Annotated in this window: 52 protein-coding genes (2 of these 52 running past the window's edge); 15 read left to right on the top strand and 37 right to left on the bottom strand. The window is 38.1% G+C overall.

All coding sequences use genetic code 11. The features are described 5' to 3' along the window. From fabF to MKJ01_RS02315, 10 genes are all read right to left on the bottom strand, one after another. On the bottom strand, positions 1–844 hold the 5' portion of the coding sequence (gene fabF / locus MKJ01_RS02360; protein ID WP_241611233.1) for a beta-ketoacyl-ACP synthase II. 398 nt of this gene lie to the left of the window's left edge; the window shows 844 of its 1,242 coding nt (coding positions 1–844); its start codon is at positions 842–844; its stop codon lies beyond the left edge, outside the window. Beyond that, positions 845–1,270, bottom strand: coding sequence for a PaaI family thioesterase (locus MKJ01_RS02355; RefSeq protein WP_241611235.1), 426 nt, complete (start codon positions 1,268–1,270; stop codon positions 845–847). Between the two features lie 2 nt (positions 1,271–1,272). Continuing rightward, positions 1,273–2,541: an acetyl-CoA C-acetyltransferase gene (locus MKJ01_RS02350; RefSeq protein ID WP_241611238.1), complete on the bottom strand. Its 1,269-nt coding sequence runs from the start codon at positions 2,539–2,541 to the stop codon at positions 1,273–1,275. A 10-nt stretch (positions 2,542–2,551) separates the two neighbouring features. Beyond that, positions 2,552–3,157, bottom strand: coding sequence for a TetR/AcrR family transcriptional regulator (locus MKJ01_RS02345; protein ID WP_241611240.1), 606 nt, complete (start codon positions 3,155–3,157; stop codon positions 2,552–2,554). 114 nt (positions 3,158–3,271) lie between these two features. Continuing rightward, positions 3,272–3,691, bottom strand: coding sequence for an OsmC family protein (locus tag MKJ01_RS02340; protein WP_241611242.1), 420 nt, complete (start codon positions 3,689–3,691; stop codon positions 3,272–3,274). Between the two features lie 323 nt (positions 3,692–4,014). Next, positions 4,015–6,684, bottom strand: a complete 2,670-nt coding sequence (locus MKJ01_RS02335; RefSeq protein WP_241611243.1) for a TonB-dependent receptor — start codon at positions 6,682–6,684, stop codon at positions 4,015–4,017. 65 nt (positions 6,685–6,749) lie between these two features. Continuing rightward, a complete protein-coding gene (locus tag MKJ01_RS02330; RefSeq protein ID WP_241632449.1) occupies positions 6,750–7,157 on the bottom strand; it encodes a hypothetical protein in 408 nt (135 codons plus the stop codon). Next, positions 7,138–7,785 (bottom strand): hypothetical protein, encoded by a 648-nt coding sequence (locus MKJ01_RS02325; RefSeq protein WP_241611245.1) that lies wholly within the window; start codon positions 7,783–7,785, stop codon positions 7,138–7,140. Before MKJ01_RS02325 ends, MKJ01_RS02330 begins: the two co-directional genes overlap by 20 nt. Before the next feature lie 138 nt (positions 7,786–7,923). Continuing rightward, complete coding sequence (locus tag MKJ01_RS02320; protein ID WP_027380477.1) at positions 7,924–8,610, bottom strand: response regulator transcription factor; 687 nt, start codon at positions 8,608–8,610, stop codon at positions 7,924–7,926. 104 nt (positions 8,611–8,714) lie between these two features. Then, entirely contained in the window at positions 8,715–10,262 is a 1,548-nt protein-coding gene (locus MKJ01_RS02315; protein ID WP_241611246.1) for a sensor histidine kinase KdpD, read from the bottom strand. A 200-nt stretch (positions 10,263–10,462) separates the two neighbouring features. Here MKJ01_RS02315 and MKJ01_RS02310 point away from each other — a divergent pair, with 200 nt between their 5' ends. Further along, a complete protein-coding gene (locus MKJ01_RS02310; protein ID WP_241611247.1) occupies positions 10,463–10,951 on the top strand; it encodes an SRPBCC domain-containing protein in 489 nt (162 codons plus the stop codon). Positions 10,952–10,985: 34 nt separating this feature from the next. Here the strand turns inward: MKJ01_RS02310 and MKJ01_RS02305 are convergent, their stop codons facing one another. From MKJ01_RS02305 to MKJ01_RS02290, 4 genes are all read right to left on the bottom strand, one after another. After that, the gene (locus tag MKJ01_RS02305; protein WP_241611248.1) at positions 10,986–11,330 is read right to left on the bottom strand and encodes a hypothetical protein; all 345 of its coding nucleotides are present in this window, start codon (positions 11,328–11,330) and stop codon (positions 10,986–10,988) included. Between the two features lie 218 nt (positions 11,331–11,548). After that, complete coding sequence (locus MKJ01_RS02300) at positions 11,549–13,597, bottom strand: S9 family peptidase (RefSeq protein WP_241611250.1); 2,049 nt, start codon at positions 13,595–13,597, stop codon at positions 11,549–11,551. Positions 13,598–13,683: 86 nt separating this feature from the next. Beyond that, positions 13,684–14,424: a uroporphyrinogen-III synthase gene (locus tag MKJ01_RS02295; RefSeq protein ID WP_241632458.1), complete on the bottom strand. Its 741-nt coding sequence runs from the start codon at positions 14,422–14,424 to the stop codon at positions 13,684–13,686. Positions 14,425–14,435: 11 nt separating this feature from the next. Further along, entirely contained in the window at positions 14,436–15,002 is a 567-nt protein-coding gene (locus MKJ01_RS02290; protein ID WP_241632456.1) for a DUF4271 domain-containing protein, read from the bottom strand. 177 nt (positions 15,003–15,179) lie between these two features. Between MKJ01_RS02290 and MKJ01_RS02285 the strand changes: the two genes are divergently transcribed. The 4 genes from MKJ01_RS02285 to MKJ01_RS02270 all read left to right on the top strand — a co-directional run bounded on the left by MKJ01_RS02285 (position 15,180) and on the right by MKJ01_RS02270 (position 18,642). Continuing rightward, positions 15,180–15,896 (top strand): polyprenol monophosphomannose synthase, encoded by a 717-nt coding sequence (locus tag MKJ01_RS02285; protein ID WP_241611254.1) that lies wholly within the window; start codon positions 15,180–15,182, stop codon positions 15,894–15,896. Then, the gene (locus MKJ01_RS02280; RefSeq protein ID WP_241611257.1) at positions 15,893–16,264 is read left to right on the top strand and encodes a DUF4296 domain-containing protein; all 372 of its coding nucleotides are present in this window, start codon (positions 15,893–15,895) and stop codon (positions 16,262–16,264) included. Before MKJ01_RS02285 ends, MKJ01_RS02280 begins: the two co-directional genes overlap by 4 nt. Positions 16,265–16,335: 71 nt before the next feature. Next, positions 16,336–17,466, top strand: a complete 1,131-nt coding sequence (gene tgt / locus MKJ01_RS02275; RefSeq protein ID WP_241611259.1) for a tRNA guanosine(34) transglycosylase Tgt — start codon at positions 16,336–16,338, stop codon at positions 17,464–17,466. A 66-nt stretch (positions 17,467–17,532) separates the two neighbouring features. Continuing rightward, positions 17,533–18,642, top strand: coding sequence for an LptF/LptG family permease (locus tag MKJ01_RS02270; RefSeq protein WP_241632454.1), 1,110 nt, complete (start codon positions 17,533–17,535; stop codon positions 18,640–18,642). Here the strand turns inward: MKJ01_RS02270 and MKJ01_RS02265 are convergent. After that, positions 18,636–19,352, bottom strand: a complete 717-nt coding sequence (locus tag MKJ01_RS02265; RefSeq protein WP_241611261.1) for a biotin--[acetyl-CoA-carboxylase] ligase — start codon at positions 19,350–19,352, stop codon at positions 18,636–18,638. The genes MKJ01_RS02270 and MKJ01_RS02265 overlap by 7 nt on opposite strands. 86 nt (positions 19,353–19,438) lie before the next feature. Between MKJ01_RS02265 and rsfS the strand changes: the two genes are divergently transcribed. The 6 genes from rsfS to MKJ01_RS02235 all read left to right on the top strand — a co-directional run bounded on the left by rsfS (position 19,439) and on the right by MKJ01_RS02235 (position 25,608). Next, complete coding sequence (gene rsfS / locus MKJ01_RS02260) at positions 19,439–19,807, top strand: ribosome silencing factor (RefSeq protein WP_241611262.1); 369 nt, start codon at positions 19,439–19,441, stop codon at positions 19,805–19,807. Between the two features lie 14 nt (positions 19,808–19,821). Beyond that, positions 19,822–21,834, top strand: coding sequence for an ATP-dependent zinc metalloprotease FtsH (gene ftsH, locus MKJ01_RS02255; RefSeq protein ID WP_241611263.1), 2,013 nt, complete (start codon positions 19,822–19,824; stop codon positions 21,832–21,834). A gap of 136 nt (positions 21,835–21,970) precedes the next feature. Next, positions 21,971–22,552 carry an LUD domain-containing protein gene (locus MKJ01_RS02250; protein WP_241611264.1) on the top strand — a complete coding sequence of 194 codons (582 nt, stop codon included), beginning with the start codon at positions 21,971–21,973 and terminating at the stop codon, positions 22,550–22,552. 23 nt (positions 22,553–22,575) lie between these two features. Continuing rightward, positions 22,576–23,448 (top strand): phosphatidate cytidylyltransferase, encoded by an 873-nt coding sequence (locus MKJ01_RS02245; RefSeq protein ID WP_241611265.1) that lies wholly within the window; start codon positions 22,576–22,578, stop codon positions 23,446–23,448. Positions 23,449–23,452: 4 nt separating this feature from the next. Further along, positions 23,453–24,106, top strand: coding sequence for a phosphatidylserine decarboxylase family protein (locus tag MKJ01_RS02240; RefSeq protein WP_241611267.1), 654 nt, complete (start codon positions 23,453–23,455; stop codon positions 24,104–24,106). A 179-nt stretch (positions 24,107–24,285) separates the two neighbouring features. Beyond that, complete coding sequence (locus tag MKJ01_RS02235; protein ID WP_241611269.1) at positions 24,286–25,608, top strand: peptide-N-glycosidase F-related protein; 1,323 nt, start codon at positions 24,286–24,288, stop codon at positions 25,606–25,608. An 85-nt stretch (positions 25,609–25,693) separates the two neighbouring features. Here MKJ01_RS02235 and MKJ01_RS02230 read toward each other — a convergent pair whose 3' ends face one another. The 3 genes from MKJ01_RS02230 to MKJ01_RS02220 form a co-directional block, all read right to left on the bottom strand. Next, the gene (locus MKJ01_RS02230) at positions 25,694–27,523 is read right to left on the bottom strand and encodes an ABC transporter ATP-binding protein (RefSeq protein WP_241611271.1); all 1,830 of its coding nucleotides are present in this window, start codon (positions 27,521–27,523) and stop codon (positions 25,694–25,696) included. A 53-nt stretch (positions 27,524–27,576) separates the two neighbouring features. Next, positions 27,577–28,500 carry a M28 family peptidase gene (locus tag MKJ01_RS02225; protein WP_241611273.1) on the bottom strand — a complete coding sequence of 308 codons (924 nt, stop codon included), beginning with the start codon at positions 28,498–28,500 and terminating at the stop codon, positions 27,577–27,579. Positions 28,501–28,662: 162 nt separating this feature from the next. Beyond that, on the bottom strand, positions 28,663–29,052 hold the full coding sequence (locus MKJ01_RS02220; protein WP_241611274.1) for a DUF4293 family protein: 390 nt from the start codon (positions 29,050–29,052) through the stop codon (positions 28,663–28,665). 144 nt (positions 29,053–29,196) lie between these two features. Here MKJ01_RS02220 and rho point away from each other — a divergent pair, with 144 nt between their 5' ends. Together rho and MKJ01_RS02210 are read left to right on the top strand one after the other, a co-directional pair. Further along, positions 29,197–31,017, top strand: coding sequence for a transcription termination factor Rho (rho, locus tag MKJ01_RS02215; protein ID WP_241611275.1), 1,821 nt, complete (start codon positions 29,197–29,199; stop codon positions 31,015–31,017). A 343-nt stretch (positions 31,018–31,360) separates the two neighbouring features. After that, on the top strand, positions 31,361–31,957 hold the full coding sequence (locus MKJ01_RS02210; RefSeq protein WP_241611276.1) for a superoxide dismutase: 597 nt from the start codon (positions 31,361–31,363) through the stop codon (positions 31,955–31,957). Positions 31,958–32,006: 49 nt separating this feature from the next. On the opposite strand, the gene MKJ01_RS02205 is transcribed toward MKJ01_RS02210, so the two are convergent. Beyond that, the gene (locus MKJ01_RS02205) at positions 32,007–32,429 is read right to left on the bottom strand and encodes a DUF6146 family protein (protein WP_241611277.1); all 423 of its coding nucleotides are present in this window, start codon (positions 32,427–32,429) and stop codon (positions 32,007–32,009) included. A 44-nt stretch (positions 32,430–32,473) separates the two neighbouring features. Beyond that, a complete protein-coding gene (locus tag MKJ01_RS02200) occupies positions 32,474–33,661 on the bottom strand; it encodes a hypothetical protein (protein WP_241611278.1) in 1,188 nt (395 codons plus the stop codon). Positions 33,662–33,907: 246 nt separating this feature from the next. Between MKJ01_RS02200 and MKJ01_RS02195 the strand changes: the two genes are divergently transcribed. Both MKJ01_RS02195 and MKJ01_RS02190 read left to right on the top strand, forming a co-directional pair. Continuing rightward, positions 33,908–36,760, top strand: a complete 2,853-nt coding sequence (locus MKJ01_RS02195; RefSeq protein WP_241611279.1) for a carboxypeptidase-like regulatory domain-containing protein — start codon at positions 33,908–33,910, stop codon at positions 36,758–36,760. 25 nt (positions 36,761–36,785) lie between these two features. Beyond that, positions 36,786–38,222, top strand: coding sequence for a DUF5689 domain-containing protein (locus MKJ01_RS02190; RefSeq protein WP_241611280.1), 1,437 nt, complete (start codon positions 36,786–36,788; stop codon positions 38,220–38,222). Positions 38,223–38,343: 121 nt separating this feature from the next. Here the strand turns inward: MKJ01_RS02190 and MKJ01_RS02185 are convergent, their stop codons facing one another. The 17 genes from MKJ01_RS02185 to dnaB form a co-directional block, all read right to left on the bottom strand. Continuing rightward, the gene (locus MKJ01_RS02185; protein ID WP_241611281.1) at positions 38,344–38,865 is read right to left on the bottom strand and encodes an inclusion body family protein; all 522 of its coding nucleotides are present in this window, start codon (positions 38,863–38,865) and stop codon (positions 38,344–38,346) included. 257 nt (positions 38,866–39,122) lie between these two features. Then, positions 39,123–39,593 (bottom strand): DUF6702 family protein, encoded by a 471-nt coding sequence (locus MKJ01_RS02180; RefSeq protein ID WP_241611282.1) that lies wholly within the window; start codon positions 39,591–39,593, stop codon positions 39,123–39,125. Between the two features lie 57 nt (positions 39,594–39,650). Beyond that, the gene (locus MKJ01_RS02175) at positions 39,651–40,397 is read right to left on the bottom strand and encodes a TIGR00730 family Rossman fold protein (protein WP_241632453.1); all 747 of its coding nucleotides are present in this window, start codon (positions 40,395–40,397) and stop codon (positions 39,651–39,653) included. Between the two features lie 12 nt (positions 40,398–40,409). Further along, positions 40,410–41,123, bottom strand: coding sequence for a nucleotidyltransferase family protein (locus MKJ01_RS02170; RefSeq protein WP_241611284.1), 714 nt, complete (start codon positions 41,121–41,123; stop codon positions 40,410–40,412). Positions 41,124–41,211: 88 nt separating this feature from the next. Then, a complete protein-coding gene (locus tag MKJ01_RS02165; RefSeq protein ID WP_241611285.1) occupies positions 41,212–41,622 on the bottom strand; it encodes an RNase adapter RapZ in 411 nt (136 codons plus the stop codon). Between the two features lie 26 nt (positions 41,623–41,648). Then, positions 41,649–42,677, bottom strand: a complete 1,029-nt coding sequence (locus MKJ01_RS02160; RefSeq protein ID WP_241611286.1) for an aminoglycoside phosphotransferase family protein — start codon at positions 42,675–42,677, stop codon at positions 41,649–41,651. 122 nt (positions 42,678–42,799) lie between these two features. Continuing rightward, positions 42,800–43,798, bottom strand: a complete 999-nt coding sequence (locus tag MKJ01_RS02155; RefSeq protein ID WP_241611287.1) for a cation diffusion facilitator family transporter — start codon at positions 43,796–43,798, stop codon at positions 42,800–42,802. A 54-nt stretch (positions 43,799–43,852) separates the two neighbouring features. Then, positions 43,853–44,845 (bottom strand): aspartate-semialdehyde dehydrogenase, encoded by a 993-nt coding sequence (locus MKJ01_RS02150; RefSeq protein ID WP_241611288.1) that lies wholly within the window; start codon positions 44,843–44,845, stop codon positions 43,853–43,855. A gap of 31 nt (positions 44,846–44,876) precedes the next feature. Continuing rightward, complete coding sequence (locus MKJ01_RS02145; protein WP_241611290.1) at positions 44,877–45,314, bottom strand: hypothetical protein; 438 nt, start codon at positions 45,312–45,314, stop codon at positions 44,877–44,879. 88 nt (positions 45,315–45,402) lie between these two features. Continuing rightward, complete coding sequence (locus MKJ01_RS02140; RefSeq protein WP_241611292.1) at positions 45,403–47,982, bottom strand: TonB-dependent receptor; 2,580 nt, start codon at positions 47,980–47,982, stop codon at positions 45,403–45,405. A 209-nt stretch (positions 47,983–48,191) separates the two neighbouring features. Beyond that, a complete protein-coding gene (gene nadC, locus MKJ01_RS02135; RefSeq protein ID WP_241611294.1) occupies positions 48,192–49,052 on the bottom strand; it encodes a carboxylating nicotinate-nucleotide diphosphorylase in 861 nt (286 codons plus the stop codon). A 10-nt stretch (positions 49,053–49,062) separates the two neighbouring features. Continuing rightward, positions 49,063–50,634: an L-aspartate oxidase gene (gene nadB / locus MKJ01_RS02130; RefSeq protein ID WP_241611296.1), complete on the bottom strand. Its 1,572-nt coding sequence runs from the start codon at positions 50,632–50,634 to the stop codon at positions 49,063–49,065. A gap of 29 nt (positions 50,635–50,663) precedes the next feature. Beyond that, a complete protein-coding gene (locus tag MKJ01_RS02125) occupies positions 50,664–51,287 on the bottom strand; it encodes an NAD(P)H-dependent oxidoreductase (protein ID WP_241611297.1) in 624 nt (207 codons plus the stop codon). Between the two features lie 135 nt (positions 51,288–51,422). Continuing rightward, positions 51,423–53,414, bottom strand: coding sequence for a T9SS type B sorting domain-containing protein (locus MKJ01_RS02120; protein WP_241611299.1), 1,992 nt, complete (start codon positions 53,412–53,414; stop codon positions 51,423–51,425). An 86-nt stretch (positions 53,415–53,500) separates the two neighbouring features. Beyond that, the gene (locus MKJ01_RS02115; protein WP_241611301.1) at positions 53,501–55,753 is read right to left on the bottom strand and encodes a T9SS type B sorting domain-containing protein; all 2,253 of its coding nucleotides are present in this window, start codon (positions 55,751–55,753) and stop codon (positions 53,501–53,503) included. Between the two features lie 162 nt (positions 55,754–55,915). Then, the gene (rnhA, locus tag MKJ01_RS02110; protein ID WP_241611304.1) at positions 55,916–56,392 is read right to left on the bottom strand and encodes a ribonuclease HI; all 477 of its coding nucleotides are present in this window, start codon (positions 56,390–56,392) and stop codon (positions 55,916–55,918) included. An 84-nt stretch (positions 56,393–56,476) separates the two neighbouring features. Beyond that, a protein-coding gene (gene dnaB / locus MKJ01_RS02105) for a replicative DNA helicase (protein WP_241611305.1) crosses the window boundary here: on the bottom strand, positions 56,477–57,671 show its 3' portion. 395 nt of this gene lie beyond the right edge of the window; the window shows 1,195 of its 1,590 coding nt (coding positions 396–1,590); its start codon lies beyond the right edge, outside the window; its stop codon occupies positions 56,477–56,479.

Genomic DNA, 57,671 nt, shown 5'->3' with positions numbered 1-57,671 from the left:
CCTTAATGGCTCCTACTCCGTCAGGATGAGGTGCCGTCATGTGATAGGCATCTGCCGTCATGGCAGCTCCGACTAATTCTGCATAGATCTTTGCTCCTCTGGCTTTAGCGTGCTCATATTCCTCGAGAATTAAAGCTCCTGCGCCTTCACCCATGACAAAGCCGTCTCGGTCTGCATCATAAGGACGGCTCGCCGTTGCAAAGTCACTATTTCTCGTAGACATGGCTTTCATAGTGGAAAAGCCACCTACAGAAGCGGGAGTAATCGCTGCTTCAGAACCGCCGCTGACAATTACTTTTGCCTTGCCCAGCCTGATGTAATTAAACGCATCCATTATTGCGGTATTTCCGGTAGCACAGGCAGAAATAGTGGTGTAATTGATGCCCTGAAGACCAAACTTCATGGAAATCATTCCGGAAGCCATATTGGCGATGAATTTTGGAACAAAAAACGGATTAAATCGAGGGGTTCCGTCTCCTTTTGTAAATTCCATCACTTCACTTTCAAAAGTCCACATACCGCCCTGTCCGGTTCCCCAGATCACACCTGTATCAAAAGGATCCATGTTTTCCAGCTCAAGTCCAGAATCTTTTAATGCTTCCGCCGTTGAGTACATGGCATATTGTGAAAAAAGATCGCTTCTTTTAATCTCATTATGGGTTAAATGAACTTTAGGATCAAAATTTTTCACCTCACAGGCAAAATGCACTTTGAATTTTTCCGTATCAAAATGGGTGATTTTATTAGCTCCGCTTACACCGTTGATGCTGTTTTGCCAGAATTCTTCAACATTATTTCCCAGAGGCGTCACCGCACCCAGTCCTGTAATAACAACTCTTTTCATTTACGTATTGGTTTTGAATAAGTTAGAGGTCCCTCTTGCAATAAGCCGCGTTTTGTCTGCATTCCATATTTCACATTGTGCATTCACAAACTGCTTTCCTCTTTTTATAATTTTTGTTTCGGCTACAATATTATCATTTTCTTTTGCTGTTGAAAAATAATCGATACTGTTATTTACGGTCACAATAAAACTTTTTTCATTCAAAGAAAACATGGTTGCGCCTATAATGTCATCCATAATTGCTGCCGTAACACCACCGTGGAGGTTTCCCATAGGATTAAGCCACTCTTCACGAACAGTATACTGAAATTCTATACGGCCTTCTTCAGCAGAAATAACCGTAGGATTAAGCCATTTCATAAACGGTGAAGGAGATGCTGTAAACTCTTTGCCGATAAAATTTTTTAACATTGCTAATTTATCCATATTTATTTTTCTAAAATCATCGTTACCCCTTGACCACGTGCTGCACAGATGGATATGAATCCTTTTCCGCTTCTTTTCTCATCCAGTAATTTGGCTAGGGTTCCTATAATTCTTCCTCCGGTAGCTGCAAACGGATGTGCGGCGGCAAGGCTTCCTCCTTTTACATTCAGCTTATCCCTGTCAATTTTTCCTAATGCTTTTTCCAACCCGAATTTTTTAGCCAGATCATCATGTTCCCAAATTTTCATAGTAGCTAAAACCTGCGCGGCAAATGCTTCGTGAATTTCATAATAATCAAAATCTTCCAGGTTGATTCCTGCTTTCTTAAGCATCCTTTCTGCGGCAAAAACAGGAGCAAGGAGCAGATTTTGTTTATTTTCAACATATTCAATTCCTGCCACTTCTGAAAAAGTGATATACGCCAGGATCGGGAGGTTATTTGCTTTTGCCCATCCCTCACTTGCCAATAGAACCGCTGAAGCTCCATCGGTAAAAGGAGTTGAATTTCCAGCTGTTAAAGTCCCGTTTTGTTTATCGAAAGCCGGTTTTAATGAAGCCAGCTTTTCCAGAGTGGTATCACGCCGAAGATTATTGTCTTTATCTAATCCAAAAGCAGGGGTAATCATATCATCGAAAAAACCTTCATCATAAGCTTTTGCCATATTCTGATGGCTTTTAAAAGCCAGTTCATCCTGTTCTTTACGGGAAATCTGATAATATTTCGCAGTAATTTCCGTATGGCCACCCATTACCAGGCCTGTTTTAGGTTCCTGTCCTTTATACGGGATGGGCATCCAGTCTTTCAGTTTCGGGCTTAGCAGTTGTCTGATTTTCCCAAAAGCAGATTTTTCTCTATTCGCTTTTAATAAAGCTTTTCTTAATCCCGGTGACGATTCAAACGGAATATTGCTCATGGCTTCCACACCACACGCAATTCCGCTTTCAATTTGTCCCAAGGCAATTTTGTTTCCGATATAGATCGCTGCTTCAATTCCTGTGTCACAAGCCTGCTGCAGATCACAGGCAGGAGTTGCAGGATCAAGTGAAGTATTCATAACGGATTCCCTGATGAGGTTGCTTTCAGAAATGTGTTTGATGACAGCACCTCCGGCTACTTCGCCCAAAAGTTTTCCTTTAAGATTATAGCTTTTAATTAAGCCGTTCAGGGCAGAAACCAGCAGATCCTGGTTTCCCTGGTCTGTATAAGCTGTATTGATTCTGGCAAAAGGAATTCTGTTGTATCCTACAATTGCTACTTTTTTTGTTTCCATAAAGTAAAATTTATAATGGAATGATGTTTAGTTCTTTGTCAATAATGTTAAGAATTTTATCTAAAGCACGGTTTAAGAATTTATGGTCTCCGGTAGTTTTGGATAATAAGATCCCGCCCTCAATCAGCATAATGAATAAGGAAGCATATTCTTCCGCATCAGCATTTTTATTTATTTCCTCCCTTTGCTGTCCGTCTGAAATGACCTTTGAAATTTTAGAGATCCATTCTTCAAAAGATTTTGTCACCTGCTTTTTCAAATCAGGGAAAGTATCATCAGCTTCTGTTGCAGCATTAAGTAAAGGACAGCCTCCGTTTTCAAATACGGTTTTCCAGTTTTTTCGGTAAAAGCTGACGAACGCTTTCAGTTTTCCAACAGTATCAGGAAATTCTTCTCCCAGGGATCGGGCCATATTTTTTCCAAGCCAGCCGGAGTTATATTTATAGACTTCCAAGGCAACTTCGTCCTTATTTTCAAAGTTACCGTAAATGCTCCCCTTGGTTAATCCTGTGACTGCAGTTATGTCGGAAAGTGAAGTGGAAGTATATCCTTTCGTATTGAACAAAGTTGCGGTCTTCTCGATAATGAATTGCTTTGTCTTTTCTGCTTTGGACATTTTTTCCCATTAATTATAATACAAATATACAAAAATATACCAATCGGTATATTTTATTTTAAAATTAAATCCAGATAAAATGATCTGGATTTAATTTTTTACGGAAAAGCATTATTAACTTACCAAACTGGCGTTCAGGGTGATTTCAAAATTGAATGCGGCGCTTACAGGACATCCTTCTTCTGCAATTTTAGCATATTTTTGAAATTCCTCTTCTGAAATCCCGGGAACTTTTGCGGTTAATGTCAATTCAGATTTTGTGATTTTCCCGATAGCCGGGTCTAAAGTAATCACTGATTTTGTTGTTAATTCGTCAGGAGTAAAGCCTGCCTGGGAAAGTTCTGCGCTTAATTTCATGGTGAAGCATCCGGCATGGGCTGCTGCAAGTAATTCTTCAGGATTGGTTCCTACTCCATCTTCAAAACGGCTGTTAAAAGAATACTGTGTCTGATTGAGCGTCGTGCTTTGTGTAGTTAAATGACCTTTTCCTTCTTTTACGGTACCGTTCCAAACGGCTGTTGCGTTACGTTTCATAATGTTGTATTTAATTATTTAATGTTGTTCTGTTTTAACAATACAAATGTAGGGCAGATATTATTCCAAAATGCTAGATAAAAATCGCTAAATGTTGTACTTTTTTCTCCGGATATCGTTTTCTGCAAATTGGAAGACGTTTCCTGATTAACTGTTGAAATTGATCATTCTTTAGAGAAGCATTTGTATCATAGATTAATCTTACCATAAAGATATAAAAAAGCATGGCTTCATTAACAGGAATTGTTGAAACCATGCTTATGATTGTATGTCTATCAGGAGATTTATTGCTGTGAAATAATCTGTAAATTAAATTAGTTACATTAAAAAGCCACATCAACACCAATATATAGGTTAGCTTTCATAATCGGAGCATATACCATGCCGCCGTCAAAATAATTTCCGAAAGGATTTTTAAAATCTACAATTGCATTTTTCTGATAATAGGATGTCAGGTTTTCTCCGCCTATATAGGCTCTTATTTTTTTATTAAAATTTCTCGAGATCTGGGCGTTCAAAACAGCATAAGATTCAGAATGCGCAGGCAGTTGAAATTCTACAGGGTTTGTTGACGTATCCGGAAGTCTTTGTTTGCCAACCCAGTTTAATGTTGTATCAAAGCTCCAGAAAGCACCTTTCTCATTTTTATTCGTTGAATATGCTAAATTCACAAAACCCCTGTTTTTTGCCATAAACGGTACATCCCGTCTTCCATCAAGATAATCAGCCTGAACATCATAATATTTGTATGCCAGCCTCACATCAAAATTCTTAAAAGGGGTAAAATCCCATTGAGTCTGAAAAGAATTTGCAAAAGACTTCCCTTCTAAATTGTAGAAAGTCAGCTGCTGGGGCGATCGGTCCAGATCTACCATTGCCTGATCCTTGAAATCTGTTCTGAAAAAGTCGGCCACTACAGTAGATTTTCTTCCGAATAATTTGAATTCCTGCTGTAGGCTGGCTCCGTAATTCCATGCGATTTCAGGTTTTAAACCATAGATATTTCCGCCATTCTGTATAATTTGAATACTTCTGTTGGAAGCGAAGTACTGCTGACTTTCAGCAAAAATATTTGCGGTTCTGAAACCTCTTCCCGCAGAGAGCCTTACAATTGTCTGCGGAGTGATATCATATTTAAAATTCAACCTTGGGGTAAACTGGGTTCCTGCAAGATTGTGAAAATCGATCCTGGCTCCTGCCACCAACGTATATTTCAATCCCGTTAGCGTATACTCTGCAAAGGCTCCGGGCACAATTTCGTTTCGCTTTAATTGATCCGTTAAATAGGTTTCATCGTAATCGTCATACATAAAGCTTGCTCCGGCTTTGTATTTATGGTTAGTGTTGCCTAAAATACTTTCAAAAATCAGATTGGAATAATAAGTGTGCTGCTGTCCGGAATAATTCCTCAGTCCAAAAAAGCTGTCCTGCTGATGATAGATATATTGGTTCATCCAACCCAGACTCTGATAGGGTTTTCCTTTAAAAACATAACCGGTCTTATTCCATACCTGAAATCTTGAGATATCAATCCCAACGCCGTACAGTGCCTGTTCTTTTTGGCTTACATTCTTATCAAAACCGATCTGTCCGGAAGTTCTTTCGTCTTTAATGAAATTAATACCGAAATGCGAACCAAATCCTGATTTTTCCAGGTCATTATAGTTCAAAAGATAAGCAGCGTTGACTTGCGTTCCTTTTGGCCTGTCCAGAAAACTGTCGTAATTCATATCCGTATCTCCAAAAGTTCCGTTTCCGTGAAGAAGGAAAGTCTGTGACCATTGGTCATTGATCTTCGAAACACTCGTAATATTCGCTTCAGCTCTTCCGTTAAAGTCTGCAAACAGATTCAAAGAGGTTTCCGGCTTTTCAGCGTTTTTAAGCAATTCAGTGTTGATCTGCCCGGTGATGCTTTCATAGCCATTGGTTACTGTGCTTCCGCCCTTGGTCAATTGGATACTTTCAATCCATCTTCCGGGAATAAAATTTAATCCGTAAGCAGATGCGAGCCCCCTGATTTCAGGTAATAATCCTTTGGTTAAGCTTGTGTATTTCTGATCCAGGCCAAGCATTTTCAGTTGCTTGGTTCCTGTTACGGCGTTGCTGAAAGAAACGTCAACGGTAGCATTGGTTTCAAAACTTTCCGACAGGTTGCAGCAGGCCGCTTTTAAAAGCTCTTTTCTGTCAATATTAAAAACCATACCGGCTTCTTTTTTATTCAGGGAAGTAGCGGCTTTTGATCCTGTTACGGTAACGCCTTCAATATCTTTTCCGTGATTTTCAGCTGAAGTATGATCTGCATGCTCTGAATCTGAAGCTTCTTCAAGATGCACTTTCGGATTTGCTTCTCCGAACGGAATGTCCCTGTCATACAAACAGCAGGAAGGCAGTCCTTTATAGGTTGTATCGCTGGCTGTATACTTTTCATTGTCGTGCCCTGCGTCGGCAATGTTCTTCAGGATTTTATCTGATGAGGTCTTTGCCGGATTAAAGTTTAAAACAACTGTTTGCTTTTCCGCATTCCATTCGGCAGAATCGGCACCTGCATTTCGGGCGGCTTTCTCAATTCTTGCCTTACAGGATTCACAGTTTCCTTTTACATAAAATTCATTTTCTTTTTTTGAATGGTGTTCATGTCCTGCAACAGTTTCAGGTTGTATATCCCTGCTGTAATGACAGCATCCAGGGAGAGCGTCATAGGCTGTATCTGATGCTTTGAATTTTTCATTATCGTGGCCGGCTTCCGCTACTTTTTTCAGGATATCATCCGTTGAAGGGCTGCTGTTGCCCGTGTCGAGTGTTAATGTCTGCGAATCGACGGAATATTCTGCATGCTTAGCTCCGGCTTTCAAAGCTGTGCTTTCAATTCTTGCTTTGCACATGTCACAGTTTCCTTTTACTTTAAACTGGCTTTTAGAAAGATTTTGAGCAAATAGTATGGGTGTATACAGGAGGAATATACCAAGAATAATCCTGGAAATATATGATTTCATTTTGTTTAAAATTTAGGTTAATAAAAAACGGTTCATTATATTTATAATGAAGTGAATTTGTTGTATTAACCTAATTTCGGCGGTTGCCAGATTTCTTTTAAACGGTCTGAAAGATGAGGATCAGTATACTGATCATGTAAGTTTTTACGGGCTTTGTAGTAGGATATTTCCAACTGCAGGCTTCTGGAGAACGGAGTTTCTATGAAGCTATAGCATAATACGCAGGTAGAGCAGCAGTTGGTATCATTACACGAAGAAGATTTCTGCTCTTTTTTCTGTTTGTCTTTAGAATGTTCGCTATGTCTACTTTTGCAGCAATCTGTCCCTGAGTCGGTGCAGCATTTTTCCTGAAGGTGCTGGGCATAGAAATTATCTTTAGGAATTAAAAAAATCCCTAAGCAGAAAATAATGGCTATGATCTGAAATAATTTCACTTCTGCAAAAATACAAAAATTATGGCAAAGCTTCTCCAACTTTTACGGAACAATTATGCCAGGGTTCTCCGTGAGGTGGATTTAGTGAAGGCTTTTCACCTGTAGGAGCAGGAGTTGGCGCCGGAAGTGTATTTTGTGCAATCGCCTGAGTCTGCTGCGCAACTGCCGGAGCTGGTTTGCTGTTCAATGGCTGTCCAACGGGAATGTCGCATCTGTGTCCCGGTTCTCCATGAGGAGGATTCATTCCTTTTGCTGTTTTCAAGGTTTTTGCCTGGCCATTGTTGTCGACCGTGAACTTTCCTGGCTGTAAAGAATTAGGATCAATCTGGATGGTTTGTCCTTGATTAACATTAACAGCTGCATTCTGAGGTCCCTGCTGGTTTTGTGCGGGAGCAGAATTTAAAGGCTGACCTACGGGAATATCACACCTGTGGCCCGGTTGTCCATGTGGAGGGTTCATTCCCGGTGCAGTTACTGTAGCAGTTGCTGAATTTGGTATAGTTTGAATGCCCGCCTGATCTAAAAGAGAAGCCTTAGGCGTGTTGTTCACGGCTAGGGCAGGCTGCTGAACGCCTGCTTCTTCCTTTAAATAGGTTGCTTTTTCGTCTTTTTTACACGAAATTATTACTGTTGATATCGCAAATAAACCTAAGATTGTATTCTTCATATAAAACAAAATTAGCAAAACATTTTGAATTGCTTTGCTAATTTTATATTTATAATGGTCACATATTTATCTTTAAACGTAAAAATGCTGTATATTTTGCTTTTTTACATTAGATATAATATGTTTAACGCCTAAACATTAATTCTTAACGAGAAGTCTGAATCCTTCTCCATGGACATTGATGATTTCAAGCCCTTCATCATCTTTAAGCAGCTTACGGAGTTTGGCAATATATACGTCCATACTTCTTGCGGTAAAGTAATTTTCTTTCTTCCATATTTTTCTTAAAGCCAGATCTCTCGGCATAAAGTCATTTCTGTGAATGCAAAGAAGCTTCAACAGCTCATTTTCTTTAGGAGAAAGTTTATATTCATTGTCTCCCACCCGCAGTTGCCTCAACATCGAATCGAAGAAGATATTACTGATTTTGAACTGTTCCTGCTCTTCGTTTTCCAAAGTGGAGCTTCTTTGAAGAATTGCCTTGATTTTATATAAAAGCAACTCAGTATCAAAAGGTTTGGTAATATAGTCATCTGCTCCCAGCTGATATCCTTTTAAGATATCTTCCCGCATATTTCTTGCCGTAAGGAAAATAATAGGGGTATTTTTATCGATTTTTTTAACATCTTCAGCTAATGAGAATCCGTCTTTTTTAGGCATCATGACATCGAAAATACAGATGTCAAATTCGTTTTCCGTAAATTCTTTTAGTCCCTGCTCTCCATCTGTAGCGAGTGTAACTTCAAAATTATTGATGGTTAAATAATCTTTCAGTACTGCTCCGAAACTCTGATCGTCTTCTACTAATAATATTCTGTTGCTCATAATTTATTCTTTTAAAGATTAATAATAAGAATGGACTGGCCATGCTCTTCTCCTATATTTATTGTTTGGTTGCTGATATTTATTAATTAATAATTGTACCTATTCTAGCCCATTGGCAGTTTTATAGTAAATGTACTTCCTTTATCTTTTTGGGAATCCACAATGATCTGTCCTTTATGAAGTTCTACAATCTTTTTAACATAGGAAAGACCCAGACCCTGCCCTTTTACATTATGGATATTTCCGGTTTCTTCCCTGAAGAACTTCTCAAATATTTTAGTTTTGTTCTGCGTTTCCATTCCCATTCCTTTATCTGAAATCTCAATGACGTACCAATTCCCTTCGTTGCTGGTTTTTATTGAAATTTCAGGAGTCTCCGGTGAATATTTATTGGCATTGTCAAGCAGGTTTACCAGCATATTGGAAATGTGGAATTCATCAATTTTAAAGATATACTTCGTGGCATTGAATTCCTGTTTCAATGTGCCGTTTCGTTGCTGGATAATCAGGTTGAAAGATTCCGTAGTCTTTCTGATCAGCTCTCTTACATTGGCTTCTTTTAAAAATAAGTTGACCTCATTCCTCTCAAGCTTAGACATATTCAGAACGTTTTCCACCTGTTTTTTCATCCGTAAATTTTCCTGCTTAATCAGTTCGGAATAATATTTAACTTTATCAGGGTTGGTCGCAATCTTATCATTGGCCAAAGAATCAGTGGCTACAGAAATTGTGGCCAAAGGCGTCTTGAATTCATGAGACATATTGTTGATGAAATCCGTTTTTACTTCTGCCAGCTTTTTCTGCCTCATCATATAATTGATTGAAATGATGTAGATACCCAGGATTGTCAGCAATGAAAGAAAAGTTCCCAGAAGCATAGGCCAGTTGTTCATCGCCAGGGAATACTCCTTTTTTGGGAATACCAGCGCCAATGTATATAAAGTTCTTTCCTTGGAATCGGTGAACAAAGGATAGCTGTAGGTATTGTTATCTTTTTTCTCGGTATACAGCTTATTGACAATGCTGGTCAGCTTGTTGCCTTTATCCGTAATCCCATATCCGAAGGTTGCTGAAATTCCTCTTATTCTCAGTTCTTTCGTGATGACGGAATCAAGGATCTTTTTGTCTACTCTTTTTGTGATGGGCAAATTATTGCCGTTGACTTTTACAAATTCTTTCATGGCATAATCACCGTTTTCAATGTCCCTGTTAAGATCGGCAGTGAGAAGCTCACGTCTTGTCGTGTCCCTTTTGATCTTATAGGAAGCTTCGTCTGAATATAAGGTCGTTAGCTTTAAAGAATCCCCTTTTTGAGAGAGTGGTAGCTGATTTTTCTCAATAATGTTTTTTGAATAGACGATCTGCCTCTGAGTACCGGAATCTTCAACCTGCTGAACGGCGGTTAATGAAGGCTGGCTACTGTTGGCAAGAATGTTATTCCTGAAATTTTTATTATCGATATTGAGGTATTTATCTACTTCTACCTCACCCATGATTTTTGAAGTATTTTCCAGCGCAGAATATACTTTGGAGGAAAAGTCCTGATCCAATGCGCCGTAATACCTTTTCAGCCAATAAAACTGCAGCGTTACGAATACAATCAGTGAGATTGTCATGAACACAGATATTATCGGGATGAATTTATTATTCATGTGTTTTTATTTATAATTTTTAAAGAAATATACTGTTAAAATTAATCATTTTATGATTTGCTAAACAAGAAATAAGCTATAAAATTGTGTAATTGTTCTTAAAAGAATGTTTTTTAACATTTATTTATTAAACTTTTGGTTATCTTTAATAGAAGAATTTTCAGAATATTTAAAAATTAGTCATTAAACAAACCGTTAATATGAGATCTGATATTATATTTAACAAAGATTTTAAGGCAAACAGTATTTATGTAATGACCCTATTTGCTGCTGATGCTGTTAAAGTATGGAACTGTTTTACCCAGGCAACATTGCTGGATCAATGGTGGGCTCCGGAGCCATGGGAATGCCGGACAGTAAGTCAGGATTTTAAAGAAGGCGGGATGTGGCTGTATTCAATGATTGGTCCGGCCGGGGAAAAACAAGTTGCACAGATGAAATACGGGGAAATTACTGAACACCGAAGCTTTGACGTTACTACTGCTTTATGTGATGAAACCGGAAAACCTGACGAAGATTTGAAGGCAAAATGGCTGTTCGGTTTTACAGGAGTGGAAGAAGGGACTAAGGTAACAATTAATATTCATTTCCGTTCTGAGGAGGAAATGAATAAGATTCTTGAAATGGGATTTGAACAAGGCTTTACCACAGGCCTGAAACAGCTGGAAGAAATAATAGCTGATAAGTAATAAAAACGGAAAGTAATTTTACTTTCCGTTTTTATTAAATCAATTCTTCATCCTGAAAATATTGGATAATCGCTTTTTTCATCAGGATCTGCTGTTCATTGGGCTTCAGTTCCGGAAGCTTTTCCTTCTCTTCAAAATGAGGATATCCGTCATCATCATAATGCGAAAATTTATAATATCCAAAAGGTTCCAGCAATCTGCAGACTGCAATATGCAGGAGGTTCACTTTGTCGTCTTTTGTGTATTTCTGCTGTCCGCTCCCCAATTCCTGCAGCCCGATCAGGAATAAATAGGTTTCAATCGGAGCATCTTTTTCAGTCTCAAAATTTTCAATGAAAAACTGTTGTATCTTTTGCCAGTATTCTGATTCGTTAGTCATAATGTATATCTCAATTTTCCAAATTGTTATTTTTATTTACTTTTTCCTATTCTCATTTTGCAGCGTCTTGTTTTCTGGCAAGATCTAGGATGTTGCTCAAACTTTTCGTGCTTTTTGTTCTGCAAATATTCTTGCTTTTCCATTCTGCTAATCTTATTTTTTTGAAAAAGATAATAAACAATGGCAACGCCTAAAAAATAACAAGAAGAACCATAAAATTATTTTAATAATTTTTCTAACTTTAATAAAAACGCATATTCCAAAGCGTCTTCTTTCAATGATTCAAACCTTCCGCTCGCCCCGCCGTGGCCTGCGCTCATGTCGGTTTTGAATATCAGGATATTATCATCCGTTTTCATTTCTCTTAATTTGGCGGTCCATTTGGCCGGTTCCCAATATTGTACCTGAGAATCATGAAGCCCGGTTGTGATCAGAATATTAGGATATCTTTTAGTCTCTATATTATCATAGGGTGAATAAGATTTCATGTAATGGTAATATTCCTCTTCGTTCGGATTTCCCCATTCGTCATATTCTCCGGTAGTCAAAGGAATGGTTTCATCCAGCATTGTGGTAACAACATCCACAAAAGGAACCTGTGCTACAATTCCGTTGAATAAAGCCGGTTCATAATTCATGACCGCTCCAACCAATAATCCTCCTGCGCTTCCTCCCATTGCGTAAAGGTGTTTTGAAGACGTGTAATTTTCCTTAACCAAAAACTTTCCGGCATCAATAAAATCAAAGAACGTATTTTTCTTAAACAGCATTTTTCCGTCTTCATACCATTCTCTTCCCAAATATTCTCCTCCTCTGATATGGGCAATGGCATAAATAAATCCTCTGTCTAAAATCGACAGCCTTACATTGGAAAAGCTTGCATCCACCGTGTGTCCGTAACTTCCATAACCGTATAACAGAATGGGAGTGTCTGCCGTTTTTTTGGTGTCCTTATGATAGACCAATGAGATCGGAATCTTAACCTTTCCATCTCTTGAATCTGCCCATATCCTTTCGGAAATATAATTCTCCGCCATGAATTTTCCGCCGAGAACTTCCTGCTGTTTCAGGAGCTGGGTAGTTTTTTCCTTCATATTGTATTCGTATGTAGAGCTTGGCTGTGTTAAAGATGTATATCCGTAGCGCAATATCTCTGTATCAAACTCCAGGTTAACACCGATGTAAGCGGTATACGTGGGATCTGAGAAAGGCAGGTAATACGATTCCTGAATTTTCTCGTCAATAATTTTTATCTGTAACAGACCTTCTTCCCGCTCTTCAAGAACCAGATAGTTTTTAAAAATTTCAAAACCTTCGAGCAAAACTTCGGGGCGGTGAGGGATAACATCGACCCAGTTTTCCATTCCGCAATTGCTGATCTTAGTTTTTACCAGCTTAAAATTAAAAGCATCATCTGCATTGGTGATGATATAAAATTCATCTTCATAATGTTCCACTGAATATTCCAGATCGTCAATACGCGGCTGAATGATTGTCCAGTCTGTAAAAACATTGTATGAAGGAATAAACCTGTGCTCGTCTGAAATCGTACTTGAGCTTGCAATGAAAATGTATTCCATTGATTTTGTCTTGAAAACATTCACGTCAAAAGTATCATCCTCTTCATGAAAGATCAGGACATCTTCAGAGGTGTCAGTACCGATTTTATGCCTGTACACCTTAAATGCACGCAGGCTTTCATCTTTCCTGATATAGAAGACATATTCATTATCATTCGCCCATACAGCTTTTCCGGTCGTGTTTTCAATTTTATCAGGAAGGATTTCTCCTGTTTTTAAATTCTTGAAATTGATGCTGTAGATTCTTCGGCTCACATTATCGGATGAGAAAGAAGCCAGTTCGTTATTGGGGGCAACTGCCACACTTCCTACTTCAAAATAGCTTTCGTTTTCTGCCAGTACATTAACATCCAGAATAATTTCTTCTTCACTCTCTAAGCTTTTGTATTTTCTGCAGAATATCGGATATTCTTTTCCTTCTTCATAACGTACGATATACCAGTATTCGTTAAAAAAATAAGGCAGGGATTCGTCATCTTTTTTGTAACGGGCTTTCATTTCTTCGAAGAGTTCCTCCTGAAAGGATTCGGTATCTTTCATTACGGCATCGGCGTACGCATTTTCTTCTTCAAGGTATTTAATCACTTCAGGATTTTCTCTTTCATTGAGCCAGAAATAATTGTCAATCCTTTTGTCACCGTGTATTTCGAGTATTTTTTCTATTTTTTTTGCCTGTGGAGCTTCCATTCAATATTAATTCTTGTTCAAATGTAATTAAAAAAAAACCATCTTTCCTGTATGAAAAGACGGTTAGGTATATTTTTATAGTAAACCTACTTATGAAGCGCTTTAATATATTTTTCCAGTGCCATGGTCATGGATGGAGTTTCTTTGGTTGGAGCCATTAAATTTACGGTTAATCCAGATTCCTCCGCGGCAGCCAAAGTCGTGGTTCCGAAGACTCCTATTTTAGTATCTTCCTGCTTGAATTCCGGGAAATTCTGATGTAATGATTTGATTCCCTGTGGGCTGAAGAAAATTAACATGTCATAATCTTTGATGTTGATGTCTGTTAAATCACTGCAAACCGTTCTGTACATGATGGCTCTTTTCCAGTCTACATTAGAAGCTTCCATTGTTTTTACAATATCAGGGCTTAACACATCCGAAGACGGTAATAAATATTTTTCCCCTGGAAATTTCTTAAAAAGAGGCAGCAGATCTGAAAAATTTTTTTCCCCAAAGCTGATCTTTCTTTTTCTGTATACAATGTGTTTCTGAAGATAGTTCGCAATAGCCTCAGACTGGCAGATATAACGCATCGTATCAGGTACTGCAAAACGCAGTTCTTCAGCTAATCTGAAATAATGGTCTATCGCATTCTTACTTGTGAAAATAATTCCGGTATATTGCGTAAGATCGATCTTCTGTGTTCTTAGTTCTTTATTATCGGCTCCTTCCACATGAATGAATGGACGGAAATCAATCTTTATTTTCTCCTTCTTTGCAATATCCAGATAGGGAGATGACTCACTAGGGGCTGGTTGAGATACCAAAATAGACTTTATTCTCATCATTAACTTTATTAAAAAAATAATAATTTCCAAAGCAGTAAAAGGGGTGCTATTTGGAGGGTGCAAATATACAAAAATTTATAATACCATTTTTCAGGTAAGATGTTGTTTTTGTGAAATAAATAGAAAAAAACCTTGAAAATGAACACGAAAGAAAAGAACAACAAATAATATAAAAACATTTTATTTCTGTCGATTGGGAAATAATAATGGGTCACACATAAAATAAACAGCAAAAAGGATAGGACAAAGTAAAATTTTGTAGATGTAAAATAAAAAATGCTCCATTTTTTTCCGTCACCGATACTTTGATAAAATAAAAATCCAAGACCTGATTTTGTGATATAAAAGAAGATGATCGCAAGCAGACAAAATCCGAATTTATTCATTTGATAACCAAAAATCTGCAGATCTGCCGCGTATTTTGGAACGATTGGCAGGTATTGTGAAATAAGAACAGACAGCGTCAGGACAATAACGCATGATGTAATCACCCAGCTCGGCAGGTTGTTGCTGGCATCAAAATATTTTTGGAGAAGGAAGTCTTTAAGGTTCGCTTCTCTTTCTACGATATTCATCATAAAAAGATACAAAAAGATACAGCCCAGCAATATAAAGATAACCCAGTCGTTATTTTCAGGGATTCTTATTTGATTGATAAAATGTTGTGATCGTGGCAACGGAAATTTTTTGCAAAATTATAGATTATTTTGTATAAAATAAAAAGGTTAAATAAACTATCTTTGCACACTGAAATGAAAAAACTGGTCATTATTCCTACTTACAACGAAAAGGAAAATATTGAAAATATTATTTCCGCGGTTTTTGCGTTGGAAGATGACTTTCATATTTTGGTGGTGGATGATTCTTCTCCTGACGGAACAGCAGAATTGGTAAAGGATCTGCAGAAAAAATTTCCACACCATCTGCACCTGTCAGTCAGGAAAATCAAAGATGGTCTTGGAAAAGCCTACATTCACGGATTCAGATGGGCTATTGAAAACCAGTATGATTATATTTTTGAAATGGATGCCGATTTTTCCCATAATCCTAAGGACCTTCCGAAACTTTATGAAGCCTGTCTGCAGTCGGATATGGCTGTAGGTTCAAGATACTCAAAAGGAGTGAATGTGGTAAACTGGCCTATGGGACGAGTATTGCTTTCTTATTTCGCTTCAAAATATGTGAGATTTGTTTTAGGACTTCCGGCGCATGATACAACAGCAGGATTTGTCTGCTTTTCAAGAAGAGTGCTGGAAGAAATAGGGCTTGATAATGTTAAACTGAAAGGATACGGGTTTCAGATCGAAATGAAATTCCGGGCTTTTAAAAAAGGGTTTAAGATTGTTGAGGTGCCTATTATTTTTACCAACAGGATCTTAGGGGAAAGTAAAATGAACGGAGGAATTATTCATGAAGCTGTTTTCGGGGTACTAAATTTAAAATGGAAATCGATAATCAACAGGCTATGAAAAAAATAATCTTTATTTGTATGCTGATTTTTATGGTTTCCTGCGGAGGAAGCTATATCGACAAGCCTAAAAATCTTGTATCGAAAGATCAGATGGCACAAATTTTAGCCGACCTTACCATCAATGATCAGGCAACTTTCATGTATCCGAATGCTAACCTGGAAGCGGGGACAAGGTATGTCCTCAAATCCCATAACGTAAAGCCTCAGGATTTTATTGATAGTTTCAAATATTATGTCATCAAGGAAAAGATGAACGGAATTGCTGAGGAAGCCCAGAGAATAGTATTGGAAAAGGATCCCAAGGCTGATCAGTATGTAAAAGATGAATTAAAGAAAAATGGGAATATCCCGAATATAACGAGATAATGCAGATGCAGAATGTGTTCCATCCTACACAAGCATAACGTGTCAATGATGGTGAATAAAAACATAGACGAATGAAATTTTTTAATATAGAAAAAACTTCTGAAGGAAAGGCAAGGGCCGGAGAGATTACCACAGACCACGGTAAGATCCAGACTCCGATTTTCATGCCTGTAGGAACGGTCGCCAGTGTGAAAACCGTTCATCAGAGAGAATTGAAAGATGATATAAAAGCCCAGATTATTTTAGGCAATACCTATCATTTGTATCTACGTCCGGGAATGGATGTCATGCAGGAAGCAGGTGGCTTACATAAATTTATGAATTGGGATCTCCCGATTTTAACCGATTCAGGTGGCTTCCAGGTGTTTTCGTTAGCAAGCAGCAGAAAAATGTCTGAAGAAGGTGCCCGGTTCAAATCCCATATTGACGGAAGTTATCATATGTTTTCTCCGGAAAAATCTATGGAAATCCAAAGGCAGATTGGGGCAGATATTTTTATGGCTTTTGATGAATGCGTAGCCTATCCATGCGAATACAACCAGGCAAAAGCTTCTATGGAACTTACCCACCGCTGGCTGAAAAGATGTATTGAATGGAACGAAAAAAATCCCGAACTATACGATTATAAGCAACGGCTTTTCCCAATTGTTCAGGGTTCAACCTATTCGGATTTAAGAAAAATTTCTGCTGAAGTCATAGCGGAATCCGGTGCAGAAGGAAATGCCATCGGAGGGCTTTCAGTAGGAGAACCTGAGGAAGAAATGTACAGAATCACAGATGAGGTGACAGATATTCTGCCAAAAGAGAAGCCAAGGTATCTGATGGGAGTTGGAACTCCGTGGAATATTCTGGAATCTATCGGCCTGGGAATTGATATGATGGATTGCGTAATGCCGACAAGAAATGCAAGGAATGCGATGCTGTTTACCTGGAAAGGTGTTATGAATATGAAAAATGAAAAGTGGAAGAAAGACTTTTCACCGCTGGATGAGTTCGGAACAAGCTTTGTGGACAGCGAATATTCTAAAGCTTATGTAAGGCATTTATTCGTTTCTAAGGAATATCTGGCAAAACAGATCGCTTCAATTCATAACTTAGCATTTTATCTGGAGCTGGTAAAAGTAGCCAGGGAGCATATTCTCGCTGGAGATTTTTATGAATGGAAAAAATCGGTAGTACCGGTTCTCCGTCAAAGACTTTAATATAAAAATAGGAATAAGAGCCTTTTAAACTTAAAATATTAAATGCATTAAAAAATTAAGATAATGCTGAAGATCATAGACCGTTATATTGTTAGGAAGTATCTTGGAACATTCAGTTTCATGCTGATATTGCTGTCTATAGTGGTGCTCGTTATTGATGTACAGCAGAAAATCCCGAGAATTGAAAATGCAACGGCCATCGATCCCAAGTTGAATGTGACGTATTTTCTGATTCATTTTTATCCGTTCTGGATTATCAATCTGATCATGACTTTCCTTTCAATCCTGGTATTTATTTCAGTAATTTACTTTACTTCAAGAATGGCCAATAATACGGAAATTGTAGCCATAATAAGCAGTGGAGCCAGTTTTCACCGTTTTGCAAGGCCTTATCTGCTGACTTCTTTATTTATTGCAGCCCTGTCACTGGTAATTAATCATTTTGTTTTGCCCTGGGCAAATATTCAGAAAAACCAGCTGGAAGCGTATACGTACAATGCGGCTAATAAAGAAAAAGTTCTGGGAACAGCTCCCGTTTCAGCACAACTCAGTAAAACAGAATATATTTTTATCAATTCCTGGAATAAAAGGGAAAAGAGAGGCTCAGGATTTGTGTATCAGAAGTTTGATAAAAACAGGAGGCTAATGTATGAACTTAAGGCTTCCGATGTCTCATGGGACGCTGCTAAGAAACAGTTTGTTTTAAATTCGTATACGGAAAAGACAATTAATAAAAACGATACGGAAAAACTGGCCAACGGATTTGATCTGAAGAAAAATTACGGACATGATCCTGAAGAACTTTTCCCTAATGAACTTTTGGGACAGAATAAAACTACCCCCGAACTTTTAAAATTCATCAGGAGGGAAACGGAAAAAGGAAACAGCAATCTGAATGCCCACTTAAATGAGCTCTATCAAAGAACGTCAATGCCTGTTTCTATTGTAATTCTGACCTTTCTGGCGCTTTCCCTGTCATCGCAGAAAAAGCGTGGAGGACTGGGCATTAACCTGGCGCTTGGTATTTCCCTTGCTTTTCTTTTTGTATTTTCGTTTGAAGCCTTAAAAGTGGTTTCGGAGAATAAAAGCATGTCCCCGGCTTTGGCAATGTGGTTCCCGAATCTGATCTTTTTTCCGCTTGCTCTGTTTTTATACCTGAGAAGAGCCAATCAGTAAAGCAGTTTTATTTCCTTATGGTAAAATGATTTGAGTCCGTCATTCTCAAGATCAATCCAGATTTCACCGTTTTCGTCTGCATTTTTTATAATGCCATTTTGTCTCTTTGTATTGAGCTCAAAAACGGAAACCAGATTTTTACGGAATAAATTTGCATTGAAGCGGTCTATAATTTCTTTTTCTGAAGGAATATTTTTTAACTCTTCTATCAAATAGCTGTGAAGATCCGCTGTCATTTTTTCAAGATTGAAACCTGTTCCGGTTTGTGTTAATAGCGATCCTGCATTGGAAATTTCATCAAATTTTTCCTGAAGAATATTGATTCCGGCTCCGATAATGAAGTAGTTGGCTTGATTGATTTTTTTCTTTTCAATCAGGATCCCGGCAATCTTTTTATTTTTCATGATAATGTCGTTAGGCCATTTGATACTTATGGCAGTATCAGCCAGTTTGGCAATAAAATCACGGATGATGATTGCGGTATAATAATTGAACAAGAAATCCGGAAGTGTAAAATTCTGGATCATGACCGCAAGAGTGTATGCTAAATTTTTTCCTGCGGCCGATAACCATGTATTTCCATACTGACCCCTGCCTCCGGTTTGATTAAATGTATGCACTGCAGTAAAATCTGAATTTTCATAAAGTAAAACCTTGGAAATTTCGTCATTAGTAGAAGAACACTCTTTAATATAAAATAGTTGACTCATTTAAGAAAACTTTAAGACTTTCAAAGGTTAAAAGTAAGGCTAAAGTAAAAGAAAAACAATAAATTTGCAGATTATAGTATTTTTTAATGAATAAAACAGCAGAAAAACAAGAATTATTAGATAAAATCGTTGAGGCAATTCAGGATGTAAAAGGTGAAGATATTTTGATATTTGATCTTTCCAACATTGAAAACTCTGTGGCTGAGACGTTTGTAATATGTAGCGGAAATTCTAATACACAGGTTGCGGCTTTAGCCGGAAGCATCGAGAAGAAAGTGAGAAATGAGCTGAAGGAAAGACCATGGCACGTAGAAGGTACTGAAAACGCCATGTGGGTTTTGGTAGACTACGTTTCCGTAGTGGTGCATATTTTCCAGAAGCAGACCCGTGAATATTACGATATAGAGGAACTTTGGGGTGATGCCGTTATTACCAAAATTGAAAATGAATATTAATTTAAAAACGATCAATGAACAATAAAGGATTTAACTGGTTTTTTCCGATTGCGATCATAGCTCTTTTGTTATTTTTTGTTCCAAGTCTCTTGGGCGAGAACAATGCAAAATCTATAGATGAAGATAGTTTCTTCAGAGAGATGCAGGCGGGGAAGGTCCAGAGAGTTTTGATAGATAAACAGGCGCAGAAGGCAGATGTATTTTTAACACAGGCAGCCAAAACAGCTACCGTAAAAAAAGACGATAAAACAAACCCTTTTTCAGGCCTTGTAATGACTCCAAAAGCGGATTATACCCTTAAATACGGAGAATTGAGGCTCTTTTTAGAGAAATTTGATGCATTAAAGCAACAGAATCCTGCTATAAAAACGGCGAAGGATTATGCAGAAGGAGAAAGTCCTTTAATGGGATTCCTGCTTCAGGCATTGGTATGGATTGCAATCTTGGGATTATTTTATTTTCTTCTTTTCAGGAAGATGGGGAGCGGAGGAGGCCCTGGCGGACAGATTTTCTCTATCGGAAAATCCAAAGCCAAGCTTTTTGATGAAAAAGAAAGAATCCAGGTAACATTTAAAGACGTTGCAGGATTAGAGGGTGCCAAAGAAGAAGTTCAGGAAGTGGTAGACTTTTTGAAAAACTCTGAAAAATATACGAAACTGGGAGGTAAAATTCCTAAGGGAGTTCTATTGGTAGGGCCTCCGGGAACAGGTAAAACCCTATTGGCTAAGGCTGTTGCAGGTGAAGCGAAAGTTCCTTTCTTCTCATTATCAGGTTCAGATTTTGTAGAAATGTTTGTGGGAGTAGGTGCTTCAAGGGTAAGGGATCTTTTTGCTCAGGCTAAAGCAAAATCCCCTGCAATTATTTTTATCGATGAGATTGATGCTATTGGTAGGGCAAGAGGTAAAAATAATTTCTCAGGTGGAAATGACGAGAGAGAAAATACTTTGAACCAGCTTCTTACGGAAATGGATGGTTTTGGTACTGATACCAACGTTATTGTAATGGCAGCAACGAACAGAGCGGATATCCTTGATAAAGCTTTGATGAGAGCCGGGCGTTTTGACCGTTCTATTTATGTTGATCTGCCGGAATTGCATGAAAGAAGACAGATTTTTGATGTTCATTTAAAGAAAATCAAACTGGATGATAATGTTGATAGGGAATTCCTTGCTAAGCAGACTCCGGGATTCAGTGGGGCAGATATTGCAAACGTTTGTAATGAAGCAGCATTGATCGCAGCAAGAAACAATCATGAATCAGTAACCAAACAGGATTTCCTTGATGCAGTCGACCGTATCATCGGAGGTCTTGAAAAGAAAAATAAAGCGATTAAACCGTCTGAAAAGAGAAGAGTAGCCTATCATGAAGCAGGACATGCTACCATTTCATGGCTGGTAGAACATGCTTCGCCGCTTTTGAAAGTAACTATTGTTCCGCGTGGACGTTCTTTAGGAGCCGCATGGTATCTTCCGGAAGAAAGGCAATTGACAACGACTGAACAGATGCTTGATGAAATGTGTGCAACATTAGGAGGAAGAGCAGCAGAACAGGTGATCTTTAATAATATTTCTACAGGTGCTCTTTCCGATCTGGAGAGTGTAACGAAAAGAGCTCAGGCTATGGTCACCATTTATGGTTTGAGCCCGAATATTGGGAATATTTCTTATTATGACAGTTCAGGACAGTCTGAATATTCTTTCGGAAAGCCGTATTCTGAAGAAACGGCCAAAAGAATTGATATCGAGATTAAAGGAATTATTGAGGCACAATATGAGAGAGCCGTTCAGATTCTGACAGAAAATAAAGATAAATTAGATGCTCTTGCTACGAAACTTCTGGAAAAGGAAGTCATTTTCAGAGAAGATCTGGAAGAAGTATTCGGAAAGAGAGCATGGGATCCGGAATTAACTGAAAAACCGGTAACGAATACAATTCCGCTTACTGCAGAGCCTCAGGAAGAAATTATCATCAAAGATAAAGAAGAGGAAAGCGAAACGCAGGCTCCGGACAGTCCGAATCAGCTTTAAAACGCTTTAAAATTTTAAATTAATAGCCTGACAGTTTTAAATTGTCAGGCTTTTTTCATATTAATCGGGATGTTTATAGATTCCTTTTGATTATTATTTTATATTTTTGTATAGAGATGATTAAAAATAAACAAAGTTGAATTTATTCAAAAGAATTGTAAGCAAACTAACCAGCCAGTCTGAAGAGGAAGAAAAACAAAGCCTGGAAAAATTAGGAGACTCGCTGAAAAATGCGGATCTTGATTATAAGTTTGCGCAGTTATTTACGCATTCAGGAGGCTTTTTCAATTACTGCGCAGATGAGGCAGAAGCACTGCAGACTCTACATCAGATCATCAAAATAGAAGGAATTACTAATCTTTTCTGTTGGGATAAAGATCTTCAGAATTTTTTAAATGTAGTAAAAACGCCTTATTCATCAGAACTTCATAGTACGAATGATGCCAGTTTTATTACCTGTGAGTATCTGATTGCCTATGACGGAAGAATTATGCTTTCCCATAACAATATCCTTCATTACCATTCTTCAAGGCTGCCGAATAAAATCATCATCATGGCTAATGTGTCACAGATTGTCAGCAACCTGAACGATGCCATGGGAAAAATAAAAAGAAACGGGAATATCAAAAACCTTACTTCTATCAGCGGAGGACAATCAAAGATGGATACCTCTTCCACAACCAATCCTAAACTGTTTTTATTGCTGCTTGAAGATTAGCATCAACTTTTAAATTTAATATCTTGGACAAAAATCTTATTCAGAGAACCATTTCCGGGCTTGTATATGTTGCCGTTATTATTCTTTGTACAACTCCGCTCGGAGCTTATCTGGTTAACAGTATTTCTCCGGGGCTTGTGAAACAGGAATATCTATACTATGGTCTTATCACGCTTTTGCTGGCCGTCGGTTCCTGGGAATGTGTTAAAATAATGAAATTCGGAGATGGCTATGAAAAATGGGTTGTCCTGCCTCTGATCGGTTTTATTTTTTATATTTTTTCCAAAAGATATTTTCATTTTGATTTTTTCTTTGATTTCAGAATCAGTGAAATTCTTGCTATTCTTCTTATTATTATTGCTGTAGTTACTCTTTTTAAATATCCTAACGAACTTTACTATGACAGCGGTAAGCTTATTTTTACCGTTATTTATGTGGCTTTGCCTTTTAGCTTCGCTTTGGGTCTCCCTAAGTTCTCAAGTTTCGATGATCGGTTTTCCCTGGAAGTTCTTTTCCTGTTTATTTTAATATGGAGTAGTGATACCTTTGCTTATTTAACCGGCAGATCTTTCGGAAAACATAAAATGGCACCGAAGATTTCCCCTAAGAAAACATGGGAAGGTTATATTGGAGGCGTGATTCTGACCCTTGTTTTATCTTACTTTATTGAACATTATCAGCCGGGTTTGCGCGATAACTGGATGGTTGTAGGGTTCTTAGTCGCTGCATTCGCCCCTGCAGGAGATTTGGTGGAAAGCCAGCTGAAAAGAAATTTCGGGGTGAAGGACAGCGGAAATATTATTCCGGGACACGGAGGTGTTTTAGATCGCCTGGATAGTTTTTTAATCTGCGTTCCTGTCGTATATTTGTACTTTATTTTAGAAAAATTTATATAATCTCATGAAATTACACAGAGAATCAAAAGGAACGATTACCGTTGCCACCATTTTATTTATCATTCTGGGGGCTTTGGCTATTTATTTTCTTGAAATATGGTCATTAATGATCATCCTGCCATTATTGGTTGTTTACAGTTTGGTATTCTGGTTTTTCAGGGTTCCCAACCGTGACATCCTTGAGCATAAAGAAAACGTTATTGCTCCTGTGGACGGTAAAGTAGTCATGATCAAAGAAGTTGAAGAAAATGAGTTTCTTAAAGAGAAGGTCATTCAGGTTTCTATTTTTATGTCTCCTCTGAATGTTCATATCTGCAGATATCCCGTTTCAGGAAAAGTGATTTATAAAAAATACCATCCGGGAAAATATCTCGTGGCCTGGCATGAAAAGTCATCAACAGACAATGAACGGACCACGGTTGCTGTTGAAAGCCTGACTCACCATAAAGTGGTTTTCAGGCAAATTGCAGGTTATGTGGCCAGAAGGATTGTCTTCTATTGTAATGACGGGGACGAGGCCAAAGCCGGACATGAATTCGGATTTATAAAATTCGGCTCAAGAATGGATGTTTTTCTGCCGCTGGATACTGAAATTATCTGTAAGATCGGGGACATTACAAAAGGTGGGCTTGATGTAATTGCAAGAATGAAAGATTAAAAATTATAAACATAAAAATTAGAAGAGCAGATTCGTCTGCTCTTTTCTATTATCTCAAAACATGTTATTGTAAAAATTTAAAAAAATAAAGTTTATTGTGTGGAATATATAAATATGATGGGTTAAATTTTATAGATAATTTATATATTTACGGTTTAGAATGTCAAATTAATTTATCTATGAGAAAAATTTTACTTCCTCTGCTTATCCTTTCTGCACTTTTTAAATCGCAGACCTCGATCAATGTTTTTTCACAAATTGTATTCTATGATGGGTATGCAAGTAATGTGACACAGCCGGTTCCTGCCAATACCATCAGACTTGCGAATTCCAAATACGCTAAGAAGCTTACCGATGCTGAGCTTAATAGTTTTCAGAATAAAATTCAGATGAATGTAACCATCGGAGCTTTGTGTGACAATTATGACAGAATCGGAGGGGTACACATTGCTTTGGTTCCTAAGGGGCAGGCCAGCTATACCATGAGTGATACACAGGTTAAAAGATTTGAAGTCGGAAGATACATTACCCCTTTTATGAATAAAAATATTTCTCCTACAGAAGTTCCTTATTCCTATGAGGTTAATAATTTATATTCAGTTTTCAGTAATGCTGACTTGAGAAATACATACGACATCTGGGTGGAACTTGACGTATTTGGTGTTCCTTATGCAGCGAACACGCAGGTGGCAGGATGTGCAAACAGGAATGATGTTTTTGCGGGCACTTTGACCTTTGTTACTTCTAATGATGCTACTATTAACAATAATTTTAATACCATTCTGCCTCTGCTTGATTCCAATACCCTTAATAATTATAATAATACGGATATGGCTGGGCAGACTGTAAGGCTTATTAATTTTAATATTCCCCAGGCAGCAACCAATCCTACATTTTTTATTGTCACTACCCCTCATGGTGCAAACAATAATGGTGAGGAATATGTACGCAGACAAAATATTGTTTCTTTAGACAATGCACAAATGATGACTTTTACTCCGGGCGGGAAATCTTGTGAGCCTTACAGGATGTATAACACACAAGCAAACGGTATTTATGGCCCTAATCCACACAGTGCGACATGGTGGACCAACTGGAATAACTGGTGTCCGGGAGATTCTGTGCCGATCAGGAGCTTTTCTGTACCTTCATTGTCTGCCGGAAGCCATACTGTTAAATATGAAGTTCCTACGGCGGTATTTTACGGACAGAGCGGTGAAATTGTACTGTCTATGTATATGCAGAGCCAGAACCAGAACTTATCCGTAAAAGACCTCTCTACAGTAGATATTTCTATTTACCCTAATCCTACTTCTGATTATATAATGATTAAGGGAGAAAAGAAAGTAAACCGTGTTGCCGTTTTTTCTGTTGACGGACGAAAATTATCCGAAACCAATGATTCAAAGATTGATCTAACATCATATCCACCGGGTGCATACCTGCTGGACATTTTATTGGAGGGCGGTAGCCATTTTACCCATAAGGTCATTAGAAAGTAATTCTATACAGGATTAAAATATCATTCATATATAAAAAATAAGAGCCTTTGAAAAAGGCTCTTATTTTTTATGAGGATTGTAAAATTTAATCAAAATTCTGCAGTTCAACCAGTTTGTGATACATGCCTCTTTTGGCGATAAGTTCATGGTGGGTTCCCTGTTCTATGATATTTCCTTTCTCCATGACCACAATCCAGTCGGCTTTCTGAATGGTTGAAAGTCGGTGGGCAATAACTAAAGACGTTCTGTTTTCCATCATTTTTTCCAAGGCATACTGAACAAATCTTTCTGATTCCGTATCCAACGCAGAAGTAGCTTCATCCAGAATCATAATAGGTGGGTTTTTCAGCACCGCCCTTGCAATGGATATTCTCTGCTTTTGTCCGCCGGAAAGCTTTCCGCCGGCATCTCCGATATTGGTATCGTACTGATCCGGAAGATCCATGATAAAATCATGCGCATTGGCTACTTTGGCAGCTGCCTGAATTTCCTCTAAAGAAGCATTCGGTTTTCCCAGTGATATATTGTGTCTTATCGTGTCATTGAATAATATATTATCCTGTGTCACCAAGCCGAACAGCTTTCTATAGCTCGAAAGTTTTATTTTTTTTATATTTTCCCCGTCCACAAGAATTTCTCCTGCGTTTACATCATAAAAACGCGTGATGAGATTGGTGATTGTACTTTTTCCACTGCCGCTTTGCCCTACTAAAGCAACGGTCTTGCCTTTAGGAATGGATAATGAAAAGTTGTTAAGGACATCCCTTTCTTCATATCCGAAAGTAATGTTTTTAAATTCTACACTTCTTCCAAATCCCTGTATTTCCTTAGCATCATTCAATTCTTTAATATGATAATCTGCATCAAGAATTTCAAAAATTCTTTTAGCGGAAACCTCTCCTTTCTGAAGATTGGATATCGCGGAAGATAAAGCTTTTAAAGGTTGTAAAATGGTGTAAAATAAAGCAATATACGTTATGAATTCACTTCCTGACAACCCTCTTCCCTGAATGGCAAGGCGTCCTCCGAAATATACGATCATTCCTATGGTAACCGCTCCCAAAAGCTCACTTACGGGAGAAGCCAACGCTTTCTTCTTAAACAGGCGTAAAGAAAGATGTCTGATTTTATTAAGAACCTCGTCAAACCTTCTTTTAATCTGTGGAGAAGCATCAAAAATCTTAATGATTTTTAATCCTACTAAAGTTTCATCTACAAAAGAATACATTTTCCCGAGCTCATTCTGGGCTTCGCCGGTATCTTTTTTCAGGCTTTTCCCGATAATTGAAATAAGTGTTCCCATTATAGGAAATACAATCAATGTAAAAATGGTAAGCTGAAAATTAGAATACAGAAGATAGCCCATCGTAATAATAATTACAATAGGAGAACGTATAATGTCAATTAAACTATTTAAGATATTAGATTCCACTTCGCTGACATCCGAAGTGATTCTTGCGAAAACATCTCCTTTTCTGGAATTGGTAAAAAATGATACCGGTAATTCTAAAATCTTATCGTGCAGTTTTATCCTGAAATCTCTTGAAACACCAGTTCTTGAAAAAGTAAGGTAAAATTCTGATAAATAACTGAAAATGTTTCTTAAAAAGAACATGGATATAAATAAAATACAGGTAATTAACAGGATATATTCCGGCCCTTTTTCAATCTGTAGTTGCTGGATGTTGTAATTAAAGCTGTCTTTAAGAAATGTTCCGGCATTGGAAATGCCTTCGTAAACGGGCTGGGAATCAATTTTTTTAGTCTCTTTATCAAAAAGGATATTCAAAACAGGCATGAAAAAAAGCATGGCAATGATATTGAATAAGGCATAAAGAATATTAAAAAAAATACCGGCTGCAATAGATTTTTTGTAAGGAAGTATGTTGTCTATTGCTCGTTTATAATAACTCATCAAATTTTGGATTAATCAAACAAAAGTAAGGAAAATTAATAGATAAGACGTTTCTAATCGATTTTTACTTTATCGTTGTACGCAGGGTTAAAATTCTTGGGACTTAATTTTTCAAGGGTTTTTCCGAAATTATTAATAATCTGCGTCATGTTGTTAAAATCAACAATATGTATATCATCGCTTTCATTATGGTAATGTGTTGCTTTCGTCATGTCAACCGTTGAAAAAGAATGGGCGATAATTTTCTTTTTAACAAAGCTTACATTATCAGAGCGGTAAAACAGCTGTTGTTCCGCATAAGGGTCAGCATTGATTTTTAAGCCGTTCGCAGCATTCTGATTAAATAATTCATCCAGATCAGAGAACTCATCGCCGGTCATAAATAAAGCATTTTTTCCGAAAGCCGATTCTGTTGCCACCATTTCAAAATTAAAAAGTGCGGTCATGTTATGGTAGATTTTATCTAAATTCGGATCTTTGGAAATGGCTTTTGAACCCAGCATGCCTTTTTCTTCTCCATTAAAAGCCATGAATACCATTGAGAATTCCGGCTTTATATTTTTGAAATAATCGGAGATCCCTACCAAGGTAGCAATTCCGCTGGCATCGTCATCAGCACCATTGTAAATACTGTCTTTCGGGTTCTTGCTTGTTCCTATATGATCAAAATGTCCTGAAAAGCCCAGGTATTTATCGGTTTTACCTTTTTTTACTCCACAAACGTTATATACGGTTTGACCTTTATAGCTGAACGGAACCAGATAAGAATTTCCTGTACAATACTCCAGTTTGTTTTCTTTAAAAAGCTTGGCAATATAATTGGCTGCAAGGTCATTTTCGGGAGTTCCGATTTCACGGCCTTTCATCTCATCAGAAGCTAGTGTGGAGAGTACTGTCTTGATTCGTTCTTCAGAAACTTTCTGTGAAAAGGTAATTATGGAAAAGAGTGAAAAAGTAAGATAGGTAAGTTTTTTCATTTTGAATAATTTATCATCTATCTGTCGCATCTTTAGCAGAAATGTTGCATAAAACTGTAATAAATTTATTTTTTATAATGATGATGATTGAAATCCAAGTATGTTGAAGAAAAAAACAGCTTCCTTCAGGAAGCTGTTCTTACTCAAAAAATCGTTGTAAGGTTATCGGAGTCTGTCTACAGATTTTACGAGCCTCTCATCTTTTTTGATGTATATGTTTGCTATCAGCAGACAGATCATCGCAATCAATGGGAAAACCGGCTCAATACCCTTCTCAGGAAACTGAATTCCTCCGGATAAGTTAAGTAACCAGTATACCGATACACCAATCAACAAAGCGTTTATAATAATGCTGATATTATTCAGCAGAATTTGTCTTTTTCTGTTTTTAAAACTGAATACACTCAGTAATCCAACCAAAACAAGAATCACACAAACTATATCTATTACGGGAATCTGATCTGAAATGATGATGTCCTGCCCTGTAATGAACAGAAATACAGCAGCTAAAACTGCCAGGAAGATCCATATAGTCTGTATTCTTTGTAGCATTGAATATTTAATCTAGGCAAAAGTAGCATAAATTTTGCACAATTCAAAAATAAGTGTAGATTTGCATTATACAATGTACTTGAAAACAAAAGTCACCGGACTTACTTTTCTTACTCACAATTAATTACATTTTTTACATTAAATATGTTTAACATTGAAACGTTAAGGTCAAAATCCGTAACGGAACTGACTAAAATCTTAAAGGATTTGGGCGTTAAAGTTGCAAGAAACAGCAATGAGAATGATAAAATCTTTGCCGTTCTTGACTTTCAGGCGTCAAATCCAAAGGTTGCAAAAGAATATTTCAGCGCAACTGAAACCAGCGTAACTGCTGAAAAAATCCCGTCGGAAAAGCCTGTAAAGGCTCCTGTTAAAAAAACGGTTCCCAAGAAAACGGGCACCAGACCAAAAGCAGAAACAAAAGCTCTGGCAGAGCAAAAAACAGAGGTTGGGGAAAAAGCAGAGGAAGTAAAAGAACCTCTCACTGAAGAACCACATGCCATACAAGAGATTAAAACAGCCCCTGCTACAGTAACTGAAGATGGAGCAGCTGCTAAGAGAAAAAGGAAAAGAGTTCCTACTTCCAATACCGGAAATACTGAAAATCCACAAGAAAAAGCAGAAGCTCCCAAACATACAGAATCCCAGGAACCTGTTCCTTCAGAAGAAAAGCCTAATACTTCTCATCAGCCTCAGGCCAGGCCTCAGAAAGGACAACACAACAATCCGCATAATAACGGCAATCAAAATAGAAATCCGAATCAGAACCAAAACCAGAATAAGCAGCAACAGCAGCATTCTGAAAGAGGGGATGAGCTACAACATCACGAAACGAAAAAAGAATTCAGTTTCGATGGGATGGTAAGTATTGAAGGGGTGCTGGAAATTTTACCTGATAACTACGGGTTTTTACGCTCATCAGACTTCAGCTACATTTCTTCACCTGACGATGTATACGTTTCTACGGCCCAGATCAGAAATTACAGTTTAAAAACCGGAGATACCGTAAGAGGAATCGTAAGACTTCCGAAAGAAGGAGAAAAATATTTTTCTTTACTGAAGCCTACTGAAGTCAACGGACGTGATCTTGCATTTATCAAAGACCGTGTTGCTTTTGAATATTTAACACCGCTTTTCCCTGAAGAAAAATTTAATCTTGCAGGAAATAATTCTACCATGTCAACCAGGATTGTTGATCTGATAGCGCCGATAGGAAAAGGGCAAAGAGCTATGATCGTAGCCCAGCCTAAAACGGGTAAAACGATGCTGCTGAAAGATATTGCCAATTCTATTGCAGCAAATCACCCTGAGGTATATATGATGGTGCTCCTTATCGACGAACGTCCGGAAGAGGTTACTGATATGGAGAGAAGTGTAAATGCTGAAGTGATTGCCTCGACTTTTGATGAAGCAGCGGACAAGCATGTGAAAGTGGCCAATCTTGTTCTGGCAAAAGCCCAAAGAATGGTGGAATGCGGACATGATGTGGTGATTTTACTGGATTCAATTACGAGATTGGCAAGAGCATATAATACGGTAACACCGGCATCTGGGAAAGTACTTTCAGGAGGTGTGGATGCTAATGCACTTCACAAGCCGAAAAGATTCTTCGGAGCAGCAAGAAAAATTGAAGGAGGAGGATCTCTGACTATTATTGCTACTGCTCTTATCGATACTGGCTCTAAAATGGATGAAGTTATCTTTGAAGAATTCAAGGGAACCGGGAATATGGAACTTCAGCTGGATCGTAAAATCGCTAACAGAAGAATTTATCCGGCAATTGATCTGGTGGCTTCCAGCACCCGTAGAGATGATCTTCTTTTGGATGAAGTAACTTCTCAGAGAATGTGGATCCTGAGAAAGTACCTTTCTGAGATGAATCCTATTGAAGCTATGGAATTTGTAAATAAAAACATCAGAGGAACCCTTAATAATGAAGAATTCCTGATGTCAATGAATAAATAATTAATTTAATTTTGTTAAATGAAGGAGTCAGTCTCACAACTAAATGATGTGGGTTGAGAATTGACTGTACGAAAATCATTCTCCGACAGGAGGTCGAGAAAAATCATAAAAAAAGTCCGTTTTCACTAGTTGTGAGACGGACTCTTTTTTATTGAAAACTCTGTAAATTTTCAAGATATAATTTTTAAAATTTATAGAGATGATTTTGTTATTAAAAGTGTTTTCTCGTCGGTCATTGAAATTAGTTAATTTTTCTATGTTAAAGATTTATTAAAATAATCTACATTTTTTGAATTCGGTAAAAATATGGCTAAATTTGAGTAATAACATTAAAAATAAAATTATGTCGTTTGAACTGCCAAAACTAGGATATGCTTATGATGCTTTAGAGCCTACCATTGATGCAAAAACAATGGAAATTCACCATACAAAACATCATCAGGCTTATATCGATAATTTAAATAAAGCGATTGAAGGTACAGAGTTGGAAGGAAAAACAATTGAAGAAATCTGTCAGACCGGAACTGATAAGCCAGCCGTAAGAAATAACGGCGGCGGTCACTTTAATCACTCTTTATTCTGGGAAATTTTAACACCGGGCGGAAGCAAAGAGCCGGTAGGAAATGTAAAAGCTGCTATTGAGAATTACGGAGGCCTTGAGAAATTCAAAACTGATTTTTCTGATGCTGCCAAAACAAGATTCGGATCAGGATGGGCATGGCTGGTAAAAAATACCGATGGTTCTGTTGCCGTAACTTCTACTCCGAACCAGGATAACCCGCTGATGCCGGTTGCAGATGCGAAAGGGACTCCTGTTTTAGGGCTTGATGTTTGGGAACATGCTTACTATCTGAATTACCAAAACAGAAGACCCGACTATGTTGCTGCATTTTTTGATGTGGTAAATTGGGATAAGGTAGAGGAATTATTTAACAAGTAATTTTTAGCTATTATAAAAATAAAAAGGTTCAGTATTCCGCTGAACCTTTTTAATATCTAGTCGTATCACTTCCGGAAAGCCCGCTCATCCGCAATCCATATTTCCAGTTTACGTAAGCAAAAACCTGATACAGCTTATACTCGAACTTCAATCCGTAATTTTCTTTAGGATCGTAATTTATGGATGATTCTATAATGTTTCTGTACCGGCCGGAAGAATAGTATGAATTCCATTCAGTAACCAATATTGTATTTCTGTTTTTTAAATAGGATTCAGAATACTGATTTATCGGTTTGGCAATGGCATTAAGAAAACAATCAAACTGTGTGTCAATTACCGTAAGATCCCATTCGCCATCTTCGTTTTTAGAAGGCTTTATTTCAGATTTGTCTTTGTCATTCTTAGGATCAGTCTGTGCGGTACAGCTGAAAGGTAAGAGAGCTATAATTAAAATAATGATTACATTTTTCATATTCATAAAGTTACATAAAATGCACTTCAAATAAGTACAATTTCCTATGGTTCCTTCTGAAGAATGACAAATGCAGGGAAGTGATCACTGTAGCCTCCTGTAAACTGATCCCCGTTCCATGATCTGAACGGATAACCTTTATAATTCCCTTCCTTATTAACAAGATAGGCCGGAGCAAAGATTTCTGCTTTGTATACTGAATATTCTTTTGTAACCTGGTCTGAAATTAAGTTTTTAGAAACAATAATCTGGTCAAACAAGTTCGGGGCATCCTGATAGGCTAAAGAGGCAACTCCTTTTTTGTATAAAGGATACATAAGGTTGAGGTAAGGCGTACTGTCGCTTAAATCTTTTAAGCCGGGCTGGGCTTTAAGATAATTTTTCAAGCTCGGGCTTACGGGGTCATCATTAAAGTCGCCCATGGCAAAAAGTTTTGTCGCAGGATCTGCTGCCCTTACACTGTCCATCTGCTGTTTCAGTAATGTTGCAGCTGCATTCCTTTTCGGAAGGGAAACTGCTTCGCCTCCTCTCCTTGAAGGCCAGTGGTTCATAAAAAATGCTACTTTTTCATTATCTAACATTCCTGTAACAACCAGAATATCGCGGGTATATTCTCTTCTTCCGCCATCAAATATTTTAAGTTCTTTCTTTAATGAATTCGTAGGAGTGAATCTTCTTTTCTGGTAGATTAAAGCAACGTCAATTCCTCTGTAATCGTAAGAATTATAATGGATGATTCCGTAATCGTATTTTTTTAATGCAGGTTCTTTGATCAGGTCTTCAATGACCTGCCTGTTTTCAACTTCAATCAGTCCTACAACAGCAGGTGCTGTTTTGGTGTACTGAGCTCCCATTTCAGAGATTACTTTCGCTTCATTGGCCAGTTTCGCTCTGTATACTTTTGTATTGTAATTTTTAGCACTATTTGGGGTGAACTCTTCAGATCCGCTTTGAAATCTGACGACTTTTTTGCCTGCCAGAGCACCGTCACTCCAGGGACCGTTATATTTTTCCGCTTCTAAAAACTTTATAGAGTCCATAGGGATGCTCCTGTGAAAAACCGGACTTTTACTGTCTTTAGTCCCGTCAATATAATCTGCTGAGCGAATGGTATCCCAGAGATTTTCTACGTTTAAAAAACCTACCGCAGCTACTTTTCGCAGTTTTCCTTGCTGTTGAGAGAATGCCATAACCGAAAAAAAGACGGCAAACAGGCCCAGAAATCTTTTCATCCTCTTAAAGTTATTTGTTAGTATTATTTCATCTATCAAATTTAACTTTTTTTATTCATCTCATTTTAAAATATTTGTAAATTTAAAACACCATTATTGGATTTATTTATGTAGACATTCTGGAATTTATAATTGTTAAGAAAATTTAAAATTGAAAAGATTGTACAGTCCGGGTTTTAATTAAATTTATTTTCCTTATAAATTGCTGACAACAAGTAAGAAAGTGTTAAAAAAACAAAATATGCTATGATTAAAAAATTATCATTAGTCTCTTTGTTTACTTTGCTTCCAGCTTCATACTATTTTGCGCAGACCACCGTCTTTGCGTATCTGAAGGATGCTGATGGAAAACCCGTTGAAAGGGCAGAAGTAGATCTTAAAGGGAAAGAGAATGAGGTAACGGCTGACAAAATTGGATATTTCCAGTTTGTTGACCTGATACCGGGACATTATCAAATTGTTATTACCAAACCGAATTATGAAACCAAAGTCATGGAGTTTGATGTACTGGACAATGAGAAGAAAAAGGATTTAGGAACTATTACCCTTTATTCCGTATTAACAAATGCAGATCAGGGTTTGGCTATTATTGATAACCTTGGAAGTGACTATGAAGACAGCAGCAGCGGGCAAGCTTCTACCGTTGGTTTATTACAGTCTTCTCAGGATGTTTTTAACAGAATCTCAAGTTTTGATCTTGGAGCCTACTGGTTCCGGCCGAGAGGTATTGATGGAAGAACCTCTGAAAATATATTGAACGGTGTTTCCATGGTAAAATCAGATAACGGAAACGTTGATTTTTCTAACTGGGGAGGTCTTAATGAAATTGTAAGATATCCGGAGATCTTTACCAATCATTCACCTTCCGAATATGCTTTTGGAGGTGTGAGCGGCATTATTTATAAAAATACAAAAGCCAGCGAATACAGAAAAGGATTTCAGGCGACTTATTCCGTTACCAACAGAAATTACCGTCAGAGAGTTTCTTTGAGGTATACCTCCGGAATGAGTAAAAAAGGTTGGGCGTTTACGGTAATGGGGGCAAAAAGATGGGCAGAAGAAGGTATTCAGGACGGGACTTTTTATGATGCTTACGGGACTTATTTAGGTATTGAAAAGAAATTTAATGATAACCATACCCTTACTTTTAATGCATTCGCCTCTCCTTACAGAAGGTCCACGGCAAGCCCGAGTACACAGGAAGTTTATGATTACAGGGGAGTTCATTACAATTCTTACTGGGGTTGGCAAGACGGAGAAAAAAGAAGCGAAAGAGTAAGAAAAGGCTTTCAGCCTGTATTCCAGCTGCAGGATTTCTGGAAAATCAATAAAAAATCAAATTTATGGACAACCGTTTCTTACCAGTTCGGAAAAGATAAAGGTTCACGGTTGGATTGGCAGAATGCTTCAAATCCGTCTCCGACCTATTATAAAAAGTTACCGAGTTATTATCAGAACAGCATTATCTACAATGCATATCATAATAATACAGATCCTGAGCTGTATCTTAAGCTGAAAGAAGGTTTTGACCAGGCAAATGAAGATTGGATGAATAATAATCAGGACATCACCCAGATCAACTGGAATAATTTATATGCAGCGAACCGCAACAGTGCTAACGGAAGTGCAAAATATTTCCTAGTGAATGATGTAAGTGACGATAAGATCTTTAATGCAGCAACACACTATACCTATAACTTCGATGATAAGACAAGATTTTTCCTTAATATTTCTTATCAGAATTTCAGATCTGAATACTATAGAGAAGTCAAGGATTTATTAGGAGCAGGTTATGCTCTCAATATTGACCCTTTTGCAGAGTCAAACAAAAGAGGATCGTCTGGTTTCTACAATATGAATGACTCTGAAACTCAAAAGCATGTGGGAGATAAGATCAACTATAATTACATTCTCAGAAGACAGGAAGTAAAAGTAAATCCGGGACTAAAATTATCTACAGGGTCTTTTGATATTTTTACCACTGCTTTATTTGGTTATTCTACTTCTAACAGGGACGGATTGTTCCAGAATTATTTATATCAAAAAAGTTCTTTAGGCGAAAGTAAAGACTTCAATTATCTCAATTATGGACTAAAAGGGCAGGTAATCTACAGGCTTAACGGAAAAAATTTCTTTGTTTACAATGGCGCTTATTTCTCTCAGGCCCCTTTTTTAGAAGACATCTTCATCAATCCCAGAGCCAATAACTATTCGGTTCCGAATATTAAGAATGCGGTGGTAAGTGCAAACGATATCAGCTATGTAATGTCTGCCCCTTTCTTAAAGTTAAGGGCAACAGCTTATCTTGTAAATACACAGAATGATACAAATGTTCAGAGATTCTTTGCCGATGGATTGACAATAAGTGTTGATAATGCTGAAACCGGCAGTACTGAAGATAAGACGGCAAGTGCTTTTGTCACTCAGACCATGTCTAATGTAAGTAAACGCAGTATGGGAGCGGAATTGGGTATTGATTTTAAAGTATTACCCACCCTTTCTCTACAGGGTGTGGCCAGTTGGGGCGACTACAGGTACACCAACAATCCGAATGTATATATTTCTTCAGATGTGATGGCAGCTCCTTATGCTAATTTAGGAACAGCATATATTAAAGATTTCAAAGTGGGCGGGACGGCACAGAAGGCCTTTTCAGCAGGATTCAGGTACAATTCACCGAAATACTGGTGGTTCGGGGCAAGCTGGAATTATCTGGATGATAATAATCTCGATCCGTCTGCTATTCTCAGGACAGATGAGTTTATCCAGAACAACAACAGCAGTACGCCGTTTGTGAATCTTGATGATCCAAAAGTTGAGCGTTATATGAGGCAGGTTCAGCTTCCTTCATCTTTCTTTTTAAATGCCAATGTTGGGAAATCATGGATTGTAGGTAAATATTATGTGTTGATTTCAGGATCAGTAAACAATATTCTTGATAACACGAGATATATTACAGGAGGATTTGAGCAGATCAGAAGTTCAAACGGCAATGTAGATTTTGAAAATGATTATAATAGCCGATATCCTAATTTCGCACCCAAATACTGGTATACCCAGGGCCGCTCTTATTTTGTCAACTTACAAGTCAGATTTTAAAAATAACCAATATAAAATGAAAACAATGAATATAAAGAATTTCTTAAAAATGAGTTTGGGAGCTGCTCTGCTGGCCGCCTCCCAAATTTCCTGTATCCATGATGATAAATGGGATGTCCCGGAGATTGTATGTAATAATAAATTTGCTGCTCCTACCATGACAATGGCAGATGTTGTTGCTTTAGCTCCTGCCGCAGCTTCTAATGTATATACCGGGACAGCATACAAGATTCCTGCTGAAGATGCGACACATCCGGCAGTGATTTTTGACGGTTATGTTGTGTCTTCGGATGAAAACGGAAATTTCTACAAGACAATTACTTTCCAGGATAAGCCGGAAAATCCAACTGTTGGATTGACGGTGGGAATTAACAAGTCCATGAACTATACAGACTATCCTGTAGGCGCGCATATCAGAATTAAGGCAAACGGAATGCTTATCGGTAAATCTTCTGGCGCAATTACATTGGGAGTTGAAGATCCTAACTATGCAATCGGGAGAATTCCTGAGTCTATTATCGGACGATATATTTCAGGAGTTTGCAATGGTGCAGGCCTTGAAATTGTAAATATCGTGCCGAGAGAGATAACCCTTGATGATATTAAGGCAAGTAACAGTAACTGGATTAATACTTTAGTGAAAGTCAAAAATGTTCAGTTTACTAAAGCTCAGATTGGGAAACCTTTAGTTGGGACAGATATTTCAGGGAATAATGTAGATACAGATAGAACTATTGTTGATGCTAATGGAAAAAGTGCAACTATTAGAACCGGTGCATTCTTTAAACCAGCTGCATACCAAATTCCAAATGAAAGTGGAGATATTACTTTTGTTTTAAGTCGTTATAATGCTACTTTCCAGGGAGCAATTAGAGGCGTCAGTGATATTAATTTTAAAAACGCGCGTTTTGCAGAAGGTATTGTAGGAGGTTCCAATATGACTTATTCAGGATCGTTTACAGAAAATTTTGAAAGCTATCCTGCTAATACATCTGCACCTTATTTCAACAATTTTCCTAAATACCTGAATTATGCATTTACAGGAAAAAGATACTGGGAAGTAAGATCTTTTAGCGGTAATAAATATATTCAGTTATCTGCTAATGGCGGAGATGCCGATACTGCTTATGATACTTATTTCATGGTTCCTGTAGATTTTACGGCAGCAAATACGTTAGCATTTAACGTTAATGCAGGTTTTTATAATGGAGCAGCGCTTAAAGTCTATACTACAACGGATTATACTCCCGGTACAGAAATTACTGCAGCTACTTTGAATGAGATTACTTCCAACTTTACCATGCCTACAGGACCTGCAAGCGGCTATGGTACTTTTGCGCCGGCCGGAACCTACGATTTCCCTACAGGCCTTACCGGTAATGGATTTATTGTATTTAAATATGAAGGAAACAGTTCCGGAATTAAAACAACCATGCAATTGGATGAAATCAAGGTTCAGTAATAAATTTTTGTATATGAAGATCATCTGATGATTGTCAGAAAAATCTCTTTTGAAATAGGAAACCCACTGCAGAAGCAGTGGGTTTTATTTTCTTTTATTTAACTGTAATTGTTGGATCCCATTAATAATAGCCATACAAAATTTGGCTATCACTGTTATTCGGATCTATGACATATAATGCAAACATCATATAGAAATTTTCTGTTCCTGTAGTTTTTACTCTGGAGTCAAAACTTGAAAAAGTAATATTTGCAGTATTGGCTGGTAACCCGTTTGGAGAATTATAATTAGGGACTACCGCTAGCTTCCTGGTTACTGCATTATAAATAAAATTATTAAATACTTGATCTCCAGCCCAATATTTTACATTATAGATCATTACAGCATCGTCAGAATTCTGATAGATAGAAGTACTTCTGAACGATACATTGTCCCCGGCTCTTGCGCTGAAATTAAGGTCAGCAGTTCCTTGTCCGGAAAGGGCGTTGGCATTCAATACAATCATGTGCTGGCTGTTATGATCTATTCCTGTCGGATTATTAGGATCTTTACTGGGATTAGGATAATTAGCTTTTACGTAATCGGTGTCAATGACTACCAGAACATTAATATCCTGGCTCGATGATTTGTCTGTTGTTTTCATTGTAATAGTTTTTGGTTAATGGTTGCTACTCATTTAGCTTTTCGGAGCACGCCTCGTTGATTATTGTGGTTTCTGAACTCTACTCTCGTTGTAATATTACATGACAAAGTTACATTCCTGAAAATCATAATTTTATAGTATAAATGCTGAAAATTTAAAATTGGTATTTATACATAAATCTCTATATGGTGATTTTAAATTCTGGGAAAATAAAAACCACTGCAGAAGCAGTGGTTTATGATTAACTTACATTTTTACTAAAAAGATACTTCATTCACTTCTTTTCCACGTTGGAAATTCATTACTTTCTGGCTTCCTTTATAAGCAACGGTAACCACATTGCTTTGCTTTGGAAAAGCGCTTAAGAGGATCGTATTTTTAATTTTCAAGGTACTTATATCTGAAACTCCTCCAGCTTCAAAATATACCCATACAGTTTCTCCGCTTACCTGACTTCCTGTGAAAGTTATTGTTTTCGGAGAACCGTTCACGTAGACGTCAAAATTATTGTTTACATACCTTTTTACTTCTGCTTCAAATCCTGCTGTATTAGGATTGATTTTAATAGCATCGGAAATATGACTGGTATTCATTTTTGTGGTAAACTTTAATGTCTTGCTTCCGTCAATATAGTCCACTTTAGTCATTGAAGAGAAAAAGTCTACATAGGTGAAACTCATTAACGCCAAAAGGGTTAAAAAACCTGTGATACATAAAATTTTTTTCATCCTAAATAATAGATTTAAAATCATGGTTATGAAATAAAAGCGACAAATAACATGCCATTAAAAGTTAACATTAACTGAATATTTATCATAAAATGCCTTGATGTGAGCTACTGCCTCATCTGCAGTATCTACCACACGATAAAGATCAAGGTCATCTTCATGAATCATTTTTTCTTTAATCAGTGTTTCCTTAAACCAATCCAGCAGTCCGCTCCAAAACTCGGAACCGACCAGAACAATAGGAAATTTTCCGATTTTATTGGTCTGAATAAGGGTCAAAGCCTCCGTAAGCTCATCAAGAGTTCCGAATCCGCCCGGCATTACCACAAATCCCTGCGAATACTTTACGAACATCACTTTTCTCACAAAGAAATAGTCAAAATTCATAGAATATGATCGGTTGATATAAGGATTAAAATGCTGTTCAAAGGGTAGATCTATATTCAGTCCGATGGATTTTCCCTGGGCATTGAAAGCACCTTTATTTCCCGCTTCCATAATACCGGGCCCGCCACCGGTAATAATTCCGAAACCTATTTTGGTGATTTTTTCTGCAATTTCTACAGCCATTTCGTAGTATTTGCTCTCAGGTTTTAGTCTGGCAGAGCCGAAAATAGAAACACAGGGACCTATCTTTGCCAGCTTTTCATATCCGTCTACAAATTCAGCCATCACTTTGAAAACCATCCAGCTGTCTTTCATAATGGTTTCATCCCATGTTTTCTGTCTCAGGCTGTCATGTAATCTGGTTTCATTGTTTTCAAGTTCGGGATTTACCAAACTTTCATCTCTGCTTCCTTTCATTCCCATATCAAATTATTTAAAATGTTTTTCGGCTTTTATTATGGATTCCGGTTTTCCAACATCTATAAGAATACTGTCATGCACAAAACCGTGAATTTGCTCCGTCTGCATCAGATCCAGATATTCTTCCATCACTGAAAATTTACCTCTTCTTTTAATTTTGTCAAAAATAATGGGGTTTATACAGTGGATGCCGCTAAAAGCCAGTGGTTTAAAGCCTTTGTTAAATTCAGCCAGCCTCTGTTCCCCAGTCTGCACATTCAGCCAGCCTCTTAAAATCAGATCGTCATTGAAAAGCAGTTTTCTTGAGCTTTCCCGGTCTGAAACAGCTAATGTAGCAAAATCTTTTATCTTTTTATGATAACCGACAAAGTCTGTTATATTCAGATCCGTTAAAATATCGGCATTCAGAATCAGGAAATCTTCTCCATGATCAAGAAACCGTCTGGCAAACAATAAGCCGCCGCCTGTTTCCAGCAATTCCTCAGACTCATCTGAAATCTCTATATGGCATCCAAAATTGTTGTTCTGCTTTAAAAATTCTACAATCTGATTTCCAAAATGATGAATATTAATGACAAAATCTTTTATTCCGAAGCTTTTCAGATAGTTGATGTTCCTTTCCAGAAGCGGTACATCATTTACTTTTGCCAGTGCTTTAGGATGATAATCGGTAAAGGGTTTCAGCCGGGTTCCTTTTCCTGCTGCGAAAATAAGCGCTTTCATTTATTATGGGTGATAAGTGATTGGTAATGAGTAATACAGTAGGCAGAAATAATTATGAATTTAAATATAGCTTATTGCACATTACTCATTACTTATGATTAAGTTGATGCTGTTCATCATGATGAAGACTGATCTCCACTTTTTCACCGTACTTTTCTTCAATGAAATGAGCAATCCGGATAGCAGAATATACGGATCTGTGCTGGCCGCCCGTACATCCGAAATTGATCTGCAGGTTTTCAAATCCTCTTTCCAGATAATTATCAATATTAATAGACACCAGACTTTTAATAAGTTCCAAGAACTTGGGCATGTCTGTTTTGGTCTCCAGATATTCCTGTACACCAATGTCGTTTCCGGTCTGGATTTTATATTCCTCCACTCTCCCCGGGTTTAAAATCCCCCGGCAGTCGAAGGTGAATCCGCCCCCGTTTCCGGTAGTATCTTTTGGAATTCCTCCTTTCTTATAAGAAAAACTGTGTATGTCGATGTGTAGCATTTATTATTTATTTAATTCTTAGTTCTTTAAAACACATTAGTGTTCAGTAGTGTATTAATTTTCAATTTTGTCGTTTCCAGAGTTAATTGCCGGATGACTTTTTTTAGCTCGGGATAATTATTCATATATTCCCAGGTTTGCGCAAATGCTGAAATGTTTTCAATCCCTTTAGCAATGCTGGCTGTAAAATGATGTTTTCTCTGGATCAATCCTCTGAAGCCGTAAGCTCCCAATACCTGCAGAAACCTCATTAGCTGAAGTGGTTTTACCGTTTTTTTTAGTTGAATCTGGATTTCTTGATCATCAAACTGTTTAATATAGAAATCAAGCATGTCATTTTTAAAATCTTCCGGAAAATCAGCTTTCGCCTGAAAAAGGAAAGATATTACATCATACATCAGAGGCCCTTTCATTGCAGACTGGTAATCAATAAAGGAAACTTCATTCCTTTCATTGACCATAATATTCCTTGCCTGGAAATCACGGATCATAATTCCTTTGGGTTCTAAGCCTTCTATGAGGCCTGCGATTTTTTTGAATTCTTTAAGCAGGGTGGATTTGTGATATTCCAGTTCCAGAACGTCTGCCACAAAATTCTTGAAATAATATAAATCATGGATTACGGGAAGTTCATCATAGCTTTCATATTCAAAGGTTTTTGTAAAATCTATTTTTCCCTGAGTTGCAGCCTGAAGTGTAAAAAGTTTTTCTAAAGTTTGTTTTATCAAAGTCTTCACGTAATCAGATAAGCCTTCTGTAGTAATGATCTCCGAAAGGGTTTTCTCGCCTAAAAATTCCTGAATATACATTGTCCGGTCATCCGAAACCTTAAAAATTTCAGGCGTGTTAAGATTTAAGTCTGAAAATATTCCGGAGTAATATAAAAAGCTTTCATTCTCGCGGATATTTTCATTGCAGGTAATGATGTACTTCTTGTCGTTTGCTGTTGCGAGAAAATTGACTCTTGCCGAGCCGCTCTGTGCTAACGTAATGCATTCGGAAGCTTTCGTATCCGTATGCTGTTCAAAAAATTGTTTGGCATTTTCAACATTCATAGACGAAACAAATATACTAATTTAAGCGGTAATGTATTTTGCTGTTTAATTATCGCTTATTACAGCAAACTCCGGAAAGCTTTTACAAGGTACTAAAATTATCATAGTAAAATATCCAGACATTACTCTGCCGTATGCTTATCTGCACAGGTTACATTTTCCGGGGTCCAGGTTACTCTTTTCACGAAATCTTTTTCACGGACCGGACAATCCTCAATCCGGCATATTGGACACGAGATGGGCTTGCAGTCGTCCATATGGAAATTGAACTCTACGTTTCTGTTGATATTTTTTGCCAGAAGAATAATCATCTTTTCCATTTCATTATGAGCGTCCCGGAGGCTGTAGTACCAAGGCAACGTAATGTGGGCATCAATGTGAAGGGAAGCTCCGAACTGTTGAATTTTCATATTGTGCACATCGATCCATTCAGTTCGTCTGTTTTCTTCGAGAATTTTAATAATCTGGTCTAAAAGGTCACGGTCCTGCTCATCCATAATTCCGCTCAGCGACTTTCGGACAATCTTGTAGCCTACAAATATGATGTAAATTCCAAATATCAGGGCGACTAAGGAGTCTAACCAGTATATTTTAGTAAAGTAAACAATAATTAAGCTGATTACGACCCCAAGCGTAGTAACGGTATCCGACTGAAGATGTTTGCCGGATGAAATCAACACCAAAGAGTTCTCATGTTCCCCTTTTTTAATGGAAATATAGCCCAGAAAATAGTTAATAACTGCTGTGGCTGCAACAATTGCGATTCCCCAATCGAGCTTATCCAAAACTTTTCCGACAATAAGGCTGTTGATTCCCTCATAAACAATCATAATGCCGGCAATGGCAATCAGCGCTCCTTCGATTCCTGAGGTCACAAACTCTACTTTTCCGTGGCCGTACGGGTGGTCTTCATCTTTAGGTTTTGCGGCGAGATATAAAGAATATAATCCCATAAAAGCACTGATGACATTAACAATGCTTTCCATAGCATCAGAAAATACCGCGTCGGAATTCGTAAGCTTCCAGGCAATAATCTTCCCGATGAAAAGGATTACTCCAAAAGCGGCAATGAGCTTCTGGAACCCTATCTTATCTTTTTTATGAGTTTTTTGAACATTCATAGGTTTGATAAAAAAAAGAATCTCAATGTTGAGACTCTTTTTATTTTTGTTAGTTTATACTAAGTTGTGTGCTACAAGGTATTCTGCGATCTGTACGGCGTTGGTAGCAGCCCCCTTCCGCAGGTTATCAGCCACAATCCAAAGATTCAATGTTTTGGGCTGAGAGAGGTCCCTCCTGATCCTTCCGACAAAAACCTCATCTTTCCCTTCGGAATACAGCGGCATCGGATACTCGTTGTTTTTAACGTTATCCATCACCACAACGCCTGGGGTTTCGGATAAGATTTTCCGTACTTCATTAAGGTCGAATTCATTTTCAAACTCGATGTTTACACTTTCCGAGTGGCCTCCCTGTACGGGAACCCTTACGGCAGTAGCCGTTAAATTAAAGGTGTCGTCCCCTAAAATTTTCTTAGGTTCCTTCATCAGCTTAATCTCTTCTTTCGTGTAATCATCGTCAGCAAAAACATCGCAGTGCGGCAATGCATTTTTGAAGATCTGATAAGGGTATACTTTAGCCGTAGACTCGTCTCCGCCGATTTCTCCGTTTAGCTGGTCAACGGCTGCTTTCCCGGTCCCTGTAACGGATTGGTATGTGGAAACAATCACTCTTTTAAGATCGTATTTTTTATTCAATGGTCCTAATACCATCACCAGTTGAATGGTCGAACAATTTGGGTTGGCAATGATTTTATCAGCTTGGGTCAAAACATCTGCATTGATCTCGGGAACCACCAGTTTTTTATCAGGATCCATTCTCCAGGCCGAAGAATTATCAATTACCGTAGTGCCAGCTTCAGCAAAAAGTGGGGCGAATTCCAGAGAGATGGAACCGCCTGCCGAAAAGATGGCAATGTCCGGTTTGGCAGCTATAGCGTCTTTCATGCTTACAATCGTAAATTCTTCCTGTTTATACTTCACCTTTTTACCTACAGATTTTTCGGATGCTACCGGAATTAATTCTGTGACAGGGAAGTTTCTTTCTTCCAGAACTTTCAGCATAACCTGGCCAACCATTCCTGTTGAACCTACTACAGCTACTTTCATTGATTTAATTAAAATTGTTGATGTTAAATATTTATGCCCCAAAGACTCTTGTCCAAGGGAAAGCGAATGCGAATAAACCGACTGCAATTAATCCCATAATTACTACACTTAAAGAAAGGGTAGGGTTGACTTTTACTTTCTTGTAAACGACTGTCATCAGGATGGCTGCAATCAACATAGAAAACGGATGTTCCACATATTGGAATCTTGAATAAGAATCACTCATCAATGTTCCGGATGACAAAGCGGCTTTAACTGCCGGGGAAACCAATAGTAAAACGATCCCTGCCAGAAACTGAACGTGGAAGAAAATCATTGTAAAAAGGGTGATCTTTTTCAGGTACTTATTTATTTTCCCGCTGAAACCGAACATGGTTGTTAAAAGGGCAATAACAAATAGAGTCACCAAAAGAATTTCCAAATATCCGATTCCTTTATGCGCGCTCAGTAAAATCTTGTAAAAATCCATAATCTATTTTCTTTTTTTCTGACACAAATATAGCAAAAATCCCGGCGAAAAGCCGGGATGGATATATAATAAAATCTAATGTTTTTTATTAGAAGTTGAATGATAAAGTTGCAGCCCATGTTCTTCCGAATCCGAAGAATACTTGGTTGCTTGTATCTAATCCCTTGTAGAAGTTAGCAGAATTATTTATATAAGCATCATATTTTTGTTGGGCAGTTGTTGTTACTCCTCCAGAAGTTGTTGTAGTAAAATCTGATAATTGTTTTACGTGATTACTTGTATTTGATTCTGCAATATAAGTGGTATCAAACAAATTGTATACATTACCTCTGATAGTAAAATACTGCTGCTTATTATTAAGATTGATTTTATAGGAAAGCCCTAGATCAAATAAGTTGAAGCTTGGCAATTCCAATGTTCCTCTTTGAGCAGCTGCCTGGCTTCTGAAATTGAAAGCATCTAAATTTGCATAAAGATTATTGGTATATCTCCATGTTGTATCAAAACTTAGGTTTTTTACAGGTTTCACTGTCACACCTAATGCAGCAGTCATCTGAGCAGCATCTCCTACTTTTACCTTATCCAAATAAAGAGTTGTTTCATTACTTGTACTTCCCGGGAAGTTAAGAGGTTGGTTGGTACTGTCTTCAAAAAGAGCTGCAGTAGCATTTCCTTTATAATACCAATCTCCTACCGAGAACATACCGTTTACGGTTAAGATATTATTTAGATTATAGCTGGCATCTACTTCCACACCCATGTGGAGCTCATTCAGACCATTCATTTCTACATATGCTGTTTTTCCGGCTACAATATCTCGAAGATTCGTTCTTCTTAAATATCTGTCGTCCCATGCTGTTCTGTAAAGATTCACGTTAGCATTAAAGTTTGAAGATCTGAAACCGTATCCAAGCTCTAATCCAAAGATTTTTTCATTCGTTAAATCTTGTGCTACAATATTTTCATTACTTCTGTATACAGCATTGAAAAACGGTTGTCTTTCATAATACCCGATATTACCGAATACGTTGTGATGTTCGTTAATGTTGTAGTTTAATCCTCCTTTTACATTAAATCCGAAAAGATTTTTGAATCCTGTTTTTGTATTCATGATCTCTCCTTTCTTGGATTTTGTAACTCCGTCAATAAGAAAATTGTCGATTCTCTGGAAGCCTTGATTTGAAACTGATCCCTGAACAAAAGCTGAAATTTTATCGTTCGTATATTCAAACTGTCCGAAAGCACCATACCAAAGTACTTCACCATCATTGTTAAATCCGATTCTTTCGCTGATGTCATTAATTTTTCCACCAAAAGGATTCCAGGAAGGCTGAGGATTAGAGGTGGCAGTTACGAGATTTACGGGATTATTTTTATTGTTTTTATCAAGATATCCTGATCCGCCCAATAGATCGGAAACAACCTGATAGTGGTATCCATAATAATATCTGGCATCAATACCTGTAGTAAATTTCATGTTTTCGTTCAGTGTATGATTAAAACTTGAAATTACACCAAACCAGTTATGCGAGTTGATAGACGCATTTCTGATCAAAACTCCTTTATCAGGCGTAGAAGCTTGGTTAGCTGCGTAAATAGCATCAAAGTTATAAAGCCCAGTTACAGGATCTCTGAATGTTGATAAGCTTTTACCGTTTGCACTCCCCGTTGTATTTGTTCCGCCGCCTCTACCGAAAGATGCATAAACTACCGTATTCAGTTTTGATTTTTCACTCATCGTCCAGTCCCAGTTTAAGGACATTACTGGCTTATGATAATAGTTTACTCTTGCAGAATATTCTTCTCCATTCAGATAACCCCAATCTGAGTTATATCTTCTGTTTGGCGTGCCATCATGATCAGGATTATACTTTATGTAATCTGCAATAGCAACAGCGTATGATCTTTGGTTGTGCCATTGAGGAGCACCAGTAATGGTAAATTGGAAATCATGTTTCTTATTAGGCTGATATCCCAGTGCAAAATAGTAATTGTATCCTTCAAATTTAGTTCCGTCGGCATACATAGAACCAGCTGTTCTACTCATTAAGAATGAAGAAGACCATCCTTTTGCAGATTTTCCGGTGTTATAAGCAAATAAAGTTTTAAGATAATCATTATTACCTACACCCAATGATACAATACCACCTTGTTTTTTATCTGCTGCTCTTGTTAAAATATTTACCGTGCCTCCTACAGATGCAATAGCCAATTTAGAAGAACCTAATCCTCTCTGAACCTGCATTGCAGAAGTAACATCGGATAGACCTGACCAGTTTGACCAGTAAACAGCCCCGGTCTCCATATCATTTACAGGCATACCATTTACCATTACGGCAATATTATTCTGGTTAAAACCTCTGATGTTTAATTTCGAGTCTCCAAAACCTCCTCCTGCTTTAGTTGCATATACGGATGGAGTTGTATTCAGGATCTCAGGAAATTCCTGGTTTCCTAATCTTTCAACGATTTGTGCTTCTTTAATTGTAGAAACAGCTACCGGAGTTTTTCTATCCTTTGCGATATCTGCAACTCCGATTAACACTACCTCATCAATGTCTTTAGATCTTGTGTCTTTTACAGTATCCTGAACCTGTTGAGCATAATAAACGCTTGCTGTAGATAAAGTAATTATCGCGGTAAGCATTGATTTGTTGATTAATTTCATAATCGTTAGTAATAGTTAGATTTAATTTTCTGCAAAAATGAGAAAATAAAAATTAACTAATATTAACTGTATGTTAATTTTTAACTAATCTTAACAAAATTTAATCGATTGATTTGCAATGTATTGAATAATAATTTTGATCTTACATGAGAAAAAGGACATTGTCGAATATTTAATAGAATGGTGCTATTTTTATTAAATATTTAATACTATTTCATGGCTTTAAGGCTTAAATCCATATTCTCGGCAGAATGGGTAAGTGCACCTGCAGAAATATAAGTTACCCCGGTAGAAGCTACTTCTTTCAATTGGTCGCGGGTAATACCGCCGGATGCTTCGGTTTCACATGCGCCGTTAATCATTTGTACAGCCTTTGCCATAGTAGGCACATCCATATTATCAAGCATGATCCTGTCCACCTTTGCCTTAATGGCTTCTTTAACTTCCTCCAGGTTTCTGGTTTCTACTTCAATTTTCAGCTTCTTTTTATTTTTTTTGATGTATTCTTTAGCCATTTTTACGGCATTGGTAATACTTCCGTTGTAGTCGATGTGATTATCTTTCAGCATGATCATATCGTAAAGCCCGTAACGATGATTGGTTCCGCCACCAATTGCGACCGCCCATTTTTCACAGACTCTGAAATTAGGAGTGGTTTTCCTCGTATCCAAAAGTTTGGTTTTGGTTCCGATTAATCTTGAATCCCAATCATGAGTAAGTGTGGCGATGCCACTCATACGCTGCATACAGTTTAATACCAGCCTTTCAGTAGAAAGAATAGACCTTGCACTTCCTTTTACAATGAAAGCAATATCACCTATTTTTACGGCATCTCCATCTTTTACAAAGGTTTCAACCTGCAGATTTTTATCAAATGTTTTAAAAATAATTTCAGCCAGTTCCACACCTGCCAGGATGCAGTCCTGTTTTACGAGAAGCTTTGCACTCTGCTCAAGATCTTTGGGAATGGTAGAGAGTGTAGAATGATCACCATCATGGATATCTTCTTCCAAAGCATTTTTGATAAACTGTTTTAAAACTTTGTCAGTAACGTATGCCGGTCTTTTCATGTGTATGCTTTTAAACTAAATCTTTATTATAAAATGCGCCTTTATTTTCCGTCATTTCCATAGACTGGGTAATGATGAGGTGGGCAACAGTTGTTAAATTTCTTAATTCGGATAACTGCGGCGAAAGAATGGAGTAGTGGTAAATCTCATTTACAGCAGCAGCGATTTCCTGGTGTTTCTGTAAAGCCATATTGAGCCGGCGGTTGCTTCTTACAATTCCAACCAGGTCGCTCATCATTTCCTGAAGCTGCTTTCTTAGATAGGAAACAATCACCATTTCATCCATAATTTTCATGCCTTCTTCATTCCATTCAGGCACGGCTTTTAAATCATCAAAGTTGAAATTATTTTCATGCAATAAGTCAACCGTTTTCATGGCGGCATTGTGTCCGAACACCAAACCTTCCAGTAAGGAGTTCGAAGCCAGTCGGTTGGCGCCGTGAAGTCCGGAGTTTGTACACTCTCCGACGGCAAAAAGGTTCCTGATCGACGACTGTCCGTCTTTATCCACTTCGATACCGCCCATTAAATAATGGCATGCCGGGACAACAGGAATCAGCTGTTTGAAAGGATCGATCCCTTCATCTTTACATTTCTTATAGATATTAGGAAAATGTTCCAGGAATTTTTCCTTATTCATTTCCTTGCAGTCCAGGCCTACATATTCGTCTCCGGTAATTTTCATTTCGGCATCAATTGCTCTTGCTACAATATCCCGGGACGCCAGTTCTTCACGCTCATCATATTTATGCATGAATTTTTCGCCTCTCTTTGTTCTCAGTTTGGCTCCGTCACCACGAACGGCTTCAGAAATTAAAAACAGCATGCCGTCTATTTTGCTATATAGGGCTGTAGGATGAAACTGGTAATACTGCATATTGGAAACCTTGCCCTTCGCTCTGGCTACAAATGCAATTCCGTCTCCTGTTGCAATAGTTGGGTTGGTGGTGTTTTTATAGACATGGCCCGCTCCTCCTGTAGCTACCAGGGTAATTTTAGAGGTGATCTTTTTGATTCTTTTAGACTTTTCATCTAAAATATAGGCACCGTAACAGTGGATGTCTCCTTCATTGAGCTCTTTTCCCGGAACATGGTGTTGTGTAATGATATCAATCACATAATGATGATCCAGAATCTCGATGTTCTTGCTTTTGTTGACGGTTTCCAGCAAGGCTCTTTCAATTTCAAAGCCGGTAATGTCTTTATGGTGAACGATTCTGTTTTCTGTATGTCCGCCTTCTCTGCCTAGAGCAAATTCTCCGTTCTTCATGTCGAAGTTTGCGCCCCATTCTACAATTTCGTTGAATCTGGCAGGTGCTTCCTTTACCACCATTTCTACCACATCAAACTTGCTTTCGCCATCCCCGGCTCGCATGGTGTCTTCAATATGTTTGCTGAAATTATCATTTTTAGAATCTGTAACCACTGCAAGTCCACCCTGTGCGTATTTGGTATTGCTTTCATCCTCATCAGACTTGGTTACGATAATTATTTTGGCATCAGGAAACTGCTCAGAAGTTTTAATGGCATAGGAAAGTCCTGAAATTCCGGAACCGATTACTAATACATCCGCTTTTATCATTATGCTTGCTTTAGGTACAAAGCTCTAAATTAAATAAATTTAAACAATTTCTCGTTTGGTTTTCTCACTTTTTTCAGATGCTGGAAATGATCTTCCTCTGAACGGTAGCCTAAAGCAAGGGTAACGGTCGCTTTTTCGATGTCAGAATTTATTTCTAAAATTTCTTCAATAACTTCCTGGCGGAAACCTTCCATGGGGCAAGTGTCTACATTCTCAATAGCGGCAGCATACATAAGGTTAGCCAGAACGATATATGACTGCTTTTCTGCCCAATTGAAAATGTCATCATGGTTTTTCTGAATATGCTGGTCTATGCTGTTTCTGAAAGGATCTAAAGTTTCCAAAGGTGTTTCCCGCACTTCTGAAATATGCCTGAAATAGCCGTTAAGATAATTTTCTTCAACCGTTCTTTTAGAAATAATAACAATTAAATGAGAACAGGTGGAGATTTGCGATGGATTATAGAAAGCCGGAATCAGTTTCTGCTTCATGGCTTCGCTTTCAACAACCACCATTTTATACGGCTGAAGACCCAGAGAGCTTGCAGATAATTTTCCTGACTCAAGAATATTAGAAAGGATTTCCTGAGGGATGATTTTCCGGTTAAATTTTTTTACAGAATATCTTCTGCTTAAAGCTTCTAAATAATTCATATTACAAATTTAAGAATAGAATGCGAATTAAATAAGAGTAAGGCAAAATATCTCATTCTAAATAAGGGATTAAAAAAAGACCACTTCAAATAATTTGAAGTGATCTTTTTGAATATGCAGAATGGTTATTTACATTTAATCCCTGTTTTTAACGAGTATCCAGCCCGAATACTTTACAGGGGTATTTTTCTTGTCGTTTTCCTTCCATGATACGGAGAACCAGTAATTTCCCGTAGAGACTTTCCTACCTGCGGCTGTGCCGTCCCATTTGTATCTGTTTTCTTTGGTTGCCGTATGAAGCTGTGTTCCATAGCGGTCAAACACATTAAATACAAGGTTTTGTTTACCGGCCAGTGCTGAATAATCAATACCGTCATTAACGCCGTCTCCGTTCGGAGTAATAACATTGATGATATTCGGAACCACGATGGTAATGTCAATCGGCTCACAGTCATAAGCATCTTTTATATAGATCTTGGCATCGCCTCGTGAAATATTCTTGAACTCATTAGAATCCTGCCAGTTAATTCCGTCCATGGAATAGCGGTACGGAGCAGTTCCCCCGGTGGCGTATACTGTAACGGTACTGCCGGAAATATCAACACTTGAAATCACGGGCTGTTCCGAAGGATATACTTTAACCTCCTGTCTGGAAACACAATTTCCGCTTTTTAATTTTACCCAATAGGTGCCCACTCCTACATTGTTAATTGCCTGAGTGGTTGCTCCGGTACTCCATTCGTAGCCTGTGAATCCAGGTCCCGCATCCAACGTTGTTTTGTCTTCCATACAGATGATTTTATCTTCAAGAACATTGGAAAAAACAGGGGAAATAACCTCTAATGTTACTTTAGCAATACTGAAACACCCGAAGGTATTGCTTACCCTGATGTAAATTACTCCCGCCGGAGCAATGTAATTAAGTGAATTTCCAATCTCGTTAGTCTGATTTTGGGCATCTGCTAAAGAAGGATAGTATTTTTTAGTAATTCCTGTTGAGGTACCTATTACCGGCGCTGTAGTCAGATTAAAGAGTCCGGTAGAAGGATTGCTTTCAATAAAACAGGTTCTTAAAGTGGCGTCTGTCGTGCTGACTGTCGGGGCAACTTTCAATGCGATTGTTGCATCATTGTTATCACATAGCACGGATGAAGGATCTTTAATAACCACAGAAATATTGGTATCAGCACTGTACTGGAAATTTGTAGGGTTTGCAATCGGAGTTCCGCTCCCTGTGATATAATAGGTGAAATTATAATTGGCTGGGTTAGCGGTAAGCTGAGGATTAAATGTGGTAAGGTCAACAGTTGACATTCCTGCAAGATCAGGGCAGATGTTTTTTGTAATGGCAGCTTGCAGCAAAGGAATTTTATCTACGAAAACCTTTACGTTTTTGATCGAGTGTCTTGATCTGTTTCCTCCCGTAGATGCTGAGAAACCGAAATATCCCACGGTCATAGCAGCAGCTGCTCCGGATGGAGCAAAAGACTGGTTGCATATGAGCGTGCCGTTTATGGTGATTTTCACAATCCAGTTGGCCGGAGCCGCAGGATCCACTTCTGCAGATACTTCTACGTGTTTGTATGCAGTTCCCTGAAAGGGAAGAGTAGTATTCATGTCGGGAGAATGGAATGAACTTCCGGGAATATTGAAATATTCTACATTGTTGCTGTCGGTCGTATTCGCCACCTGGCCGTATGCAACGTGTACCTTACTCATTACCGCGGTCGTTGTATTGTTATAAGTGTCAAATCCGGTAATAAAACCAACCGCATTCTGGGAGACGCCAAGACCAGATCCTAAAACACTTGCCACAGGCGGATTAGCCAGATACCAGAATGCAATGCCGTCTCCGTTGGCTGTCTGGTTGGAATCCATTCTGAAATCAAATTCCACTCTCCATTTATCGCAATATTTTAAGTTGATCGGTTCATTAAGCCTGATCGAGCCTGATTGGTTATTGGAGTCGGGAGTCAGCTGAATAAAGTCAGTATTAACTACTGTAGGGGCAACCATTGTCCATCCCGTTGTACTCACAGGATTTCCTGTAAGCTGGTAGGTTTGTGAAAACAGGTGATTAGAAAATAAGAGTATAAAGAAAAATAAAAAAGTATACTTTTTTTTCATGAGATAAAGTTTATTGGTTTGAGTGGTGGTGTATTTAGTTTTATTAAAAAAGACCACTCCGCGAGGGAATGATCTTTTAATATGAATTATTCTATATTTTTTACCAATACCCAGCCGTTATATACGGTTTGAGTATTATTTTTATCATTTTCATTCCATGTAACAGAATACCAATACGTTCCTGTCATTACTTTTTTGCCGCCGGCAGTCCCGTCCCATTTGTAATTTCTTATTTTATCGGCTTCATATAATTTGTTTCCATATCTGTCATAAATGGTGAAAACAAGGTTTTTCTTATATGCCAGCGCGCTGTAATCGATCACATCATTCACATTATCTCCGTTGGGTGTAATGGCATTAATCAGATTCGGAACAGTAACCTGTACACTAATCGGATTACAGTTGTAGAAGTCTTTTACATACACTATCGCTTCGCCCCTGGGCAATCCTATGAAGATGTTGGAGTCCTGCCAGTTTATCCCGTCTAAAGAATATTTGTAAGGTGCTTTTCCGCCGCTTACATTTACCGTAATCGTTGTATTGGTAATATCAATTTTTGTGATAACAGGTTGTGAGGCTGGATTAACTTTTACGATCTGTATCGCTGTACATGGTCCGGATTTCAGCTGAACCCAGTACTGTCCGGGAGAAACATCCTGAATAGCCTGAGTCGTTTCCCCTGTGCTCCAAAGATAAGTGTCGAATCCCGGGCCTGCATCAAGTGTGGTTTTTGCATCAATACAGATCGTTTTGTCTTTTAAAACAGCAGAATATACAGGAGGCAGAACTTTCAGGGTTATTTTAACAATGACGAAACAGTTTGCCGTATTGGAGATCCTCACATAAACTGTCGAAGATGTTGAAATATAGGCTAAGGTGTTCTGGATGATATTTGTTCCTGCCAAAGCATCAGACATGGTTGTGTGATACGTTTTAACAATACCTGAAGCGCTCGTTACGTTAGCTTGTGTAAGATTAAAAGAAGCAGTTGTAGGTGCACTTTGAATAAAACATGATTCTAATACAGCATCATTCGATACGATAGGAGGGAAGAATGCCAATGTGATGGCGGCAGATCCTACACATCCCTGTGGTGTGGTTACTTTTACATATACGGTTCCGGCTGCAGACAGGTATGCATTAGGATTGGTTATAGGATTGATTCCGGCATTAAGGTCAGACAAGGTTTTGTAGTAAATCTTGGTTGATCCGGCCGGTTCATTTACATTGGCGAGCGTAAGGTTATATGTTGCCATTCCCGCATTATTATTGTTGCATGCGGTCAATGTGGCAGGTGTTGCCGTAAAAGGAGCAAGGGATAAAATGATCTTTGCATCCGGATTGTCACATAATACCCCGGAATTATCTTTAATCAAAACGGAAACTGTTGTGTTCCCGCTGAACTGGTAGTTGGCAGGGTTCGTGATTAGCGTACCTGCTACGCTGTAAGAAAACGTATAATTCGCCGGATTGGCCACAAACTGGTTCTGATAATTTGTCAGATTCACGGTTCCCTGTCCGGTAGTTGGATTAGGGCAAAAGCTGGCTGAAACAGAAGGCTGATTGATGGAAACTTTATCCGTGTAAATTTTAGCATTCTTAATAGAGTGCCTTGCACTTGCCGCTCCTGTAGAAGCTGAAAAGCCGAAGTATCCCTGGGTCATCCCGATTGCACCTCCGGATGGGGCAAAAGACTGGTTAACAACTACGGTACCATCTATCTTTATATTGATGATCCAATTCGCCGGATTTGCAGGGTCTACCTGTCCCAATACTTCCACATGCTTGTAGGTAGCTCCTACAAATGGCTGGGTCGGGTTAAGGTCTGCCGTATGGAACGTGCTTCCTGCCGTATTGTTGAATTCGATGTTTGATCCGGCAGTATTATTGGTGCCGTAAAGTACATGAACTTTACTCATCTGTCCCTCAGTGCTGTTGTTGAAGATATCAAATCCTACCATTAATCCGGTAGAGTTAGCGGGGATTCCTAATCCACCGCCCTGAGTGTAGGATGCAGGCGGATTGGCCAGATACCAGAATGCAAAACCATCTCCTCGTCCATAGCTGGTGGTTCCGTTTCCGTCTATTCTGAAATCAAATTCCACCCTCCATTTATCACAGAATTTAAGATTAATGGGGGCATTCAGTTTGACACCACCGACCTGAGAAGTCTGATCTGCGGTAAGTTGTACAAAGTCACCACTAACAACTGCTGATGGAACAACATCCCACCCGGTAGTATTGACCGGATTTCCCGTTAATTGATACGTTTGGGCAGAAATTTTTCCGAAAAAGCAGCATAAAAAAAGGGTGAAATAAGCCAGTAGTTTTTTATTCATGTATTGTAATACTTAAATTGTATGGGTCAAAGATATTAAATCCCAATCAATTTATATGTATTCAATGTTAATTTTACTGAATTTGATGGTTATTTTATAATAAATGATAAGTTAAGAGAGATAATGCTTAAAAATTTCAACTTGAATTTATTTTTAAGATAATCAGAACAGTGCATTATTTTCAAGATTTTCAAAATAGGCATCAACCTCTAAATCATCTGATGCAGCAGCTGCTACAGCAAGCTTATCGCATAATTCATTCTCAAAATGTCCTGCATGACCTTTGATCCAGTGCATTTTTGGGCAATGGATATTATAAAGTACCACAAACTTTTGCCAGAGATCAGGGTTTTTAACATTCTTCCAGCGTCTTTTGACCCATCCCTGCAGCCAGTTTTGATTAATGGCATCTGCTACATATTTGCTGTCCGTATAAATATGGATATCATTATCAGGAGACTTCAGCTTTTCCAAGGCTGTAATAACGGCCAGAAGTTCCATTCTGTTGTTGGTGGTTTTCCGGAAACCTTTCGAGAATGTTTTCTGATATTTTTTTTCGGGAACACGCATGAGAATTCCGTATCCGCCCTTCCCCGGATTTCCGCTGCATGCTCCGTCGGTGTATATTTCTATTTTCAATTATATAATGATTGAATTCTGAATTTTTATGTTGATGATCAGTACTTTGCTGATTAATGAAGGCTTTACTGTTGTTTAATTATATTAAAACGGGAAATCATCATCGTCATCAAAATCATTCATTGAAGATCCGGACACCTGCGATTTATTCGGCAGGTCAAATGCCGCGCCCGGCTGAATGGTTGTTTTGATTTTATCAAAACCGCTGGGCTCGTTAGGCCCGAAACTGGAAGGATAACCGCCGCCCCCGCCGTCAAATGCAGCTTCAACATCCCCGAATTTTGCAAAATGTTTAAGGAATGAAAGTCTTACATCAGCTGTTGCCCCATTTCTGTGTTTTGCGATAATAAGTTCTGCCTGGTTTTCCGTTGAGGTTTCCTGGCCTTCTTCGTCATTATCCCAAACGGTAATTTTATAATATTCCGGCCTGAAGATGAAAGATACGATATCCGCATCCTGCTCAATAGCTCCGGATTCCCTGAGGTCAGAAAGCTGTGGCCGTTTCCCGGGACGGGTTTCCACACTCCTCGAAAGCTGGGAAAGTGCAATAACCGGCACATTAAGTTCTTTTGCAATGGCTTTTAGTGAACGTGAAATCATGGAAATTTCCTGTTCACGGTTCCCTGCTCCTTTTCCGCCTCCGCCTGCGGTCATCAGCTGGAGATAATCGACCATGATAATTCTTACCCCATGCTGCATAACAAGCCTCCTGCATTTTGCACGGAAGTCAAAAATCGATAGGGAAGGGGTTTCATCAATATACAAAGGCGCATTTTCCAATTCCGATACATTGGAGAACAGTCTCTGCCATTCTTCGTCATCTAAGGTTCCTTTTCTTAATTTTTCTGAAGAAATTCTTGTTTCAGAGGCAATCATTCTGGTGATCAGCTGTACCGAAGCCATCTCCAGAGAAAATAAAGCCATCGGGACTTTATGTCCTACCGCAATATTTCTTGCCATGGAAAGTAAAAATGCCGTTTTTCCCATGGCGGGACGTGCTGCAATAATAATCAAATCTGAATTCTGCCAGCCTCCGGTTTCTTTATCCACATCACGGAAACCCGAAGGCACCCCTGAAAGCCCTTCTTTGTCTTTTAATGACTTAATGGTTTCAATTGCCTGCTTTACCAGTGAGTTGGCCGTATCAAATCCTTTTTTGATCGTTCCGTTCGTGATCTCAAAAAAGGACTGCTCCGCTTTGTCCAAAAGCTCAAATACGTCTGTCGATTCTTTATAGGAAGCATCAATAACATTTGCAGAAACATTAATCAGGCTCCTT

This window comes from Chryseobacterium sp. SSA4.19, from assembly GCF_022601875.1.
Classification (GTDB): Bacteria; Bacteroidota; Bacteroidia; order Flavobacteriales; family Weeksellaceae; genus Chryseobacterium.
This window is presented reverse-complemented; position numbering and strand designations above follow the sequence as displayed.

Bases quoted from the DNA above. Each gene is read 5' to 3' on its own strand.
- MKJ01_RS02355 (WP_241611235.1), bottom strand. From the start codon at position 1,270: ATGGATAAATTAGCAATGTTAAAAAATTTTATCGGCAAAGAGTTTACA.
- MKJ01_RS02350 (WP_241611238.1), bottom strand. From the start codon at position 2,541: ATGGAAACAAAAAAAGTAGCAATTGTAGGATACAACAGAATTCCTTTT.
- MKJ01_RS02345 (WP_241611240.1), bottom strand. From the start codon at position 3,157: ATGTCCAAAGCAGAAAAGACAAAGCAATTCATTATCGAGAAGACCGCA.
- MKJ01_RS02340 (WP_241611242.1), bottom strand. From the start codon at position 3,691: ATGAAACGTAACGCAACAGCCGTTTGGAACGGTACCGTAAAAGAAGGA.
- MKJ01_RS02335 (WP_241611243.1), bottom strand. From the start codon at position 6,684: ATGAAATCATATATTTCCAGGATTATTCTTGGTATATTCCTCCTGTAT.
- MKJ01_RS02325 (WP_241611245.1), bottom strand. From the start codon at position 7,785: ATGAAGAATACAATCTTAGGTTTATTTGCGATATCAACAGTAATAATT.
- MKJ01_RS02320 (WP_027380477.1), bottom strand. From the start codon at position 8,610: ATGAGCAACAGAATATTATTAGTAGAAGACGATCAGAGTTTCGGAGCA.
- MKJ01_RS02315 (WP_241611246.1), bottom strand. From the start codon at position 10,262: ATGAATAATAAATTCATCCCGATAATATCTGTGTTCATGACAATCTCA.
- MKJ01_RS02310 (WP_241611247.1), top strand. From the start codon at position 10,463: ATGAGATCTGATATTATATTTAACAAAGATTTTAAGGCAAACAGTATT.
- MKJ01_RS02305 (WP_241611248.1), bottom strand. From the start codon at position 11,330: ATGACTAACGAATCAGAATACTGGCAAAAGATACAACAGTTTTTCATT.
- MKJ01_RS02300 (WP_241611250.1), bottom strand. From the start codon at position 13,597: ATGGAAGCTCCACAGGCAAAAAAAATAGAAAAAATACTCGAAATACAC.
- MKJ01_RS02295 (WP_241632458.1), bottom strand. From the start codon at position 14,424: ATGAGAATAAAGTCTATTTTGGTATCTCAACCAGCCCCTAGTGAGTCA.
- MKJ01_RS02290 (WP_241632456.1), bottom strand. From the start codon at position 15,002: ATGAATATCGTAGAAAGAGAAGCGAACCTTAAAGACTTCCTTCTCCAA.
- MKJ01_RS02285 (WP_241611254.1), top strand. From the start codon at position 15,180: ATGAAAAAACTGGTCATTATTCCTACTTACAACGAAAAGGAAAATATT.
- MKJ01_RS02280 (WP_241611257.1), top strand. From the start codon at position 15,893: ATGAAAAAAATAATCTTTATTTGTATGCTGATTTTTATGGTTTCCTGC.
- tgt (WP_241611259.1), top strand. From the start codon at position 16,336: ATGAAATTTTTTAATATAGAAAAAACTTCTGAAGGAAAGGCAAGGGCC.
- MKJ01_RS02265 (WP_241611261.1), bottom strand. From the start codon at position 19,352: ATGAGTCAACTATTTTATATTAAAGAGTGTTCTTCTACTAATGACGAA.
- rsfS (WP_241611262.1), top strand. From the start codon at position 19,439: ATGAATAAAACAGCAGAAAAACAAGAATTATTAGATAAAATCGTTGAG.
- ftsH (WP_241611263.1), top strand. From the start codon at position 19,822: ATGAACAATAAAGGATTTAACTGGTTTTTTCCGATTGCGATCATAGCT.
- MKJ01_RS02240 (WP_241611267.1), top strand. From the start codon at position 23,453: ATGAAATTACACAGAGAATCAAAAGGAACGATTACCGTTGCCACCATT.
- MKJ01_RS02235 (WP_241611269.1), top strand. From the start codon at position 24,286: ATGAGAAAAATTTTACTTCCTCTGCTTATCCTTTCTGCACTTTTTAAA.
- MKJ01_RS02230 (WP_241611271.1), bottom strand. From the start codon at position 27,523: ATGAGTTATTATAAACGAGCAATAGACAACATACTTCCTTACAAAAAA.
- MKJ01_RS02225 (WP_241611273.1), bottom strand. From the start codon at position 28,500: ATGAAAAAACTTACCTATCTTACTTTTTCACTCTTTTCCATAATTACC.
- MKJ01_RS02220 (WP_241611274.1), bottom strand. From the start codon at position 29,052: ATGCTACAAAGAATACAGACTATATGGATCTTCCTGGCAGTTTTAGCT.
- rho (WP_241611275.1), top strand. From the start codon at position 29,197: ATGTTTAACATTGAAACGTTAAGGTCAAAATCCGTAACGGAACTGACT.
- MKJ01_RS02210 (WP_241611276.1), top strand. From the start codon at position 31,361: ATGTCGTTTGAACTGCCAAAACTAGGATATGCTTATGATGCTTTAGAG.
- MKJ01_RS02205 (WP_241611277.1), bottom strand. From the start codon at position 32,429: ATGAAAAATGTAATCATTATTTTAATTATAGCTCTCTTACCTTTCAGC.
- MKJ01_RS02200 (WP_241611278.1), bottom strand. From the start codon at position 33,661: ATGAAAAGATTTCTGGGCCTGTTTGCCGTCTTTTTTTCGGTTATGGCA.
- MKJ01_RS02195 (WP_241611279.1), top strand. From the start codon at position 33,908: ATGATTAAAAAATTATCATTAGTCTCTTTGTTTACTTTGCTTCCAGCT.
- MKJ01_RS02190 (WP_241611280.1), top strand. From the start codon at position 36,786: ATGAATATAAAGAATTTCTTAAAAATGAGTTTGGGAGCTGCTCTGCTG.
- MKJ01_RS02185 (WP_241611281.1), bottom strand. From the start codon at position 38,865: ATGAAAACAACAGACAAATCATCGAGCCAGGATATTAATGTTCTGGTA.
- MKJ01_RS02180 (WP_241611282.1), bottom strand. From the start codon at position 39,593: ATGAAAAAAATTTTATGTATCACAGGTTTTTTAACCCTTTTGGCGTTA.
- MKJ01_RS02175 (WP_241632453.1), bottom strand. From the start codon at position 40,397: ATGAAAGGAAGCAGAGATGAAAGTTTGGTAAATCCCGAACTTGAAAAC.
- MKJ01_RS02170 (WP_241611284.1), bottom strand. From the start codon at position 41,123: ATGAAAGCGCTTATTTTCGCAGCAGGAAAAGGAACCCGGCTGAAACCC.
- MKJ01_RS02165 (WP_241611285.1), bottom strand. From the start codon at position 41,622: ATGCTACACATCGACATACACAGTTTTTCTTATAAGAAAGGAGGAATT.
- MKJ01_RS02160 (WP_241611286.1), bottom strand. From the start codon at position 42,677: ATGAATGTTGAAAATGCCAAACAATTTTTTGAACAGCATACGGATACG.
- MKJ01_RS02155 (WP_241611287.1), bottom strand. From the start codon at position 43,798: ATGAATGTTCAAAAAACTCATAAAAAAGATAAGATAGGGTTCCAGAAG.
- MKJ01_RS02150 (WP_241611288.1), bottom strand. From the start codon at position 44,845: ATGAAAGTAGCTGTAGTAGGTTCAACAGGAATGGTTGGCCAGGTTATG.
- MKJ01_RS02145 (WP_241611290.1), bottom strand. From the start codon at position 45,314: ATGGATTTTTACAAGATTTTACTGAGCGCGCATAAAGGAATCGGATAT.
- MKJ01_RS02140 (WP_241611292.1), bottom strand. From the start codon at position 47,982: ATGAAATTAATCAACAAATCAATGCTTACCGCGATAATTACTTTATCT.
- nadC (WP_241611294.1), bottom strand. From the start codon at position 49,052: ATGAAAAGACCGGCATACGTTACTGACAAAGTTTTAAAACAGTTTATC.
- nadB (WP_241611296.1), bottom strand. From the start codon at position 50,634: ATGATAAAAGCGGATGTATTAGTAATCGGTTCCGGAATTTCAGGACTT.
- MKJ01_RS02125 (WP_241611297.1), bottom strand. From the start codon at position 51,287: ATGAATTATTTAGAAGCTTTAAGCAGAAGATATTCTGTAAAAAAATTT.
- MKJ01_RS02120 (WP_241611299.1), bottom strand. From the start codon at position 53,414: ATGAAAAAAAAGTATACTTTTTTATTTTTCTTTATACTCTTATTTTCT.
- MKJ01_RS02115 (WP_241611301.1), bottom strand. From the start codon at position 55,753: ATGAATAAAAAACTACTGGCTTATTTCACCCTTTTTTTATGCTGCTTT.